Source organism: Roseovarius aestuariivivens (assembly GCF_004761875.1).
GTDB lineage: Bacteria > Pseudomonadota > Alphaproteobacteria > Rhodobacterales > Rhodobacteraceae > Roseovarius > Roseovarius aestuariivivens.
The window spans coordinates 1-57459 of the sequence record NZ_SJEY01000008.1 but is presented as its reverse complement, the minus strand read 5'-3'; the positions used below and the strand labels follow the sequence as shown (position 1 = coordinate 57459).

Here is a 57459-nt window from a genome sequence, read left to right as displayed (position 1 = left end):
TGCCTCGCCAGTTCCGTGACCGCGACGAGACCGGCGGCCAGCGGTGTGCCGCCGCCCCCGGGCAGCGAGGCCAGTTGCCGCTTGGCCTGCACGAGAGATCGGGTCGGCGGCAGAAGCTCGTCGGCGCGGTCGCCCCGAAATGCTATCAGCGCGACCTGATCGCGACGCGCATAGGCTTGTGCGAGCATTAATTCGACCGCGCCCTTCGCCTCGTTCAGGCGCGCGACCGCGGCAGAGCCGGAGGCATCGACCGCAAAGATCAGCAGGCGGTCAGAGCGATCCTCGTAGCGTTTTAGACGAATATCACTCGGATGAATGATTACCGCGCGATGCTTGTTCGCGCCGGTGCGGCGCAGGGTTTGCCAGGGGGCGGCTGCCCGAAGCGTTGCCACGGTGTCGATCCGGGCTTGTGCATTTGGCCGACCAGAGCGCGGAGGCAGCGGTCGCCCGCGCCGGTTGCCCGCCCGCCTGTTGCCCGCTCCCGAGCCCGACGCGGCAGTGCGACTGCGTCCGGCACTACGCTCGAGGATGTCGGCGGGTAGTAGCGCGGCAATCGCCCGGACAAGGATCTCTTCTGGGATGTCCGGTGCGCCCTGGTCATCCTGATCGCTTTGATCGGGCGTCGGCGGCGGCTGATCTTCTGGCAGGTCAGGTTCCGGCTCCGGGGCGTGCGGGATTTGCGTGGCGCGGGCCGGATAGACGAGTTCCGCGGCTTCCTGCAGGTGCGCATCTATGATCTGCTCGGCCCCATCCAGAGCGGCAAGTGCGCGGGCCGCGCGCAGCGCAAACAGCGGCGCCCGCAGGCTTTCGATGCCGAAACGTGCAGCCAACGCGGTAAGGGCGGGCAGGGTGTCCTGCGGTGTCTTCACCTGCGAGAGGCGTGCGCGTGCGGCGTCGATATCTGCCGGAGCGGGAAGCAAAAGCGCCTTGGCGCGCCCCTCGTCGGGCTCGATATGGAAGGCAAGGCGATCCGCCAAAGCCCGAGGCACGGCTTCTTCCGCGGTGGCGCCTTCGTCCAGGGCAACCAGGCAGTGTCCCGTGCAGCCATCCAGGATCCGGGCCAGACGCGCGGCAAGCCCTGGTCCCGTCCGCTCGGCCATTGTCAGGATCAGCCGGCAGGGCATATCGATCAGACCCGGATCGGAGACGGGCCGCCCCTCGGCGAGCGAGGCCGCGATGTTGAGGCCACCGAAAAGCTGCGAGTCGGAGATCGCGGGATGGATACGCCGCGCTTCGCCGGGCAGACGTGTCAGCGCGTTCTCAAAAGCGCCCCGCGCCGGCCCGACCCTCGTTCGCAGGACTAACCCGCCAAGGCCACCCGGATCGATGGCCAGGGCGGCCAAGGCACGGGCAGCGGCAGTGGTCATTGCAGAACGTCCGCTACCGCGCGCGCCACCCGCGCGCCTGTGCCCGCCTCGTCCAGGGGATCGCGCCGCAGACGGTGCGCCAAGGCCAGGGGCGCCACACGCGCAAGATGCTCCCGGGACACCGCGCCTTCGCCCTCATACGCGGCCAGTGCGCGGGCTGCTTTCAGCAATGTCAGCTCGCCGCGCAAACCGTCGGTGCCAAGGGCCACGGCCAATTGCGCGCAGTCACGCAAGAGGTCGTCAGTCGCCTTGGTGTCGCGCAAAGCCTGCCGAGCGGCAAGGATGGCATCGCGTATGCGGGCATCCTCGGCCTGCCAGTAGGCCAGAAATGACTCTGTATCGCTTTCGAACGCATCGCGGCGGCGCACCACTTCGATCCGTTGATCGATATCGGTGGGTGACGCCACTTCGACCGACAGACCAAACCTGTCCAGAAGCTGAGGGCGCAATTCGCCCTCTTCGGGGTTGCCGGAGCCGACCAGCACAAAGCGTGCCGGGTGGCGGATCGAGAGGCCTTCACGCTCCACCGCGTTGACACCCGACTGTGCCACGTCCAGCAGCAGATCGACGATATGATCTTCGAGAAGGTTGACTTCGTCGATGTAAAGATAGCCTCGGTTCGCCCGCGCCAAGAGTCCCGGCTCAAAGGCCTTTTCGCCTCGGGTCAGGGCTCTCTCGATATCCAGTGCGCCGGTCACCCGGTCTTCGGTAACGCCAAGTGGCAGGTCGACCACCGGCGTAGGCCGTTCGACCAACTCTTTCTCCGAGACCTGGGCCCAGTCCGGAATGTCCGCGGGATCTGCGGAATTGACTGGGCACCCGGCCACCTGCCGGATCGGAGGCAGTAGGGCTGCAAGCGCGCGTACGGCCGTGGATTTGCCAGTACCACGGTCCCCGAAAACAAGAACGCCGCCGAGGCCAGGATCGATGGCCGTCAGAATAAGCGCCTGTTTCATGTCGTCCTGGCCAACGATGGCGGAAAAAGGAAAAGCTGTCGTCATGTCTTTAGTCCAAGCCGGGCGAGCGGCTGGCCGCCCTCCCATGTGCCGCGTGCGCCAAGAATAGCGAAACGCGCGTAGAGTTCTTCGCGAAACCATTTGCCCTCGCGCACCGCGCGAATGGCCCGCGCATGTGGTCCGTCTTCGCGGGCAAAGGCGGCCATGCCGCCTGTATCGGGCCAAACCGAAAAGGTGATCTGATGCAAAAGCGGCACCTCGCCGATTCCGATTTTGAAAGCCACGTTTTCATCCGCGCCGATGACTTTCGAGATGTCGGGCACCCTGTTCCAGAAACGCAGCGCCGCGCCGGGCCGCACCGTGGCCCGGGTCAGTGCAGCAACCGGACCGGTATGCTCTGTCGGTATCGTCTGGAACGGCCTCTGCCCCGACCACGCACCCCGCGCTGAGGTGGGGGCCAAGAAAAGAGTATAATTTTCAAGGGCTCGCGCCCGGTAGCGCCGGAAAATATCGGCCTCTTCGGTTCGGGCGCGCGCTGTCTCGGGGTCGGGCCATGTGGCGAGGATCGCGTAGACGCCAGTATTGGGGATCGGCGTGAACCCCTCGCCGGTGCCAGAGCCGCACAGCTTCCAGAACCCGATATCCGGAACGCGCGCCAACGCGGGGCGCGCAAGCCCCATCATGGCAAAGGCCCATACCCTGGCAAAGCCCGGCCTGAACCGAAAAAAGCTGAGACTGACGGTTTGGATGGCCTGTCTCCCCTCAAAGCAGTGTCTACTATTACTGACATGGTTTTGAGAGGCAGAAAAGGGCTGCAATGCGAGATTGTCAATTTAACTAGACACATGTAGTCTGGTAAAATGTTGACACGTCTCGACCCGGAAATGAAACACGCCGCGGAGGCCGCGATGCGGCCCCATGCCATCGTTATCGGCGCAGGTCTGGGGGGGCTTGCCTCGGCCATGAGGCTGGGAGCCAAAGGGTACAGAGTAACAGTGCTCGACCGGCTCGAAGGCCCCGGCGGGCGCGGATCCAGCATCTGGCGGAACGGGCACAGGTTCGACCTGGGGCCGACAATTGTTACAGTTCCCCAAGTGTTTAGAGAACTTTGGGCGGCCTGCGGGCGGGAGTTCGACAAAGATGTCGATCTGCGCGCGCTTGATCCGTTCTACGAGATCCGCTGGCCGGATGGCAGCCGGTTTACCGCGAGGCAGGACACCGATGCGATGCGGGCCGAAGTGGCGCGGCTTTCTCCACGAGATTCAGCGGGTTACGAGAGGTTCCTAGGGGATAGCGAAGCGCGCTATGAATTCGGCTTCGAGGATCTCGGGCGCCGTTCGATGCACAAGCTGTGGGACCTGGTCAAGGTGCTTCCAAAATTCGGTATGCTCCGTGCGGATCGGTCGGTCTATGCCCATGCTGCGAAGCGGTTCAAGGACGAGAGACTGCGCATGGCGTTTTCGTTTCACCCTTTGTTTATTGGGGGGGACCCGTTCAAGGTGACGTCGATGTATATCCTTGTTAGCCATCTCGAAAAGGAATTCGGGGTGCATTACGCGATGGGGGGTGTCGAGGCGATTGCGAAGGCGATGGCGGATGTCGTGGCTGATCAGGGCGGGTTGGTGCGGCAGAGTGCGGAAGTTGATGAAATCCTTGTCAAAAATGGTCGTGCCGCTGGCGTGAAGCTGAGCGGGGGCGAAATCATTCCGGCCGATGTTGTGGTGTCGAACTCGGATGCCGGCCATACCTATAACCACTTGTTGCGAAATATAAAAAAGCGTCGCTGGACGGGGGCGAAGCTAAAGCGGTCGCGCTGGTCCATGGGGCTTTTCGTGTGGTATTTCGGAACGAAAGGCACGCGGGACAAATGGCCGGACTTGGGGCATCACACCGTGCTGAACGGCCCGCGTTATCAAGGACTTGTGAAAGACATCTTCCTGAACGGTAAGCTGTCGGAGGACATGAGCCTTTACGTGCACCGCCCGACGGTCACCGACCCGAGCGCGGCGCCGGAGGGCGATGACACCTTTTATGCGCTGAGCCCGGTGCCGCATCTTGGGCACGACGATCCGGTGGATTGGTCCAAAATGTACAAAAAATATCTGGCCAATGTCCAAAATGTACTGGAAGAAAATCTGCTTCCGGGCCTGTCGGAGCATCTGTCGGCCTCGGAAGTGTTTACACCCGACACGTTTCGCGACCGCTACCTCAGTCCGCACGGGACAGGGTTTTCGCTGGAGCCGAGAATCTTTCAGTCGGCATGGTTTCGCCCGCACAATGTGAGCGAGGAACTCGACGGTCTTTACCTGACCGGGGCGGGCACGCATCCCGGGGCAGGATTGCCCGGGGTGATTTCCAGCGCCGAGGTGCTTGGGCAACTGGTGCCCGACGCCGAAACGGTCGCCCGGCGATGACGATTGCTGTCGAGGACATGGCGCATTGCGCCGCGGCGATCCGGGACGGGTCGCGGTCGTTTCATGCCGCCTCCAAACTTTTGCCCGCACAGGTGCGCGACCCGGCGCTTGCGCTTTATGCGTTCTGCCGGCTGGCGGATGACGCCGTCGATCTGCAAACCGAGAAGGCCGAGGCGGTTCTGAGGCTGCATGAGCGGCTGGACCTTGCCTATCGCGGCACGCCGAGGGATGCGCCCGCGGACCGGGCCTTTGCCGGGCTGATCGAGGAGTTCGCTATGCCGCGCGAACTGCCCGAGGCGCTGCTGGAAGGTCTGGCGTGGGACGCGATGGGACGGCGCTATCAGACCTTGAGCGACTTGCAGGCCTACTCGGCCCGGGTGGCGTCGGCGGTGGGCGCGATGATGTGCGTGCTGATGCGTGTGCGCGAAGCCGATGCGCTGGCGCGGGCCTGTGATCTGGGCGTCGCGATGCAGCTGACGAATATAGCCCGGGACGTGGGTGAGGATGCCCGCGAGGGACGACTTTACCTGCCGACCGACTGGCTGGAAGAGGCCGGGATCGACCCGGATGCGTTTCTGGCCGAACCGACCTTCACGCCAGAGTTGCGCGGGGTGATCATGCGCCTGTTGCGGCGCGCCGACGATCTATATGCGAAATCCGAAGCCGGGGTCGGGGCGCTGCCCGTAACGTGCCGTCCGGGGATATTCGCGGCGCGCTATATCTATGCCGGGATCGGTGCTCAGCTTCGGCGGGGCGGATATGATGCGATCAGCCACCGGGCGCGCACCAACACGGCGCAGAAACTGGGTTGGCTGGCGCTGTCGGTGCTGCGCGCGGGCGCGACGGTGGTGATGCCACGCTCGGCCGTGATCTACGCGCGCCCCTTGCCCGAGACGGCCTTTCTCGTGCAGGCCGCGAGCGATGGATCGGCTACGGCGAAGGACTGGAGCGAGACGCTTTACGCCACCATGTCCACGCTCAAGGCCAAGGATGCGGCGCGGCGCGCGGCCTTGCAGGCACAACGGGCGGAGCTAGGTTAACATCATGTTTTGGCTTTGCTTCACAATCTTTCTTTTGGCCTGCCTGTCCGCAGGATCGACCGGTGGGCTCTTCCCGCCGGGCAAGTGGTACGAAAGCCTCGACAAGCCGCCATGGACGCCGCCCAACTGGCTTTTCCCCGTCGCGTGGACCTCGCTTTACCTGCTGATGGCCGCTGCGGGTGCGCGCGTGGCGGTGTCGGATGGCAACGCGGTGGCAATGGCGCTCTGGTCGTTGCAGATCGCGCTTAACGGGTTGTGGACGCCAGTGTTTTTTGGGTTGAAGCGGTTGCGGCTGGGGCTGATCGTGCTGATCGGGCTTTGGCTGTCCGTGGCGCTGACGCTTGTGGCGCTGTGGGAGGTCGACTGGATCGCAGGGTTGATGTTTGTGCCTTACCTTGTCTGGGTCAGCGTTGCCGGTGCGCTCAACTATTCGGTCTGGCAGCGCAATCCCAACGCGGGCGCGGAGAGCTGATTTGATCTGACTTTCGGCATGTGGCCGGCCAAGACCTGCGCGTCAGTCGCGGAAGGTCCAGCCGCGGCGGCGCGGCACCCGCACGGCGAGCATGGGTTTCAGCAAGGGTGAGCGGAAACGCGTGAGATCGAGCGCTTCGTGCACGCCGGTGCATTCCTCGCCGTCGATGCGCGTGCGCACGGCGGCGCGATTGTAGAAGGGCGCGTCGAGCATTGGCCGCACCTGCGATGGACGGTGGCCCGGATCGGCGCGGGTCTCGCGACGCAGGGCCCAGAGCGAGCGGGGCAAGGGTGCTTTGGGCGGCGGCGCGGTTACGCGGGCCGCGCCATCAGCATCGAAATGGATCCCGGCGGCCAGTTCCGAGCCGTCGAGCCGCACTGCGTCGTAGAAACACGTGCTGCCGCCGCGATGCGGGAAGCGGCCCCAGGTCCAGTAGCTGAAATCCTGTTCCAGTGCGCGGGTGCCGAAATTGGCATCGAAATAGCCATGACCGGCCCATTGCCAGCCCGGCGCGTCAAGCGCCACGTCGATATCGCAGGTCGGTGCGAAGGGCCGCCAGACATGCGCGCCGTCATCCGTGAGCGGCATTTCCACGCCGGTCATGGCGCGCGGGGTCAGGGTGACCTGGCCGCGCACACGGCTGACCATCGGCAGCGCGCCGATCTCGTCTATATCGATGATGAGCCGGGCGCCGTCCCAGCGCAGCGATGATGGCCCGACGGTGAAGCTGTCGCGCGTCTGGCGCAGGGCGGATTTGCCCCGGTCTGTCATGGTAAAGCGCCCGCCGGGGCCGTAGGTGGCGACATTGATGCAGACGTGGTTTTCCGGGTCGCGCCGGCCCGACCACGCATACCATGGCGAAAAGACCGAACCGATAAAGGCGATGATGCTTATCGCGCGCTGGCCCGAGGCCGAGAGGCCGTCGATATACCACCAGGCGTAACCGTTGGGCGGGACATCGAGATTGAAGTTCGGTCCTTCAAGATCGCCTCGGCCGCATGCCGGCCGGAGAGGGTCGCCATCGGCACTCCCGCCCCCGGATGGGCGCCCCCGCCCGCGAGGTAAAGCCCCCGGATCGGCGTCGTCGACTGCGGTCTCTGGAAGGCCGCCATCGTGCCATGCGGGCTTTGCCCGTAGAGGGATCCGGTGCTCTCGGGAAACAACCGGTCGAAGCCCGAAGGTGTCGTCAGCGCGTGCCGGTCCGGTTCCGGATCGAAGCGCAGGCCGAAACGGGCGAGCGTGCGGAACGTGCGTGTCTGACATCGGGAAAACTCCTCTTGCGCGCGCAGCCCGTCGAGGGGCGGCGCGTTTGCGATGATCTCGAAGCGTTCAAGCGGCGGCGGAGCCTCTGGCAGGCCGCGATCCATGGCGCAGATATAAAGCGTGGGATCCGCGACACGCTCGCCGCGGGCCAGGGCGTCGAATTCAGGCTTCGGGTCGGTGCGGAAGAATACGTTATGATGCGCCAGGTCAGGTCCGTGGGCGCGGGCGGCGAAGGCCCAGACCTCGGCCGAGAGGCTGCGCGCGGCGCGGGCCACGTTTGGGGCAGCCCGGGTAATGGCCTCGCCCAAGGCGCCGGTGGAGAGCGCGCGCGGATCGCCGTTGAAGACAACGTGGCTGGCGGGAAAGGTGGTGCCGTCGCGCAGGATTACGCCGGTGACATGGCCTGCCTCGGTGTCAATGCGGTCGACATGCGCGCCGTAGTGAAAGCGCGCGCCGCGCGCGATTGCGAGATCGGCGAGGGTGGCGGCCAACCGGTGCATTCCGCCGCGGATCACCCAGACGCCTGCCGCCTCGGCCTGCCAGATCAGCGACAGAAGTGCGGGCACCTGATAGGGCGAGCCGCCGACATAGGTGGCGTAGCGCCCGAAAAGCTGGGCCAGCCGGGGGTCGTCGAAGCTTTTGTCCAGAAGCTGGGCCAGGGTCGACATCGGGGCCATGCGCCGCAGAAGGCGCGGATTGGCCGCCACGTGGGCGATCAGCTTGGGCAGGCTGGGGTGCGGGGCCTGCATCATCGGCCCGTCGAAGCCGTGGAAAAGCTCGCGCGCGCGGGCAGTAAATGCGGTGAATTGCCGGGCCGCCGTTGGCCCGGCGAAGGCGGTGATGGCCTCGCGGCTGGCCTCGGGATCGTCGTAAAGGTCGAGCTGGCTGCCGTCTGGCCAGAAATGGCGCGCAAGCACCGGTTGGCGGACGAGATCGAGGTGATCGTCGAGCCGTTCGCCGAGATCGGCGAAAAGCGCGTCGAAGATCGGCCGCAAGGTCAGCACGGTCGGTCCGGTGTCGACCGGACCGGCGGGCGAGGGCAGGGTGCGCATCTTGCCGCCCGGCGCGTCATGACGTTCCAGAACGGTTACCGCACGCCCAGCTTGCGCAAGTCGCGCGGCACAGGCCAATCCCCCGATCCCGGCCCCGATCACGAGGACGCGGCCGGCGGTTTCGGCGGGAAGAGCAGGCATCTTCATGGCAGCGATTGTTGACTCGATCCCCCAAACTGTCCAGTATGATTTACACTGCGGTTGTCTCAATCGCGTGACACATGCCAGACAGGAGCCGCCCATGCCCCATTCCCGCAGGATCGACGCCGCCGTGACCCGTGCCTTGCAGGGGGCGCAGGGCGGTGCGGCGCCGAAGCAGCTGTCCGAGGCGCTGGCCTATGCCTGTCTGCCCGGGGGCGCGCGCATCAGGCCCACGATTCTGCTGGCCGTGGCGGCGGCCTGTGGCGACGACCGCCCGGTGCTGTCGGACGCCGCGGCGGCGGCGCTGGAGCTTATTCATTGCGCCAGCCTTGTGCATGACGACCTGCCCTGTTTCGACGATGCGGATCTGCGTCGCGGCAAGCCGTCGGTGCATCGCGCCTACTCGGAACCGCTGGCGGTTCTGACTGGGGACAGCCTGATCATTCTGGCCTTCGAGGTGCTTGGACAAGCCGCGGGCGCGGATGCCGCGCGGGCGGCGCAACTGATCCTGTCGCTGGCGCGGCGCACGGGCATGCCGCATGGCATTTGCGCCGGACAGGGCTGGGAAAGCGAAGCGGAGGTCGACCTTGCCGCCTATCACCGGTCCAAGACTGGCGCGCTGTTCATTGCCGCGACGGAAATGGGCGCGATCTCGGCAGGCCATGAGGCCGAGCCGTGGCGCGATCTGGGTGCCTTGATCGGCGAGGCGTTCCAGGTGGCCGACGATCTGCGCGATGCGGTGCTGGACGAGCAAACGCTGGGCAAGCCGGTGGGTCAGGATGATCTGCACGGACGGCCCAATGCCGTGGCGGCTTACGGCGTCGACGGCGCGGTGGCGCGCCTGAAGGATATTCTTGCAGGGGCGATCGCGTCGATCCCGTCCTGTCCGGGCGAGGCGCAGCTTGCCGAGATGGTCCGCCTGCAGGCGCAGGCGATCATGCCGAAGATGCCCGCACGCTACAGGGCCTGATCGGCATGGCCGTGCATGAGCCCGAGATGCCGCGGCGGCGTGTGCGGCTGTCGGGCCTTTTCGCACGGCTGATCGCGCGGCCCGACGTCCAGAAGATCGCCAGCGCGCTGCCTTTCGGGCGCGGCATGGCGCGGCGCGACGGGGCCGAGATTTTCGAGATATTGCAGGGATTTGTCGCCAGTCAGGTGCTGGGCACGCTGGTTGAGACGGGTATCCTGCGCGGGCTGTTGGAGGGCGCGCAAAGCGCCGAGGCGCTGGGCTTTGGCCACCAGGTGCCCGTCGACCGCATGGAGCAGCTTTTGAAGGGCGGCGTCGCGCTGGGCCTTTTGAAGCAGCGACGCGACGGCCGGTTTGCGCTGGCGCGCAAGGGTGCGGCCATTCTCGGGGTGCCGGGGCTTGAGGCCATGATTGCGCATAACCGCGAATTCTATGCCGACATGGCCGATCCTATCGCGCTGATGCGGGGCGAAGACGAGACGCGTTTGCAGCGGTTCTGGCCCTATGTCTTTGGCGCGGGTGGCGAGATCGACCCTGAGGTGGCCGACAGGTATTCGACCCTGATGGCCGAAAGCCAGGTTCTGGTGGCGCGCGATACATTGGCGATGCTGCCGGTGAAGGGCGATGTGACGGTGATGGATGTGGGCGGCGGATCGGGTGTGTTCCTGTCGGAAGTTCTGCGCCGGAACCGGCGCGCCCGAGGGATCCTGTTCGATCTGCCCGAGGTGATGCCGCAGGCCCGCGCCCGCGTGGCCGAGTTCGGGCTGGACGCGCGTGTCACGCTGGCAGGCGGCAGTTTCCGCGAAGATGCGCTTCCCGAAGGAGCTGACGTGATCAGCCTGATCCGGGTGCTTTACGATCACGATGACGACACGGTGACCGCGCTTTTGCGCGCGGTGTACGACGCGCTGCCGCCCGGCGGGCGGCTGATCGTGTCCGAGCCGATGGCGGGCGGGGCCAGACCGGAACGCGCGGGCGATCTTTATTTTGCCTTTTACACGATGGCGATGGGCACGGGCCGGGCGCGGTCGCCTGAACGGATCGCCGAAATGTGCCGCGCGGCGGGCTTTGAGCAGCTGCGGATCCCCCGCGCACCGCGACCCTATATCACCAGCGCGCTGAGCGCCTTCAAGCCGTCTGAGTCGGATGGGCTGTCAAGCTAACTTTGCATTATAATATGTAAAGAAAACTTGACACTTTAACCCCTGCCAATAGACTGAACTTCGAGACCCCGCTGCCGCAAAGGCACATCACGACGAGGGTCAAAGGGAGTTTCGCCTTGGACGCACGCGCTGTCTTTCTCAACGGACCCAAGGATCTGCATCTTGACCGGCTGCCGCTGACGGCCCCCGGTGAGGGCGATCTGGTGGTCGAGATCGCGCATTCCGGCATCTCCACGGGTACCGAAAAACTGTTCTGGACCGGGGACATGCCGCCCTTTCCGGGCTCGGGATATCCGCTTGTGCCGGGCTACGAGGCCGCCGGCGAGGTGGTCGAGGCCGCGCCCGGCACCGGGTTCAAGCCCGGCGATCACGTCTTCGTGCCCGGGGCCAACTGTTTCGACGGGGCGTTCGGCCTTTTCGGCGGCGCCGCGAGTCGGCTGGTGACCGCCGCCGAGCGGGTGACTCGAACCGATTCGAACGCAGGTCCGGAAGGCGCACTTCTGGCGCTGGCCGCCACGGCGCGCCACGCGATGGCGGGGCTGAACAAGCATGTGCCGGAGCTGATCGTGGGGCACGGCGTTCTGGGCCGGCTTCTGGCACGGCTGACGATCGCCGCCGGTGCCCCGGCGCCGACAGTCTGGGAAACCGATCCGGCGCGGCAGGGTGGGGCCGAAGGCTATGAGGTTATCAGCCCCGAGGACGACCCGCGCCGCGATTATGGTGCGATTTACGACGCCTCGGGCAATGCCGCCATTCTCAACGACCTGATCGGACGCCTGAAAAAGGGCGGCGAGATCGTTCTGGCGGGCTTCTACCCGCAAGGTCTCAGCTTTGCCTTTCCGCCTGCGTTCATGCGCGAGGCACGGCTACGCGTCGCCGCGGAATGGACGCGCGAGGATCTCACGGTGGTGGGCCGCCTGATCGAAAGCGGCGCGCTGAACATGGGGGGGCTGATCACGCATCAGCGCCCTGCGAGCGAGGCGGAAGGGGCGTACCGGACAGCATTCGAAAGCCCTGACTGTCTCAAAATGATACTGAACTGGAAGGACGCGGCGTGAAAGACGACGTACCGAACCTCAAAGATTTCAACCAGCGTTTGCGCGACGAGGCAAACGAGGATCTGGCCGATATCGTGACGGATGAGCCGACCAGCAAGACGCAGATCATCGCGATCTACGGCAAGGGTGGCATCGGCAAAAGCTTTACGCTGGCCAATCTCAGCCACATGATGGCCGAGCAGGGCAAACGCGTGCTGCTGATCGGGTGCGATCCCAAATCGGACACCACCAGCCTTCTCTTTGGCGGCAAGGCCTGCCCGACGATCATCGAGACCTCGACCAAGAAGAACCTGGCCGGAGAACAGGTGCAGATCGGCGACGTGTGCTTCAAGCGCGGCGGCGTTTTCGCCATGGAGCTCGGCGGGCCCGAGGTGGGCCGCGGCTGTGGCGGGCGCGGGATCATCCACGGCTTCGAGCTTCTGGAAAAGCTCGGCTTCCATGACTGGGACTTCGACTATGTCCTGCTCGATTTTCTGGGCGATGTGGTCTGCGGCGGCTTCGGCCTGCCGATCGCGCGGGACATGGCGCAGAAGGTGATTCTGGTCGCCTCCAATGATCTGCAGTCGCTTTACGTCGCCAACAATGTCTGCTCGGCGGTGGAATATTTCCGCAAGCTGGGCGGCAATGTGGGTGTCGCGGGCCTTGTGATCAACAAGGACGACCATTCCGGCGAGGCGCAAGCATTTGCCGAGGCGGTCGATATCCCCGTGCTGGCCGCGATCCCGCAGGATGACGACCTGCGCAAGAAGTCTGCGAATTACCAGATCGTGGGAACCGACAAGAGCCAGTGGGGCAGCCTGTTTGCCGGTCTGGCCGAGGCGGTGTCGCTGGCGCCGCCGGTGCGGCCTGCGCCGCTCGATCAGGATGGGCTTCTGGCGCTGTTCGACGGGTCCGAGACGGGCGCCGGCGTCACGCTGGAGCCCGCGACCGACGAGGACATGCGCGGCAAGAACGCCAAGCCGCAAGAGTCGCTCGAAGTGATTTATGACGACGCGTGAAGGGGATTTCATGACCGAAGAGGTCACATACGACGCCGCGGGCGAGGTCGAGGTGATCAAAGGCAAGGCCGAGGAGGCCGCGCCCGAGCTGACCGGCGATCCCGGCCTGGGCTGTCATTCGGGCCACGATATGGAGAAGGCCGCGCGGATGGCTGGGCAGAGCGATCTGCTGGACCAATATGCGAAGGACTATCCGCAAGGCCCCCATGACAAGCCGCAGTCGATGTGCCCGGCATTCGGGTCGTTACGCGTGGGGCTGCGAATGAAGCGGGTGGCGACGGTGCTGTCCGGGTCGGCCTGCTGTGTCTATGGCCTGACCTTCGTCAGCCATTTCTACGGCGCGCGCCGGTCGGTGGGCTATGTGCCGTTCAATTCGGAATCGCTGGTGACCGGCAAACTTTTCGAGGACATCCGGGACGCGGTGCACGAACTGGCCGATCCGGACCGGTTCGACGCCGTGGTCGTGACGAACCTTTGCGTACCGACCGCGAGCGGTGTGCCTTTGCGCCTTCTGCCGGACGAGATCAACGGCGTACGGATCGTCGGGATCGACGTGCCCGGCTTTGGCATTCCGACCCACGCCGAGGCCAAGGACGTGCTGGCCGGTGCGATGCTGAACTATGCGCGCCGCGAAGCGCAGGCGGGACCCGTCGCCGCGCCCGAGGGCGGTGTGTCTGACAGGCCCACCGTCACGCTTCTGGGTGAGATGTTCCCGGCGGATCCGATGATGATCGGGCAGATGCTGGCGCCGATGGGGCTGGCTGCAGGGCCGGTTGTGCCGTGCCGGGAATGGCGTGAGCTTTACGCGGCGCTGGATTGCGGTGCCGTAGCGGCGATACATCCGTTTTATACCGCTGCCGTGCGGGAGTTTCAGGCCGCGGGTCGTTCCGTGCTGGGATCGGCCCCGGTGGGCCGGGATGGTACGGCGAGCTGGCTGGCCGCGATTGGGGACAGCTTCGGCGTTGCCGCCGACAAGGTGGCCGCAGCGCAGAACGCCTTTATCCCAGCGATTGACGCCGCACTTGGCGCCGCGCCGATCAAGGGAACGATCACGCTGTCGGGCTACGAGGGCAGCGAGCTTCTGGTGGCGCGGCTATTGATCGAAAGCGGGGCGGAGGTGCCTTACGTCGGCACGGCCTGTGCCAAAAGCCCGTGGTCCGAGGCGGATGCCGAGTGGCTGCGCGCCAAGGGCGTGACGGTGAAATTCCGCGCCTCTCTGGAAGACGATTGCGCGGCGATGGAGGGCATCAAGCCGGATCTGGCCATCGGCACGACGCCGGTGGTGCAGAAGGCAAAAGAGCTAGGCATCCCCGGGCTTTACTTCACCAACCTGATTTCGGCGCGGCCCCTGATGGGGCCTGCGGGTGCGGGATCTTTGGGCGAGGTGGTGAACGCCGCCATCGCCAACAAGGACCGTATGGACAGCATGAAAGCCTTCTTTGAGGGCGTGGGAGAAGGCGATACCGCCGGGGTCTGGGAAGGCCAGCCCAATGTGCGCGATGATTTCCGTGCGCTGAACCAGAAGAAACTGGAAAAGCAGGCGCGGGCCAAAAAAGCGCAGGAGATGATCTGATGCTTATTCAGGATCATGATCGCGCGGGCGGATACTGGGGGGCGGTTTACGCCTTCTGCGCCGTCAAGGGATTGCAGGTGGTGATCGACGGGCCGGTGGGCTGCGAGAACCTGCCGGTAACCTCTGTTCTGCACTACACCGACGCGCTGCCGCCGCATGAGTTGCCGATCGTGGTGACGGGGCTGGGCGAGGAAGAGCTGGGCCGCGAGGGCACTGAGGGGGCGATGAAGCGCGCCTGGGGCACGCTTGATCCGGCGCTGCCGGCGGTTGTGGTCACAGGCTCCATCGCCGAGATGATCGGCGGAGGCGTGACGCCGCAGGGCACGAATATCCAGCGGTTTCTGCCGCGCACCATCGACGAGGATCAATGGCAGGCTGCCGACCGGGCGATGACCTGGCTTTTCACCGAGTTCGGCATGACCAAGGGCCGGATGCCCAAGGAGAAAAAGCGCGAAGAGCATGACAAGCCGCGCGTCAACATCCTCGGGCCGATGTACGGCACGTTCAACATGCCTTCGGATCTTCACGAGATCCGCCGGCTGGTCGAGGGGATCGGCGCCGAGGTCAACATGGTGATGCCGCTGGGCGCGCATTTGGCCGAAATGCGCGACCTGGTGAACGCGGATGTCAACATCTGCATGTATCGCGAATTCGGGCGCGGCCTGTGCGAGGTGCTGGGTAAACCATACCTGCAGGCACCCGTAGGGATCGACAGCACGACGAAATTCCTGCGCATGCTGGGAGAGATGCTGGGCCTCGATCCCGAGCCGTTCATCGCGCAGGAAAAGCATTCGACGATTAAGCCGGTCTGGGATCTGTGGCGCTCGGTCACGCAGGATTTCTTTGCCACGGCGAGCTTTGGCATCGTCGCAAACGAGACCTATGCGCGAGGCATCCGCAACTTCCTTGAAAACGACCTGGGTCTGCCCTGTGCCTTTGCCGTCGCGCGCTGCGCGGGCAAGAAGACCAATAACGAAGAGGTGCGCGCGCTGATCCACCAGAAGCGCCCGCTGATCCTGATGGGGTCGATCAACGAGAAGATGTACCTCGCGGAGATGAGCGCGGGGCATGGACCGAAGCCGGCCTTCATTCCGGCGAGCTTTCCCGGCGCCGCGATCCGGCGGGCCACCGGCACGCCGATGATGGGCTATGCGGGGGCCACTTACCTTGTGCAGGAAGTCTGTAACGGGCTTTTCGATGCGCTCTTTCACATTCTGCCGCTGGGGTCCGAGATGGACGCCGCGGCGGCCACACCCACGCCCCTGCGCCGCGATTTCCCGTGGGATGCCGATGCGCAGGCCGAGCTTGATCGCGTGGTCGCAAGCCACCCGATCCTGACCCGGATTTCCGCTGCCAAGACGCTTCGCGATGCCGCGGAGGACGCCGCGCTGCGCCAGGGCGCAGAGCGCGTGGTGCTGGAAACCGTGCAAGCCATTTCGCCCCGGATGCCCGGGGCCGTCACCGACCAACCAGAGGAGGGATCACATGACTGATCTGACGTCCAACCCGCCGCCGCGCATGAGTGTAAGCCGCCGCCGCCGTACCGCGGAGTTCCGGCTTTATTTCACGCTGATCTTCATCGCTGCGATCCCGTTCGTGACGGTGACCTGGCTGCGCGACATCGTTCGTCTGCAGACGCTGAACATCCGGGGGCCGCTAGCGCGGGCCTGGGCCGAGGCGGACCGCATGACGCCCCTGATTTTCTCGCTCTGACCTGACGCGGTCAGACCGGGAATACCGAACTGCCTTTCCGCTTTTGGGCGGGCAGGGCCCCGAGGGTTTTCGGACCCGAAGGGCGACCCGGCCGCGGGGTACGCGGCGTCAGCATAACGTTCCGGAGGAAAGTTCATGGCTGATAATACCGACCTGTCCTTCACAGGTCTCACCGACGAGCAAGCCCAGGAGCTGCATTCGGTCTATATGAGCGGCCTTTGGCTGTTCGCGCTGATTGCACTGGTTGCGCACATCGCAACCTACATCTGGGCTCCCTGGTTCTAAGGAAGGATTGGAAATGTCGAAGTTCTACAAGATCTGGCTCATTTTCGATCCGCGCCGCGTGTTTGTCGCACAAGGTGCATTCCTGTTCCTGTTGGCCGCGATGATCCACCTGGTGGTTCTGTCGAATGGTGTCAACTGGTTCGAGAATGCCGCCGCGTCGCGCGCTGCCGTCGAGTGACCCAGGGAACATTTGTTCCATGAAGACAGTTGCGGGCGGCAGCCCAATGTCGCCCGCAACAAACAAATTAAGACTGACGGCTCGACCCTGACGAGGCCCGGCCGAAAACGCGGAGAGAGACAATGGCGTTGCTCAGCTTTGAGAGAAAGTATCGGGTCCGCGGAGGGACGTTGATCGGCGGCGATCTGTTCGACTTCTGGGTCGGACCGTTTTATGTGGGCTTCTTCGGCGTGCTGGGGGCGTTCTTCGCGCTTCTGGGCACGATCCTGATTTTCTGGGGCGCGGCCCACCAGGGAACATTCAATCCCTGGCTTATCAATATCGCGCCGCCCGACCTCAGTTACGGACTGGGTGCGGCACCGCTCATGGAGGGCGGTCTGTGGCAGATCATCACGATCTGCGCCATCGGGGCCTTCAGTTGCTGGGCGCTGCGCGAAGTGGAGATCTGCCGGAAGCTGGGGATGGGCTATCACGTGCCTTTCGCCTTCAGCGTCGCGATCTTCGCCTATGTCACGCTGGTGGTGTTCCGGCCCGTGCTGATGGGCGCTTGGGGACACGGATTTCCATACGGCATTTTCAGCCACCTCGACTGGGTGAGCAACACCGGCTACGCCTATCTGCACTTCCATTACAACCCGGCGCACATGCTGGCGGTGACGCTCTTCTTTACCACCACGCTGGCACTGGCGCTTCATGGCGGTCTGATCCTGTCCGCGGCCAATCCCGAGAAGGGTGAGGAAATGAAGACGCCGGATCACGAGGACACGTTCTTTCGCGATTTCATCGGCTACTCGGTGGGCACGCTGGGCATTCACCGCGTGGGCCTGCTTCTGGCGCTCAATGCCGGCTTCTGGTCGGCGGTATGTATCATCATCTCTGGCCCCGTCTGGACCAAGGGATGGCCCGAGTGGTGGAACTGGTGGCTCGAGCTGCCGATCTGGCCCTCGCAGATGGGGATATAAGCGATGATCGAATATCAGAACATATTCACCCAAGTTCAGGTCCAGGGCCCGCCCGAGTGGGGGATGGACAACGAGAACAACATGATGGAGGAGCGCGCCGGCAAGCCACGGTTCAGTACGATCGTAGGCTGGATGGGTAACGCGCAGCTTGGTCCGATCTACCTTGGCTGGACCGGTCTTATCAGCGTGCTGACCTTCATCCTGGCACTCAATATCGTGGGCCTCAACATGCTGGCTCAGGTCAACTGGTCGATCCCGGAATTCCTGCGCCAAGGCTTCTGGCTGGCGCTGGAGCCTCCGGGGCCGGAACATGGCCTGTCCATTCCGCCGCTGAATGACGGCGGTTGGTTCATCATCGCGAGCTTCTTCCTGCTGGTGAGCGTGATGACCTGGCTTATCCGGTCCTATCTGCTGGCGGTCGAGCACAAGATGGGCAAGCACATCTTCTGGGCTTTCGCCTCGGCGATCTGGCTGATGCTGGTGCTGAACCTCTTCCGTCCGATCCTGATGGGGTCTTGGTCAGAGGCGGTGCCTTACGGGATCTTCCCGCATCTCGACTGGACCACGGCCTTCTCGATCCGCTACGGGAACCTCTACTACAATCCGTTCCACTGCCTGAGCATCGTGTTCCTCTACGGCTCGACGCTTCTCTTCGCCATGCACGGCGCGACCATCCTGGCCGTGACGCGTTATGGCGGCGACCGCGAGCTGGAGCAGATCGTCGACCGTGGCACCGCGACGGAGCGTGCCGCGCTGTTCTGGCGCTGGACCATGGGCTTCAACGCAACGATGGAAGGCATTCACCGCTGGGCCTGGTGGTTCGCCGTGCTGACGCCGATCACCGGTGGCATTGGAATCCTTCTGACCGGCACCGTGGTGGACAACTGGTTCATCTGGGCGCAGGAGCACAATTTCGCGCCGGCCTATGACGGCTCTTACGGCTACGAGGCTTACGGGTCTTACGAGGCCTTCATCGGCAAGGAGGACTGATCCATGTTTCCCAAATGGTTCAACAAGTGGAATGCCGACAATCCCACCAATATCTACGGCCCCGCCATCGCGGTGGGCGTCGTGGGGGCGGCGGTCTTCGTGGCAGCCCTTCTGGTGGCGGCGGGACAGCCTTATGCCACGGACAGCCTGCAGACGGGCCCGCGCGGCACCGGCATGTCGGTTCCGAAGTTCGAGGCCAACCTGGCGGTGCCGGATCCGGATATCGAGCTTCTGATCGAGGATGAGCCAATCATTCCGGAGGCCGGTGAGGAGAAGGCGGGCGACATCTACGAGAACGTGCAGGTTCTGGGCGATCTCACCGATGCCAACTTCAACCGGTTGATGGCGGCGATCACCCGCTGGGTGGCGCCCGAGCAGGGTTGCGCCTATTGCCATGGCGAGGACGGCAATTTCGCCTCGGACGACATTTACACCAAGGTCGTTGCGCGGCGGATGATCCAGATGACCCAGAACATCAACGAAGCCTGGGCGGGACACGTCAATGCCAACAAGGAAGTGGGGGTGACCTGTTTCACCTGCCACCGGGGTATGAACGTGCCGTCGGATATCTGGTTCAAGATCACGCCGGTCAACGAGCGCGTTGAAGGCTGGAGCGCGATCCAGAACCGCGCCACGTCGCTCAGCCAGTACACCTCGCTTCCGTCGGATGCGCTCGAGGCCTATCTGCTGGACACCCAGATGATCGGGGTCCACGACCTTGAAAGCCGGGTGGCGGGTATTCCGGGTGTCGATGGCTATCCCGGGATCCAGCAGGCCGAGCGGACCTACTCGCTGATGAACTACGTCTCCAATTCGCTCGGGGTGAACTGTGTGTTCTGCCACAATTCCCGCGCCTTCTATGACGGGGCGCAGGTGACGCCGCAATGGGCGACCGAGTCGCTTGGCATCACCATGGTTCAGGAAATGAACAACGAGTATCTCGTGCCGCTCAAGGATCAGTATCCGCCCGAGCGTCTTGGCCCAATGCACGGCGATGCGCCCAAGGCGGCGTGCAAGACGTGCCACAAGGGCTATCAGCAGCCGCTGCAGGGCACGAATGTGATCCAGTACTGGCCGGAGCTGGCTTCCACGGGCGCGCCCGAGTACGGCGAGTAATCTGAAAGACAGGCGCGGGCTGCCTTGCCGGGCGGCCCGCGCGACCAGACCTAGACAAGACGCGCCGTCGCGCCCCGCCAGGTGCGGGCGACGCGAAAGGCCCCCGGGCAAAGGGGCTGCCCCGAGGGAGGGCGCGCAAATGACCAACACACCACACACCCCCATTCTCGACCGCGTCGCCGGCCCAGCCGACCTGCGTCAGATGCCCGACGGCGACCTGCGCCGGCTGGCCAATGAGGTTCGCGCCGAGGTGATTTCCGCGGTCTCCGAGACCGGCGGACATCTGGGGTCGTCGCTTGGGGTCGTGGAGCTGGCGGTTGCGATCCATTCGGTCTTCAACACGCCGATGGACAAGCTCGTGTGGGACGTGGGGCATCAATGCTATCCACACAAGATCCTGACGGGCCGGCGCGACCGTATCCGGACGCTGCGGCAGAAGGGTGGGCTTTCTGGATTCACCAAGCGCGCGGAAAGCGAGTTCGACCCGTTCGGCGCGGCACACAGCTCCACCTCGATTTCCGCCGCCCTGGGATTTACCGTGGGGCGCGACATGGGGCAGCCGACCGGCGACGCCATCGCAGTGATCGGTGATGGATCGATCAGTGCCGGCATGGCCTATGAGGCGCTTAACAACGCTGGTGCGGAAGGCCGGCGGCTGTTCGTCATCCTGAACGACAACGAGATGAGCATCGCCCCCCCGGTGGGCGCGATGTCATCCTATCTCAGCCGGCTCTACGCCAACGAACCGCTGGCACGAATGAAAAGCCTGGCCGAAGGTTTCGAGGCCGCGATGCCTGCGCCGATGCGGGAGGGCGCGCGGCGCGCGCGGCAGCTTGTGACGGGTCTGTCCGGCGCGGGTACGCTTTTCGAAGAGTTGGGGTTCGAATATGTCGGGCCGATCGACGGGCATGACATGAGCCAGCTTCTACCTGTTCTGCGCGCGGCCCGCACGCGGGCGACGGGGCCTGTGCTTATCCATGTGTGTACCGTGAAGGGCAAGGGCTATGCCCCCGCCGAAACCAGCGCGGACCGGGGCCATGGCGTGTCGAAATTCGATCCCGCCACCGGGGCCCAGGCCAAGAAATCCGCCGGTGCGCCAAGTTATACGTCGGTTTTCGGGCAGGCCCTGACTGCCGAGGCGGCGTGCGATCCCAAGCTGGTGGCGGTGACTGCCGCGATGCCTTCGGGCACGGGTGTCGACATCATGGCCAAACGCTTTCCAGCGCGCGTGTTCGACGTGGGCATCGCCGAGCAGCATGCTGTGACCTTCGCCGCTGGCATGGCGGCGAGCGGGCTGCGCCCGTTCTGTGCGATCTATTCGACCTTCCTGCAGCGAGGGTATGACCAGGTGGTCCATGACGTGGCCTTGCAAGGGCTGCCGGTGCGGTTCGCTATCGACCGGGCCGGGTTGGTGGGCGCGGACGGGCCGACCCATGCAGGCGCCTTTGATATCGGATATCTTGGCGCACTGCCGGGTATGACGCTGATGGCCGCCGCCGACGAGGCGGAGCTTTGCCACATGGTGGCCACCGCCGCCGCGCATGACGACGGACCCATTGCGTTCCGCTATCCACGCGGCGCGGGTACGGGCGTGGAGATGCCGGCGCGCGGTGATGTGCTGCAGATCGGCAAGGGGCGTGTTCTTGAAGAAGGCAGTGACGTGGCCATCCTGTCCTACGGGGCGCATCTGACCGAGGCGCTCGCCGCCGCCGAAGCGCTGCGTGCCGAGGGCGTCAGCGTGACCGTGGCCGATGCGCGCTTTGCCAAGCCGCTGGACATGGACCTTACGCTGCAGCTGGCCAAACACCACCGCGCGCTAATCACTATTGAGGAGGGCGCGCAGGGCGGCTTCGGCGCGATGGTACTGCAAGCCCTGGCCGGCGCTGGCGCGCTCGACCGCGGCCTCGCTATCCGAACGATGTGCCTGCCGGATCGGTATATCGACCATGCCAGCCCGGAGGACATGTATGCCGATGCCGGGCTGACGGCGGCCGATATCGCCGCCACCGCGCGCGCCGCCATGGGCCGCGCTGCCGAGGTCATTCCGCTCAGTCTCGCGACATAAGACCACTCACGACACCAAAAGAGCGCGCCGAGACGATCCGGCGCGCTCCTGCATTTTATTATTCCAAAAGTACTCTCGCCGAAGGCGTCCGCCGCCTCAGCTCTCGGGATCGGGACCGACCGAGGCGAGATACGCCCAGATGTCGAACCCGTCCTCTTCCTTGCGCAGCTTGTAGGTCATTTTCGAGCGTCCGCTTTCGCCCGTGGCCTCTTGCAGCCAGCCGGTGGGGTCTTGCACGTATCCGACGAATTTTTCTTCGTCCCAGACGATCTCTTGCTCGCCTGCGGCTGCCAGCAGGTCGGAATAGCGGAAATCCTCGACCGAGCCAGCCGTGCGACCAACGATGCCGTAGAGGTTCGGCCCGACCTGGCCGCCGCGCACGATCATTTCGCCATCCGCGTCCTGGATCATGTGGCAGGCTTTGCATTGATTGAACGCTTTTTCGCCAGCCTCTGCATCGCCAGACGCATGTTCTCCGGCGAGTGCCGGGACGGCCAGGGCGAGCAGTGCCGCCGAAAGGGTAAATGTCTGTTTCATAAGGAACTCCATACCTTGTGGTAGGAGAAGAAGTAGGGCCCTGAGACAGATGTCAAAGGGCCCTTCGTGCAATCTGGGGTGGTTTTGGGTTTTACGCCACAGCGTGGGCGATCGCGCATTGCTTCCACAGAACGCTGAGCGCTTCGACCAGGTGGTCGATGTCGTCATAGCTGTGCAACGGACCAGGGGTGAAACGCAGCCGTTCGGTGCCCTTGGGGACGGTCGGATAGTTGATCGGCTGCACGTAGATGCCCCAATCCCGCATCAGGATATCGGACAGCATGCGGCACTTGACCGGGTCCTTGATCATCACCGGGATGATGTGGCTTGCATTCCCCAGATGCGGGATGCCCTGCTTGTCAAGCTGCGCGCGCAGATACGCGACCCGGTCGCGCTGTGCGTGGCGTTCCTCGCTGCTGTCTTTGAGATACGCAACCGAAGCCTTGGCCGCCGCGGCCACCGCAGGCGGCAGGGCAGTCGTGAAGATGAAGCCCGACGCAAAAGAACGCACGAAATCGCACATTGCCGCGGAGCCGGTGATGTAGCCGCCCATGCAGCCATAGGCCTTGCCAAGCGTCCCCTCGATCAGGGTGATCCGATGCGCCAGCCCCTCGCGTTCGCTGACGCCGCCGCCGCGTGGACCGTAAAGGCCGACCGCGTGCACCTCGTCGAGATAAGTCATCGCGCCGTGCTTTTCGGCGACCTCGACGATCTCCTTCATCGGGCAGATGTCGCCATCCATCGAATAGACGGACTCGAAGGCAACGATCTTGGGCGCGTTGGCGGGCAGGGCCGCCAGCTTACGGTCCAGATCCTCGGGATCGTTGTGTTTCCAGATGACCTTCTTGGCGCGGCTGTGCCGGATCCCCTCGATCATTGACGCGTGGTTCAACTCGTCTGACAGGATCACCGCATCGGGCAGACGCCCGCCAAGCGTCGAGAGTGCGGCCCAGTTTGACACGTAGCCAGACGTGAAGAGAAGGGCTGCTTCCTTGCCGTGCAAGTCGGCCAGTTCACGCTCTAGCGCCACATGGTGATTGTTGGTGCCCGAGATGTTGCGGGTGCCGCCAGCGCCGGTGCCGCAGCTGTCGATGGCGTCTTTCATGACCTCGCGGATATGGGCGTTCTGGCCCATTCCGAGATAATCGTTCGAGCACCAGACGGTCACTTCGTCGGGGGTCTCCTCGTCGTGGCTCTTGGCGCGCGGGAAAGCGCCGCATTGCCGTTCCAGTTCGGCAAAAATGCGGTAATTGCCTTCTTCCTTGAGCGCGTTGAGCTGCGCGTCGAACATGGCGTCAAAATCCATGGGTCCCCTCCGGTCTTGTCGTATTTGGTGTTTTTGAAGTGCTTGACACCGGAGCGGGTAGCATCCAGCGCCAAAGCTTGGCATCCGGCAATGGCAGCACCATCAGCCAGTGTTCGAGTAGGGCAAGCGCGGTAATCGCGCTCAGCAGGGCAAAGCCGACCGTTTCGGCCGGTGTCGTGGCGGCGTGGAGCCGTTCCAGCCAGCAGGCCACTGCGAAGGTCAGCCCGGTGACGGAGACTGGAAACACCCAGTTGAGCCGCGAGATGCGGAAATGGCTTGCCAGATGTTCCAGCGCGCCGGGCAGGAATTCGATATTGATGCGCGGCACCCCGAAATAGAGGTTCAGCTTGGCCGAGATGCGCGCGAAATAGAGGACCGTGAAGGTCCAGAGGCCCACGGTGTTTTCGGCCCCCGCCCCGTAAAGCCACATGGCGGCAAAGAGCACGGTCAGCAGCATCTCGTGATAGGCGATGGTGCCCCAGGCGCGGATGAACCGCTCCCACTCGGGCAGGTCCTCGGGGCAGGCATAGGGGTTCGGGCCGGTGATGGCACCGGTCAGGAACGACAGCTCCACCCAGCCCCAGACGGCCAGCGCGGAGAGAAACGCGGCATAGGCCGCGCCCGGCCCCGAAAGATCGAGCGACGCGGCAAAGCCCCAGAGCCCAGCCAGCAGGAGCGGCAGGCCAAGCGTCGTGCAGAGGATCCGCGTCCGGCGCCCGCCCCGGTCGGCATGGCGCACGAGGCACAGAATCGCACCGGTGGAGAACCACCAGACGAAAAGGGCTGCCAGGGCCGCGATCCAGGGCGAGGTCAACACGCGTCGCCCTCCTGTTTCATCTCGGCCCGCATACTCTTGGGGAAGGGTTGAAATCGCCATGCGATTTCGACGTGGGGGGCTGGCCCCCCACGCCGGTTTTGCATATGGGCCGCGGCCCGGGCCATCAGTAGACCGGCTCCAGCCGGGTCGAGGTTGGCACCTGGTGCTTTTTCGCCGGGATGAAGTAGAGCCCGGCGAAGGCCGTGGCAGCCCGCGCCTGCGCGCCGAGGCGCTTGATCAGGCCCAGCGGACCGCCTTGCTTGCGGGCACGGTCGAGATCCGCATTGGCCTTTTGCAGCCGCACCAGACCCGCCTGCCAGCGCGGGTTTTCGATATCCAGCGTGATCGGGAAGATCTGCTTGGAAAGTTCCGAGGTCTTGGTGAAGACCTCATGCGCGTACCAGTCCGGATCGACGCCAAGCGCCTCATGGAAGGCCGGGCGCTGATGGTCGCGGATATACATCGTGGCATAGACCGCCGTCAGGAAGAACTTGATCCAAAGCACGTTACGCCCCGCGGTCAGCTTGGGGTCGGTCTTCATCAGAAGCGCGAAGGCCTCGCCATGGCTGAACTCGTCGTTGCACCATTCCTGGAACCACTTGAAGATCGGGTGGAAGCGGTGCTCGGGATGCGCCTCGAGATGGCGGAAGATCGTGATATAGCGGGCATAGCCGATCTTTTCGCTGAGATAGGTGGCGTAGTAGATGAACTTGGGGCGGAAGTAGGTGTACTTCTTTTTCTGCGTAAGGAAGCCCAGGTTCACCCGCAGTCCCGCCTCGCGCAGCGCGTCGTTGATAAAGCCCGCATGCCGCGCCTCGTCGCGCGCCATTAGCTGGAAAAGCTGGGTGATATCGTCGTTGTTGCCGCGCCGCTTCATCTCCTTGTAGAGCACGCAGCCCGAGAACTCGGCGGTGCAGGAGCTGATCAGGAAGTCGATGAATTCCTTCTTGAGCTGCGGCTCCATGTTCTCCCAGTCGACATGGTCCCAGTCTTCGTTCTTCTTGAAGTGGCCCTTGTTGGGGTCGGCGACCATCTGCGCGATAAGCTTGTCCCAGTCCTCGCGAACCGAAGAGACGTCGATCGCGTCGAGCTCGTCGAAATCGGTGGTGTAAAAGCGCGGCGTGAGCAGGGTGTTGGCCATGGCCGTCTCGGTGGCCATCTCGTCGTTATAAAGCTTGTCCTGCGCCTCGGCGATGGCCAGGCCCTCTTCAACGGTTGTGGCGTCGGCGGTGTGCTTTCCGGCGTGGGCGTTCATAGCGTGACCTCCTCGGAGAACGAGAACTCGCAGAGTTCCATGACCTCGAAATCGCCGGTCAGTTTGGTCCAGAGCTGTTCGAGCTTGGAGGCGCGCACGATGGTGGCGTCGCGATCTTCGCTTACGACCTCACCGAAGGGGGCCATGATTTCCGGTCCGTGCACCTTCACCTCGTCGCCCGGATAGATCACCGCGCCGTTGTTGAAGCGCACATGCGCGTGCAGCGATTCGAACTTGTGAGACACTTCCACCGTGCATGGTGCGTGCTCTATGTCTTTGGTCAGCCATCCCATTTTGGCGTCCTCCTTTGGTTTACTCTGCCAAAAGCCGTGCAAAGGCCCTTGCGTTGTCTGCCCCGAACCCCATGAGGTCGGCGCTCCAGCCCGTGGACGGGTCGTGGATCGAAATCCGGCCCGTTTCGTACCGGATGAGCGTGACCGGTCCCTCGAGGGCCACGCGGTGTTTGGTGCGTTCGCGCACGAGGACGCGGTACACACCGGAAATGAATCCGCCCTCTTGGGGCGTGAGATCTGCGATGACGGTGCCATCGAGCGCGGTGACGCGCGCGGAGCCTGCCATATCGCCGGACAGATTAATGTCGCGGCTGGCCGAAATCTCGCCCTTGGGCGGCACGGAAATGACCGGCTGATCGGTCACGCGCGCGATGGTCACGAGCACCAGAACCGTGGCCACGAGCCCGAACATCGCCCGCACGAGCATACGCGGTACAAGCTCCTTGTCATGGGCCTTGAAGGCGGGGGCGGTGTCGGTACGTGCCATATTTCTATGTGTCTTTCAGGTTATTCAGCGGCGAGACCGGGGGCGGTCGCGGCGGTGCCGGGGGAGCGGGCGATCTGCGGCTGCGAGATGCGCGCCTCTGCGGCCTCGGCGAGGATGCCGGCGATACGCTTGGCATCGGGGATGCAGCGTAGCGCGGGCTGGGTGTTCTTGATGTGCCAGGGCCGCACATGCGGCCAGCACACGAGATAGCTGACGGGCGTCTTGCCCTGCAGGTCGAGCGCGATGGTGCCGGTGCCGTCGCGGCGCAGGTCGAGATCGGCGCGCGCGATGCGGGTGAAGGGCAGGTTGAGTGTCACGGTCAGGGCCGCGCCGACGCGCATCGCCACGCGTCGATTGGTGATTGTGTACATCGTGGCGCGAGCCTGCACGTAGCCGATGATGAGCAAAAGCGCGCTCACGATGAGCCCGAGGATCACGAAGGGGAAGGAGGCCGCGAATGCCGTCTGCAGCGTCACCTGGTCCAGAAGCGTGATGAAACGCCAGGCGAAGAGCAGCACGAAATAGCCCATCACCCAATAGAGGTTGAGCGACTCGCGGGTCAGGGCCCACCAGTTCGGACGGCCCTGCCAGAGGATCTGTTCCCCCTCGGGCGGGCGTTCCGGCAGGCCGGGAACCGGCTCTACCGCGAAGTCGTCATGGGTCTGGGACATGATGGCAGCCTTCCTTCAGAGTGTCAGATCAGCCGAGCTTCGGGCCGAACCGGCTTTCGCTCGCATAGAGGGTGCCGCCACCGTAATAGGCGGAAATCTTGTCCTCTTCGAGCTTGGTGACCTGCCGCGCCGAGGCGTGGGTCGGCACGCCCGCGAAATGCTTGCCGTAGATCTTGAGCACCTTGACGTGGCTCTTCCAGATGCGTGCCAGCGTCATCGGGATCAACCGTTTGCCACCACCGTGATCGGCGTCGAGTTCGACCTCGAGATAGCGCACCATCTGTTCGGGCTCGTCGATCCACATGTCGGTGATCATGCCGACCACCTCGCCGTCTCCGGCCATCACAGGTAGGCCGCGCGGATCGCGCCCGGCGGCCACGTGAAAATGCTCGGTCGAAGCCATCGGGATAATCTTGGGGTGACCCTTGCCATCCAGTTCAGGCTCGTCTTTCCGGTTCGCCCAAGAGGCAGGCCCGACGCCATCGGCCATCGGATCGCCTGTGGGCTGGAAGGGAAAGCCATTTCCGGCGGCGGTCTTTTCCAGCGCGATGTTGTCGCGGTCGGGCCGCTGGCCCGACGGCACGGTCAACTCTCCTCGGCCGTGGGGCAGGATAAAGGTCTTGTCCTCGGGCACGGGGAAGGGTCCCTGATTGGCCGAAAGATTGCCGTCGTCATCCTCGAGCGGATAGCCCTCGCGCATATTCTCGCGCTGGATGTAGATGATCAGCAGCGCGAAGAAGATCCAGAACAGCCAGATCGAGACGCTGGCCAGATCGAAGTTTCCGAAAAATGCGTTACTCATGGGAGTATCCTTTCCATGGATCGGCGTGTCATGTGGGGAAGTCGGCCAGGCCGATGCGGGCCGATCCTTTGGTCTCGGGTTGCGGTTGCGGGCGGGCGTAGCGCACCAGCGGGCCAAGCGCGGCCAGCGTCACGAAAAGAAGCCCGATCTCTGCGTGGTAAACGAAGGAATAGCCTGTGGCGGCGCTGTTGAGCGGTTCGCCCCATGCGCCGGTCGAGGCGACGGTGTCGACAGCGTCGCGCATCGCGCCGCCAAACGCGATGGCAAGCCCGGCGGCGGTGGCCTGCGCCGCGCCCCAGGCACCCAGTGCCAGGCCATGACCGGCCAGGCCCTTGGCGGGCATAGTCATCGCCGCGGTGAGCGTCGAGACGGCGAAGATGCCGCCGCCCAGGCCGATGAGGCCTGCGCCGGTAAAGAACATCGCTGGCGATTGCATCGGCGCTGACAGGATGACGACCGAGAAGGCCCAGATTCCCACCAGCACGCCAAAAGCCGCCAGTCGGAACGCGTCGCGCCCGCGGGTCAGCGACCGCGCCGTCAGAAGAAAGCCCAAGAGCGCGCCTGCGGCCCAGATCGCGGTAAGCGAGGTGGTGGACGACACCGACAGGCCCAGGATTTCGCCGCCGTAAGGTTCCAGCAGTACGTCCTGCATGTTGAAGGCCATAGTGCCGATGAAGACCACCGCCAGAAGCCGACCCGCCTGGCCGCCTGCCATCAGGTCGGCCCAGGCCTCGCGGAAGCGCGGGCGCGGCGCGCCACGCTCGGCGCGGCTCATGGGGCGGACTTTCTCCTGCTTCCAGAGCGCGATGAGATTAAGGATGATCCCCGCCAGCGCTGCGCCCTGAACGACGCGCACAAGGCGCAGTTCCGAGAAATCGCGCAGAAGCCAGCCGATCACCACGGCGGAAATGCCCATGCCGATGAGGAACATCACATAAAGCAGCGCCACGACGCGCGGACGCGTTGCGTCATCGGCGCGGTCGGTGGCCAGGGCCAGACCGGCGGTCTGGGTCATGTGCAGGCCGAGGCCCGTCATCAGAAACGCAAGCGCGGCCAGAACTTCGCCCGCCCAGGCGGGGCCGACGGTCTGCTGACCCGACAGAACCAGCAGGGCGAACGGCATGACGGCCAGCCCGCCCATCTGCCAGAGCGAGCCGAACCAGAGATACGGGATGCGCTTCCACCCGATGGCGCTGCGATAGGTGTCCGAGCGGAAGCCCAGCAGCGTGCGGAAAGGGGCGATCAAGACTGGCAGGGCGATCATCACGGCCACGATGGTGGCCGGAACCGATAGTTCGACGATCATCACGCGGTTGAGCGTGCCCAGAAGCATCACCGTGGCCATGCCGACCGAGACCTGGAAGAGCGACAGGCGCAGAAGCTGACCAAGCGGCAGGCCTTCGCTGGTCGCATCCGCAAAGGGCAGGTAGCGCTGCGAGAAGGCCTTGAGCTGATCGGCGTGGAAGATCATGCGGTGACCTCCATCGCCTGAGAGATGTAGAAGCCCGAGGTTATCCGGCCGAGCGGGGTCAGCCGCGCGGTGTTCGCCAGCGCCTTTTGCAGGCTGGCGGGCGCGTGCGGCACCATGGTGGGCGAGCGGTCCGAACGCGGGAACAGTTGCCCCGCGCGCCACATCATCATTAGAAGCGGTGTGCGCGGTGCGACGGTAAAGACGACGCGCCCCGCGGTGCGAGCGCTCAGTTGCCCAAGCGCGCGGGCGAGGTCTTCGCGGCCGTAGTAGATCAGGCTGTCCATGGCGATCACGTGGTCGAAGCGCCCATGAGTATCGCAAAGCATGTCACCGGCCCGGAAATCGACGCGGTGCGCCAGATCCACCGGCAGCCGCCGCTGCGCTATGCTTACGAGCGACGGTGAAATATCCACCGCCACGACATCCGCGCCGCGCGCGGCAAGTTCCGCTGTCATCTGCCCCGCGCCACAGCCCGCATCGAGGATACGCGCCCCGCGCAGGTCATCGGGCAGGCGCGACAGCATCTGCGCGCGCATCGCATCGCGGCCCCGCCGCACCGTCTCGCGAATTTTCGACACCGGCGCATCACTTGTCAGCCGCTCCCAGGTGCGGGTCGCGGTCTTGTCGAAATAGGTCTCGACAGAGGCAAGCGTGCGGTCGTAGCTCATCAATCGAATCCAAGCAGCTCAAAGATATCGCGGTCTTCCATCGGGGCGGGAGCGCGCGGTTCTGTGCCGCGCCAGAGTGTTTCCGCCAGCCGCATGTATTCCGCGCGGCAGGCGACGATGTCCTCCTCGTCATCCATCTCGAAAAGCGTCTTCTTCTTGAGACGTGAGCGGCGGATGGCATCCACATCGGGCATATGCGCGATGCGGTTGAAGCCTACCGTGTCACAATAGCGGTCGACCTCGTCCGTGGCCTTGGACCGGTTGGCGATACAGCCTGCAAGCCGCACCTTGTAGTTGGCCGACTTGGCCTGCACCGCGGCGATGATGCGGTTCATGGCGTAGATCGAGTCAAAATCGTTGGCGGTGACGATCACCGCGCGGTCCGCGTGCTGTAAGGGTGCGGCGAACCCGCCGCAAACCACGTCGCCCAGCACGTCGAAGATCACCACGTCGGTGTCTTCCAGCATATGGTGCTGCTTGAGAAGCTTCACCGTCTGGCCCACGACATAGCCGCCGCAGCCGGTGCCGGCGGGCGGACCGCCTGCCTCGACGCATTGCACGCCGCCCCAGCCTTCGGTGACGAAGTCTTCCGGGCGCAGCTCCTCGGGGTGGAAATCCACCTCCTTGAGAATGTCGATCACGGTGGGTTGCAGCTTGCCGGTCAGGGTGAAGGTGCTGTCATGCTTGGGATCACAGCCGATCTGCAGCACGCGCTTGCCCATCTTGGCGAAGGCCGCCGACAGGTTCGACGAGGTGGTCGACTTGCCGATGCCACCCTTGCCATAGATCGAGAAGACCTTGGCGCCTTCAATCTTCATCGACGGGTCCTGATGCACTTGCACCGAGCCTTCGCCGTCCTGACCCTTCAGGTTCGGGATGTCGTCGCGCGGGCTCATATGGTCCTCCAAACGGGGCGTATCGCCCCTGATTTCTTCTTGGTGAAAATACTCCGGGGATCCGGGGGCAGAGCCACCGGCGGAATGCGATATGCGTAACCTGAGGTCATTCTGCGGCCACCCCTTCCAGCCTGTCCTCGAGCGCGTCCGCCGCATCGCGCAGCGCGTCGAGCGTGGCCGCATCTGGCTGCCAATAGGCGCGGTCATGGGCTTCGAGAAGCCGGTTGGCCATGCGCGAGGAGGCCGCCGGGTTCAACTCCGTGAGACGCCTGCGCATCTCATCGTCGAGCATGAAAGTCTCGGAAATGCGTTGATAGACCCACGGTTCTACCTGTCCGGTCGTGGCCGACCAGCCCATCGTATTGGTGAGCGAGCTTTCGATCTGGCGGACGCCTTCAGCGCCGTGCTTCAAAAGCGCCTCGTGGAATTTCGGATTGAGCGCGCGCGAGCGGCTTTCGAGCGACACCTGATCCGCGAGCGTGCGCACCTTGCCCGAGCCGCGCGTTGTGTCGGAAATGTAGATCGCCGCCTCTTGCCCGCCGCGAGCGCGTTTCACAGCGCGGGAAATCCCGCCCAGCGTGTCGAAGTAGTGATCGACTGTGGTCACGCCCAGTTCCACGGATTCGAGGTTCTGATAGGCCAGTTCCACGTCGCCAAGCGCGGTCTGCAAGAGCTTGTCGTTGGGCTGCGCCTTGCCGTTGACGCCGTAAGCGAAGCTCTTTCGCGCGACGTAGGCGTCGGCCAGTTCGTCCTCGTCGTCGAAGGCGGAGCTGTCCACGAGCAGGTTGACGTTCGACCCATAGGCGCCTTCGGCGTTGGAGAAGACCCGCAGCGCGGCGGTTTCCAGATCGCAGCCGATCTTTTCCGCATAGTCCAGCGCATGGGCGCGGATGAAGTTCTGGTCAGCTGGCTCTTCGGCTTGCGCGCATTTCAGCGCGGCCTCTGCGAGCAGCTTGGTCTGCAAGGGCAGCAGATCGCGGAAGATGCCCGAGAGCGTCATAATAACGTCGATGCGAGGGCGGCCCAGTTCCGTGATTGGGATGAGGTCCGCCCCGCAAAGACGACCGAAACTGTCGAAACGTGGGCGTGTGCCCATGAGGGCCAGCGCCTGCGCCAGTTGCTCGCCATCCGATTTGATGTTGTCCGAGCCCCAGAGCACGATCGCCACGGTGCGCGGCAGGGTCTTGTGCGTCTCCAGCAGCAGTTGCGCCTGATCCGCGCCTTGCCGGCAGGCATAGGCCGAAGGCATGCGGAACGGGTCGAAGGCGTGGATGTTGCGCCCCGTCGGCAGGATCTCGGGCGAGCGAATGAGGTCGCCGCCGGGCACCGGCGCGGTAAATCCGCCGTCGAGCGCATGAAGCAACGCAGGGATTTCTGTTTGCTGGCTCAGAAGAGTGGCCACGCGGGTCTGGGTGTCTGCATCGCGGTCGGCAAGATGCTTGAGGTATTCGGTCTTGGCGCCCTCGGACATCGGCTGGCCCACCACGTGCAGACCTTCGGGAATGAGCGCGTCTTCGGTTTCCAAGAGCTTGAGCCAAAGAGTTTCGGGATCCGTGCCCCCGAGATCCACCGCCTCGGCCTGTTCGGCAATCAATTCTTCGATCTCGGCCCGCTCGGGCGCATCGGGTGCGGAGGCGCGCCAGCGTGACAGGCTGTCCTTGAGTTCCGACAGGCCCTTGTAGAGACCCGCACTGGCCAGCGGCGGCGTGAGATGCGTGATCGTCACCGCGCCAGAGCGGCGCTTGGCCAGCGTCGCCTCGGACGGGTTGTTGGAGGCATAAAGATAGACGTTCGGCAGGTCGCCGATAAGGCGGTCCGGCCAGCAGGTGTTGCCCGGCCCGGCCTGTTTGCCCGGCATGAATTCAAGCGCGCCGTGCATGCCGAAATGCAACAGCACATCGGCGCGGAAGCTGCGCTTGAGCCAAAGGTAGAACTGCGTGAAGGCGTGGGTCGGCGCAAAGCCGCGCTCGAAGAGCAGGCGCATCGGGTCGCCTTCATAGCCGAAGGCGGGCTGAAGGCCGACGAAAACCTTGCCGAACTGCGCGCCGAGGATAAAGACGCCGCGCCCGTCGGACTGCACACGTCCCGGGGCTGCGCCCCATTGCGCCTCGATCTCGTCGAGCCATGGCGTGCCGGACACGATCTGATCGGCGGTCACGTGATCGGCGACGTTGGCCTCTTGGCCGTATTGCTTGGCCGAGCCTTCCAGCACGGTCTTGCGCAACTCGGCGACGCTCTCGGGTGGCGTCAGGTCGTAGCCTTGATCGGCCATCGCGTGGAGCGTGTTGTAAAGCGAGGTGAAGACGTCGAGATAAGCCGCCGTGCCAGCCGCGCCCGCGTTGGGCGGAAAGCCGAAGAGCACGATGCCGACGCGGCGCTCGGCCACGCGGGAGCGGCGCAGCTTGGCGCGGGACAGGACCCGGTCGGCGAGAACCTCGATGCGCTCGGGGCAGGGTGCCATCGCCTTGTGTGTCTCGACCTGGCAGCGGCGCTTGCATCCGGTGCAGCCGTCCTGACCGTGGCGGCCCGCGAAAACCGTGGGCGCGGTCGCGCCGTCAAGCTCGGGCAGGGCGATGAGCATGGTGGTCTCGATCGGGCCGAGGCCTTGGTTCGAGCCCGCCCATTGGTCAAGCGTCTGAAACTCCAGAGGATGGGCGGCGAGATAGGGAATATCCAGCGCGCTGAGCACCGAGATCGCGGCGTCATTGTCGTTATAGGCCGGACCACCGACAAGGCTGAACCCGGTGAGGGACAAAAGCGCGTCGACCTTGGCACCTGCCGGGCCGGTGAAATAGGCGTCGATGGCGGGCCGTCCGTCGAGACCGCCTGCGAAGGCGGGCAGGACACGCATGCCCCGCGCCTCGAGGGCGCGGATCACGCCGTCATAATGCGCGGTGTCACCCGACAGCACGTAAGAGCGCATCATCAGAAGGCCGACAGTCGCAACCGGGTCGGTCGGCGCGGGCAGTTCGGCGGGATCGGTGGTGATCTTGGTGGCAAGATCGGGATGGTAAAGCCCGGTATCGGGGTATTCGACAGGCTCTGGCGCGCGGGTGCCGCGCCATTCGGCCCGATGACTGTAGCGCGACACGAGAAAGCGCACGAGCGCCTCGATGTTTTCATCCGAGGCGCCGAGCCAATACTGCATGGTCAGAAACCACGCGCGCAGATCCTGTGCCTTGCCCGGGATGAGCTTGAGAATGCGCGGCAGACGGCGCAGCATCTTCATTTTCTTCGCGCCGCTGTCGACGTTCTGCTTGGTCTGGCCGCGCAGCTTCTTGAGCAGCTTGCGCGTGCCCGACTCGGGCGCCTGCATGTCGAGCGTGCCCATGCGGGTGAGCTTGACGATCTTGGCGTCGGCGATGATGCCCGCCATGGCGTCGCAGGTGTCGCGGCGGGCCTCCAGATCGGGGAGGATCGCGTTGATATGCTCTTCTAGGAAAAGGAGATTTGCGATGATGATGTCGCCGCGTGCGATATCCTCGCGGGCGCGGGTCAGCGCCTCTGGGTCTTCGCCCCATTCGGCGGCGGCATGCACGGACAGCTCCAGCCCCGGAAAGTCCGGCGCAAGGTGTTCCGCCGCCCGCGCGCAGGGGCCGGTGGCGTGCGAGTCCAGTGTGAGGATGACCACGCGGTAGGGCGTTTGCGCCTGAGAGAACATCACGTCATCGCGCATAATGGGCCTTGGCCTCGTAAAGCGTGTCGATGCCGATCTGTTGCACACCGCGCTCGGCGGCGAAGAGTTCGGTGTTGCGCCGCGCCTTGCCGCGCACGAAGAAGGGAATTTTCTTGAGTTCGCGCTCGGCGTCGGCGAGCCAGATGATCTCGGCGGTTTCCGCCGGAACCGCGGGGTCGTTGGCGGCAACAGGCTCTTCAATCGACTCAGCCTGCCGCGCCTTGGCCTTGTGGCCATGGTGCGAGGCGCCCGCGTCGTCGTGAAACTCGAAATCCTCGCGGAACATGTGCAGAAGGTGCTCCTCCAGCCCCATGACCAGCGGGTGCACCCATGTGTCGAAGATCACGTTCGCGCCCTCGATTCCCATCTGGGGCGAGTAGCGGGCCGGGAAATCCTGTACGTGCACGGGGGCGGAGATGACGGCGCAGGGAATGCCGAGGCGCTTCCCGATATGGCGTTCCATCTGCGTGCCGAGGATCATCTCGGGCGCCAGTTCTTCGATGCGCTGTTCGACGTCGAGATAATCGTCGGAAATGAGCGCCTCGACGTCATATTCCTTGGCCAGCGCCCGGATCGGGCGGGCCATTTCGCGATTGTAGCAGCCCAGACCCACCACCTCGAAACCCATCTCGTCTCGGGCGATGCGGGCGGCAGTGGCCACATGGGTGCCGTCGCCGAAAATGAAGACGCGCTTGCCGGTAAGATAGGTGCTGTCCACCGAGGACGAGTACCAGGGCAGTCGCAGGCGGCTTTCTTCGAGCTTCGGTTCGACGCCGGTGAGCTTGGCCACTTCGGCCACGAAATCGCGGGTCGCGCCGACGCCGATGGGCACGGTCTTGGTGAAGGGCAGGCCCAGCTCGCGCTCCATCCAGCGGCACGCGGCCTCGCCGGTTTCGGGATACATCAGGATGTTGAGATGCGCGGCACCCAGCCGGGTGATGTCGGTCGGAGACGCGCCGTAAGGCGCGGTGACGTTTACTGAAATGCCCATTTCCTCGAGCAGGGCCGTCACCTCGGTGATGTCGTCGCGGTGGCGGAACCCTAGGGCGGTCGGGCCGATCAGGTTGGCGGTGACATGCGCGGTCTTCTCGACGGGACGGGCCAGCGCGCGGCAGATCTGGAAGAAGGTCTCGTCCGCGCCATAGTTTTCCTTGCGCTGGTAGCTGGGCAGTTCCAGGGGAATGACCGGGCAGGGCAGGCCCATCAGTTCGGCCATGCCGCCGGGGTCGTCCTGGATCAGTTCGGCGGTGCAGGACGCGCCAACGATCATCGCCTGAGGCTGGAATCGGTCATAGGCGGACTGACAGGCGGTCTTGAAGAGATTCGCGGTATCAGAGCCCAGATCGCGGGCCTGAAACGTGGTGTAGGTGACCGGTGGGCGGTGATTGCGCCGCTCGATCATCGTGAAAAGGAGGTCGGCATATGTGTCGCCCTGCGGGGCGTGCAGCACGTAGTGAAGCCCGGTCATCGCGGTGGCGACGCGCATTGCGCCCACATGCGGCGGGCCTTCATATGTCCAGACCGAGAGCTTCATTCCGCCGCCTCCAGCCGCAGTGCCTCGCGGCGCTTGATGGGGCGGGAAAAGAGACCGGCGAGGTCACCGGCCTGCTCGTAGAAATGCACCGGGGTGAAGACCAGCTCGATCGCCCACTTGGTCGCAAGTCCTTCGGATTCCAAGGGATTTGCCAGACCAAGACCGCAGATTGTCAGGTCGGGCCGGGCCGCGCGGCAACGGTCGAGCTGCAGGTCAACGTCTTGTCCTTCGGCGATGGTCGGACCCTCTTCGAGCAGGTCGAGATCGGGGCCGACGACGCCTTTGTGAATGAAGGGCGCGGAGACCTCGACAGCGGTCATGCCGCATTCGCGGGTCAGGAAACGGGCAAGCGGAATTTCCATCTGACTGTCGGGAAAGAAGAAAACGGATTTCCCGCGCAGATGCTCTGCCGCCTGGGCGACCGCTTTTTTTGCTCGTGCGCGGGGCGCGTGTGTTACAGTATCGACCAGGGTGAGATCGACACCGAATTCCTGCGCCACGGCGCGAAGCCACGCAGTGGTGCCTTCTTCGCCGAACGGGAACGGCGCAGGAATATGACGCGCCCCGCGCTTTCCCAGTGCGGCGAGGGAGCCGCCCAGGAATGGCTGTGTCAGGGCAAACACGGTGTTGGGGCCGATGGCGAGGTCGTCGTCGGCCCGCCTTGCCGGCAGAACCTTGACGTTCTCGATTCCCATCTTCGCCAGCAGATCGAGCGCCTGATCCTCGACCACGTCGGGCAGGGCGCCGACCAGCAGAAGCTGGCGTTCGTCGGTTTCCGGAAGGACCGGGATCATCGAGGCGAGACAGGCGTCCTCGCCCTCGGTGAAAGTTGTCTCGATCCCCGAGCCGGAGTAGTTCAGCACGCGCACATGCGGGGCGTATTGTTCGGTAAGTTTTTCGGCGGCGCGTGCCAGATCGAGCTTGATCACCTCGGACGGGCAGGAGCCGACAAGGAAAAGCTGGCGGATGTCCTTGCGACGCTCCAGCAGGCGGGCGACCTCGCGCTCCAGCTCTTCCTGGGCGTCGGCGAGACCGGCAAGATCGGTTTCCTCGAGAATCGCCGTGCCGAAGCGCGGTTCGGCGAAGATCATCACGCCAGCGGCGGATTGCAGGAGGTGCGCGCAGGTGCGCGAACCCACGACGAGAAAGAACGCGTCCTGCATCTTGCGGTGCAGCCAGATGATTCCCGTCAGGCCGCAGAAAACCTCGTGCTGGCCGCGCTGCTTCAGGACCGGTGTGTCACGGCATCCGGTGGCCGGCGGACGGGGAAGATCGAGGCTCATGACAGCCCCTCGGACTGCCGCCGCGCGGCGCGTAGCTTGAGCACGAATTGTCCCGCGTTGATGACGTAGGCGGCATAGGCCGCTAGCGCCAATCCCATGAGCGCATCGGGGGCGAGCGCGCCGCTAAACAGGGCACAGAGATAGGCGGTGTGAAGCGCGATGACAGCGAAGCTGAAGACATCTTCCCAGAAGAAGGCTTCGGCGAAAAGATATTGTCCAAAAACGATTTTTTCCCAGATCGCCCCGGTGATCATGATGAGGTAGAGAAAGCCTGTCTTGACCACGATCGACCACGTCGCGATTTCGTAGCCGGCCCCGGTCGCCAGGTAGCGCAGCACCAAGACGAGAGAGACCAGAAAGACGAGGAATTGCGCCGGCGCGAGAACGCCCTGGATCAGGGTCCAGACGCTTTCATCGCGGCGTGCGCGCTGTTCGGCCGTGTACAGCAGAACGCGGGCAGGTTTTGTGGGCGCGGTCGGCGTCATTAATCCCCTCGCAGGCCGGTGTTTCACCCATGATGCTAGGGGTGGCGGCGGGAAAGTGTCAACTAATATTTACAGGTGACCCAAGTCCGGTTCGTCAATCCAGCTTGGCATTCGGGTGAGTCGCGTCATGACGGCGAATTTTCCTGTAAATATTGGAATTCTGGTATCTTTCCCAGACTTTTTAGAGTGTCTTTCCAAGGCCTTGCAGGCTCTTATCCTGCCTGAATGTCAGGAAAAATTGACAATTGCGGGCCGCGAGCGCAGAGTTCAGACTGCCGGAGTAAAGGGCTTAGGCGTCGTGAGGATGCTGATATCGCCTGCAGGAGTGACCATTGGACAAGTCCTCGAAAAAGAATGACTCTGGTCTCGCGGAGACGCAGAAACCTGCGATCCGATTTCTGGTGGAGTCCGCCTTGCGGACAGTAAGCTCGAAATCGAATACGACCGAGCCGCGGACCCGTGAACAATGGGTCGCCCGGCTTTGCGAGGCCCTGATGTCGGAATCCGAAGCCAGCTACCAGTCGGTGCTGTCTTCGCTGATGGCCACCGGCGTGAGTTCGCAGGAAATCTACCAGTCCTATATCCCGTCCGCCGCGCGCTATCTCGGCGAGCTTTGGGTCAGTGACCAGGCCAGTTTCGTCGACGTCACGGTTGGGGCGTCGCGGCTCCAAAGCCTCTTTCGCACCGACGCGGCGGCGTCAACGATGCGCTGGACGGACCGCAGCGTACCGCTGGGTCAATCGGTGCTGATGGTCATTCCGGAGTTCGAACAGCACGCGCTGGGCGCTTTCGTGGCCGCCGACAATATGCGGCGGCATGGGCTTTGGGTGCATATGGCCATCGGGTTGAAGAACAGCGAGCTTGTCGAATTGGTCCGCTCCAGCAGGTTTGCGATGATCGGGGTCACCGCTGCGACACGTAGCTCTATTGAAAAAGTAACCGGAATGGTGGATTACCTTCGCACCAACGCGGATTACGTGCCGCCGATCGTTGTCGGCGGGCGGGCGGTGGACGAAGACGAAAAGCTGGTAATGCGCACAGGGGCCGATTTTGCCGTGAGAACGGCCCGTGAAGCGATTGAGAAATGTGGCTTGTCCAGCGTGGCCGAGGCCGTACCCTTTAACGGGATTGCGTAACGCCATGATATGCTGGGCCGAATACGAGGTGCGGGTGTGACCCGGGAGCGGCGCAAATCGGAAAGTCTGCGAGCCGGCGCTTTGCCGGACCCGACAAGCGTGCAGAATCTCGTAGAACAGGCCGCTGATATCACCGTGCTCGTGGGGGCGGATGGCGATGTGACCGGGATTTCGGTCAATCCCGATTGTCCGTCGCTGGGCAGTCTCGATCACTGGGTCGGTCGCCCGTTCGACAAGTTCCTGACCATCGAAAGCCGCGAAAAGCTGGCACAGCGTCTGGCGATCCTGAGATCGGATCCCGATGTCATTCCGCGCGCGCTTGAGATCAACCATGTCGACAATGCGACGTGGGAATTCCCGATCCGTTACACTCTGCATCGTATCTATGGCAGCGAAGACGTGCTCTTGCTTGGTCGAGACATGCAGCCGATTGCCGAAGTGCAGCAACGCCTTGTCGCCGAGCAGATGGCGCGCGAACGCGACCAGCAGAAACTGCGCGGCGAACAGACCTTTTACAACGTGGTGCTGGAGGCCTCGGAAACGCCTTTGATCATGGTGGAGCCCGAGAAGGGCCGGATCCGGGATCTCAACAGCGCGGCGGCGCTGCTTTTGGGCACAAAGGCCGCAACCCTTGCTGGATCTTCCCTGGCGCAGGTCTTTGAAGGGCGAAGGCGTGAGGAGCTGATGGAGGCGCTGAAATCGGCCGCCGGGTCGGAAGAGGTCAAGGGTGTCGATTTGATTGCGCGCCGCAACGGGCGCGCGGTGTCGCTCAGCCCGCATTTCTTCCGGGCGGCGGGCGAATTGTTCATGCTGTGCCGGCTGGTGTCGATTGACGAGCAGATCAGCAGCGGTAGCGAAGTCGCGCAATCCATGGCTCTGCTCTTTGCCTCGACCAGCGACGCGATCGTCCTGACCGATGGCAAGGGCACCATCCGCGACGCCAATGACGCCTTCCTCGAAATGACCGATGCGGCGCAGTTGCGCGATGTGCGTGAGACCAATCTCGACGATTATTTCGCGCGCGGGGCGGTCGATCTCAAGCTGATGCTGGAGACCGCGCACAAGAAAGGGCGCTTGCGCAATTACGCCACACAGATGACCAGTGTGGTCGGGACCCGTTCGAGCGTCGACATCTCTGTCGCGAAGCTTGAGAACAAGGGCGGCGATTTCGGCTACGGGTTCATCATCCGCAACGTGACACCGGTCGAGGGCGTGGATGCCGAAGGCGCCGCGGCGGTTGTCAGCGAAGACGCGATGAAAAACGTCATGGATCTGGTCGGCACGGCCTCTCTCAAGGAACTGGTTTCGGCGACATCCGACGTTGTCGAGAAGCTTTGCATCGAGACGGCGGTGCAGTTGACCGGGAACAACCGTGTAGCGGCGGCAGAGATGCTGGGCCTCTCGCGGCAAAGCCTTTATGTCAAGCTGCGCAAGCATGGTCTCTTGAACAGCGGCAGCGACGACTGACACGCGGCGCGGAATGGTTCGCGTAGCGGACCTTGCCGGAAAAAAGCCTTTCACGAATCCGAAATGTAAGGTTTAATTGACACCATGGGTGTCTCAGTAGAATTACAAGCCGATCGTCGACTGCCGCAGCCGCGCGCGGTGCTGACCCTGATCAAGCCGATCACATGGTTTCCGCCGGTCTGGGCATATCTCTGCGGAGTGGTGTCCTCGGGCGTGCCGGTGACGTCGGCGCCGTGGCTGGTGCTGATCGGGATAGTGCTGGCCGGGCCGGTGGTCTGCGGGATGAGCCAGGCCGCCAATGACTGGTGCGACCGGCATGTCGATGCCATCAACGAACCGCACCGCCCGATCCCGTCGGGGCGCATTCCCGGACGCTGGGGGCTGTGGATCGCGTTGATCATGAGTGCGCTGGCGCTGGCGCTTGGCGCAACCCTTGGGCCTTGGGGGTTCGGCGCGACCGTATTCGGCGTGCTGGCGGCGTGGGCCTATTCGGCAGAGCCCGTCCGCTTGAAGAAATCGGGTTGGTGGGGGCCGGGACTTGTCGGGCTTTGCTATGAAGGCCTGCCATGGTTCACCGGGGCCGCCGTTCTGTCGGCGGGCGCGCCGTCCGTGCAGACGGTGCTGGTGGCGCTTCTCTATGCGTTGGGCGCGCATGGCATCATGACGCTGAACGACTTCAAGGCGCTGGAAGGCGACCGGCAGATGGGGGTGAATTCCTTGCCCGTCACGCTTGGCCCGGAACGCGCCGCGCGCGTGGCCTGCTGGGTCATGGCGGTGCCGCAAGTGGCCGTCATCGGATTGCTGCTGGCCTGGGGGCAGGTCTGGCACGCGCTGGCCGTTGCGGTGCTTCTGGCCGTTCAGATTTGGGCGATGCGCGTGCTGCTGTCCGATCCAAAAGGCCGCGCGCCGTGGTATAATGGCACGGGCGTTCTGCTTTACGTCAGCGGCATGATGATCGCCGCCTTCGCGATCCGGGGGCTGTCATGACCTTGGGTTGGGGCGGATTGGCACGGCTTTGTCTCGCGAATGCGGCCATCGGCGGGCTTTCGGCGTTGCCGGTCAATCTTTTCAACCGGTTGATGACGGTCGAACTGGCGCTGCCGGCGCTCTTGCCCGGCTTTTTGGTGGCGTTGCATTACGCGGTGCAGATCTCGCGGCCCGTCTGGGGGCATCGCTCGGACGCCAAAGGCGGTCGGACGCCCTTCATTCTTGGCGGAATCGCCGTGGTAGGTCTCGGCCTCGTCCTGAGCGCCTGGGCCATCGCGATGGCGCCCAGCCCGCAAGTGGCGATTGCCGTCTGGATCGTGGCCTATGCGCTCATCGGCTTCGGCATCGGGGCGGCGGGCACGTCGTTTCTTGCGCTGCTGGCGACGGCCGCTCCGGACGAAAAGAAAGGCGCGGTGGCAACTTTCGCGTGGCTTATGCTGATTGCCGGGGCGATCTTTTCGTCGGTCGGCGCGGGCATCGCACTTAAGCCTTATTCGCCCGAGCGGCTGATGCTGGTGGTGCCCGTTGTTGCGGTGGTGGGCCTCGTTCTGGCCTATATTGCAACCGTGGGCGTGGAAAAGCGACTTGGCGCGGTGCCGGCCCCTGCAGACCCCGCGCTTGGCCCCGCGCTGCGCGCGACCTGGGCCGATCCGGCGGCGCGTGCCTTTACCGGTTTTGTTTTCCTGTCGATCCTGGCCTTTTACCTAAGCGAACTTGTGCTGGAGCCGTTCGCCGGTCATGTGCACGGGCTGACCCCTGATGCCTCGACGCGCCTATCGGGCGGCAAGGACGGTGCAGCGCTTCTGGGGATGATCCTGGCTGGGGCGCTGTCGACGTTCAAGCTTGGAAGCCTGAGGGGCTGGGCAATGATCGGCTGCGTGGTTTCGGCCATCGGTCTTGTGGGCCTCGGCGCAGGCCTGGCGCTGGTGCCCTTTACCGTGGTGCTGGGCCTGGGCAACGGCCTTTTCGTCGTGGGCGCTATCGGATCGATGATGCGCCTTGCGGCGGCACAGGAGGGAGCCACGGGCACGCGGATGGGCGTCTTTGGCGCAGCACAAGCCGTGGCCGCCGGCCTGGCGGGTCTGATTGCCACGGGCACGCTCGATCTGGCGCGCGTGGCGTTGCCGGATGGCGCGGCCTACGCGGTGGTCTTCGGCCTTGAGGCCATTCTTTTCATGGCGGCGGCGCTGGTGGCGGGGCGGATCCTGCATCGGCCCATGGCGCCGCAGCTACAACCGGGAGAGTGATCCATGTATGATGTCGTTGTTGTGGGCGGAGGGCCGTCCGGCGCCACCGCCGCCGAGGATCTGGCCCGGTCGGGTCACAAGGTGGCGCTTTTGGATCGCGCGGGGCGGATCAAGCCCTGTGGCGGCGCCATTCCGCCGCGCCTGATCGCGGATTTCGATATTCCCGATCATATGCTCGTGGCCAAGATCACCACCGCGCGGATGATCTCGCCCACAGGGCGCAAGGTCGATATTCCGATCGAGAACGGATTTGTCGGCATGGTTGACCGCGAGGATTTCGATGAATTCTTGCGCGAGCGGGCGGCCAAGGCTGGCGCGGTACGCGCCACCGGCACCTACAAGCGGATCGATCGTGAGGGCGGCGTGACGAAGGTCATTTACCGTGACAAGGTCAGCGGCAACGAGCGGGAACTGCCCTGCAAGCTGGTGATCGGCGCGGATGGCGCGCGCTCGAACGTGGCGCGCGACGAGGTGCCGGGCGGGGATCGCATCCCGTACGTGGTCGCCTATCATGAGATCATCGAAGCGCCGGGCGCGGTGGGCGAGTATCACCCAGATCGCTGCGACGTGATCTATGACGGGCGTATTTCCCCCGATTTCTATGGCTGGGTCTTTCCGCATGGGAAATCCGCCAGTGTCGGCATGGGCTCCATGGTCAAGGAGGTCGATCTCAAGAAGGCCACGGCGGCGCTGCGCGAGGCGAGCGGGCTGGCCGGATGTGAAACGATCCGCCGCGAGGGCGCGCCCATTCCGCTTAAGCCGCTAGACCGGTGGGACAACGGCAAGGACGTGGTGCTGGCGGGTGATGCCGCCGGAGTTGTCGCACCAAGTTCGGGCGAGGGGATCTATTACGCCATGGCCGGGGGGCGCGTGGCCGCCACGGCTGCGGCGGCCTGTCTGGCCTCGGGGCGCGTGAAGGATCTGCGGCTGGCCCGACAGCTTTTCATGCGCGAGCACAAGACGGTGTTCCGGGTGCTGGCGTCTATGCAGAATGCCTATTACAAGTCCGACGAGCGGCGTGAACGGTTCGTGTCGCTGTGTCACGACATCGACGTGCAGCGTCTGACGTTCGAGGCTTACATGAACAAGAAGCTGGTCAAGGCCCGTCCGATGGCGCATCTCAAGATCGGGTTGAAGAACCTCGCGCATCTCACCCGACTGGTGCCGGCGGCCTATACATGACGGTGATGATCCCCACATGGGTCGGCGGCGATCTTGTCGCCGTCGAAAAGCTCGAGGCCCATCGCCGCGGCCTGCGGCACAAGGCGATTTCGGTTTTCGTAATGCATGGGAAAGAGGTGCTGATCCAGCGCCGGGCGCTGGGCAAGTACCACACGCCGGGGCTTTGGGCGAATACCTGTTGTACCCATCCTCATTGGGGTGAAGAGGCCATGGCCTGCGCCGAGCGGCGGCTTGACGAAGAGCTGGGTCTGACCGGCCTGCCCCTGCAATTCCGCGACCGCGTGGAATACCGCGCCGATGTGGGCGGCGGCCTGATCGAGCACGAGCTTGTGGACATTTTCGTCGCCGAGGTCGCGACGCAGGTCGCGCCGCGTCCCAATCCCGACGAGGTCATGGACACCGCCTGGATCCCGCTTGACGAGCTTGCCGCGCGCACACGGGCAACGCCCGAGCAATTTACGCCGTGGCTGCGCATTTATCTTGAAAAGCACGCCAAACAGATCTTTGCCTGACGCCTGAAAAGCCGGGAAACCGCGCCCGGTTTGATATGCATCAAGTCGCAGGGCTGTCCTAGCTGTCAACATTTATTGACAGTACGGAGGACAATATGCGACTGGCGCTCATTCACCCGAATTATCATTCCGGCGGCGCGGAGATCGCCGGGAACTGGCCACCCGCCTGGGTCGCGTATATCGCGGGCGCACTGAAATCCGCAGGCTTCGACGACATCCATTTCATCGACGCGATGACCAATGATCTTAGTGATGAGGCCATTGCCGCACATTTGGTCGAGCTTCAGCCCGACGTGGTTGGCACCACTGCCATCACGCCGTCGATCTATAAGGCCGAGCGGGTTCTGCAACTGGCGAAAGAGACCTGTCCCGGCGTTCTGACTGTGCTCGGCGGCGTTCATGCGACCTTCATGTTCAAGCAGGTGCTGAGCGAGGCGCCGTGGGTCGACGTGATCGTGCGCGGGGAGGGCGAAGAGATCATCGTCGAGCTGATCCGCGCCGTCGAAGAGGGGCGGTATTTCGAGGACAGGCGCCGGATCAAGGGTCTCGCTTTTCTGGACGGAGGCGAGATCGTGGCCACGCCTGCCGCGGCGACAGTCAAGGATCTCGACGGGATTACGCCGGACTGGTCGCTGCTGGAATGGGACAAATACATTTACGTGCCACTCAACACCCGCGTGGCGATCCCCAACATGGCAAGGGGATGTCCCTTTACCTGTTCTTTCTGCTCGCAATGGAAATTCTGGCGCGATTACCGCGTGCGCGATCCCAAGGCAGTCGTTGACGAGATCGAAACCCTTGTGACCGAGCATGGCGTGGGCTTTTTCATTCTCGCCGATGAGGAACCGACGATCAACAAGCGAAAGTTTACTGAGTTCTGTAATGAATTGATTGCGCGCGAACTGCCGGACAAGGTCAAGTGGGGCATCAACACGCGCGTCACGGATATCATGCGTGACAAGAAGGATCTGGCGCTCTGGCGCAAGGCCGGGCTGGTGCATGTGAGCCTCGGAACCGAGGCCGCGGCGCAGATGAAGCTGGATCTGTTCAACAAGGAAACCAAGGTGAACGAGAACCGCGAGGCGATCCGCCTGCTGCGCGAGGCCAATATCTTTACCGAGGCGCAGTTCATCGTGGGCCTCGACAACGAGACCGAGGAGACGCTGGAAGAAACCTATCGCTTCGCCCGCGAATGGAACCCGGATCTGGCCAACTGGTCGATGTACACGCCATGGCCTTTTACACCGCTTTTTCAGGAGCTTGGTGACAAGGTCGAGGTGTTCGATTTCGAAAAGTACAATTTCGTCACGCCGATCATGAAGCCCGAGGCGATGGACCGTGCGCGGTTGCTGGACCGGGTGATGCACAACTATCGCCGCTTTTACATGATCAAGGCGCTTTTTCATTATCCGTGGCGCGGTACGGGGTTCCGGCGGAAATATCTGCTGGGCTGCCTGCGGGCCTTTGCGAAGGCGGGCTTTGCGCGGACCTTCTACGATCTGGGCAAAGTCGGCTACTGGGGGCCGCAATCGAAGAAGAAGGTGGATTTCCACTTTGACGATACCCGCCAGATCGCCGAGGCGCAGATGGCCGATTGGGAGGCGATGGCCGACCGCAAGAAGAAAGCCGCCGAGCGCAAGGCGGCGGTGCGCGATCAGGTCAAGGCGGAAAAGGCGCGGCTGGCGGCCCTTCAGGCCGACGCGCGGGCATGCGGCGGACCGAGTACGGCGGCGGAATGAGAGATTTTTCCGACACAAGCCGTGCCGTCATTGGCCCCAACGCGATCCTGCAATGCCGGCCCGCGTTGGAGGCGCTGGTCGGGCCGGCCCTGACCCGCCGCACTTTTGCCAAGGCCGGGCTTTCCAGGTATCTCGACGACCCTCCCAGCGCCATGGTCCCACAAACCGAGGTGACCGCGTTGCATCGCGCCATTTTAGAGGGGCTTTCCCAGCCTGAGGCCGAGCGGGTCATCCGAGATGCCGGCAGACGTACCGGGGCTTACATCGTGCAGAACCGCATTCCACGACTGGCCCGCCTCATACTTCGCGCTTTGCCCGCGCGCCTCTCCGGACCGGCCCTTTTGCGGGCGATCGAGCGAAATGCCTGGACCTTTGCGGGCGATGCAGATGTGTTCCAGGAGTCCGGCCCGCCGATGCGGCTGGCCATTCTGGGTAATCCTCTCGCTGTAGGGCGGTGCGACTGGCATTGCGCCGTGCTTCAGTCGATGTTTCAGGCGCTCGTTAGCCGCCGGGCGCATGTGCGCGAAAGCGGCTGCTGCGCCCGGGGTGATCCGGCCTGTATTTTCGAGATCTCACTTTAGCCGTCAGGCGACGGCGGCGTTCGGCAGAACCGTTTTGATCCGCGGGACGACGTCATCGACATTGCCTGCGATGACCGCCCCAGCGCGCTGCAGCAGGTCCGCCTTGGCGGTCGCCGAACCTGTACCGAAGACCGACAGCGTGCCCGCGTGGCCCATGCGGCGGCCCTGCGGCGCATGGCGCCCGACGATCAGCGCGACGACCGGCTTGCCGTAATCGCCCGTGGCGAGGTATTCGGCAGCGTCTTCTTCTTCGCGTCCGCCCATTTCCCCGATCAGGATCACCGCGTCGGTGTCGGCGTCATCCTTGAAAAGCTTGAGGCAGTCGACGAACCCAAGGCCGTGCAGGCTGTCGCCGCCGATGCCGACGGTGGTCGATTGACCCAGGCCTGCGGCGGAACATTGCGACACCACTTCGGAGGTGAGAGAGGCCGCGCGTGATGCGATGCCGATGCGGCCGGGCAGCGCGTAGCGTGTCGGCATGACGCCGATCTTGCATTGCTCTGGCGTCAGGATGCCCTGGCTGTTCGGACCGATCAGGACCGACTTGGACCCTTCCAGGGCTGCTTTTACGCGCGCCATGTCATGCTGCGGCACGCGCTCGGTCACGCAGGTGATGACGCCGATCTCGGCCTCGATGGCCTCGATCATGGCCGCGCCCGCCTTGACAGCCGGCACGATCACGAGGCTCGCGTTTGCGCCGGTTTTCGCCTTGGCCTCGTCGACCGAGCCGAAGACGGGCAGGCCGAGATGTTCTGTCCCCGGCTTGAACGGATTGACGCCAGCGACATAGGTGGTGCCATAGCGCATGGCCTGATGCGTGTAGAAGGACCCGGCGCGTCCGGTCATGCCCTGCACGAGAACCTTGGTGGAGTTGTCGACAATGATCGCCATGGTGTCTCTTTCCCTCCCTTAGCTGGCCAGCGCAATCGCGCGCGCCACCGCGTCGGACATCGTGTCCACGACCTCGACCGGCAAGCGGTGTTCCTTGAGGATCGCAAGCCCCCGATCGGCGTTCTGGCCCGAGATGCGCGCTACCAGCGGCACCTTGCGCTTGGCATGACCATAGGCGACCGAGACGCCTTCGGCCACCGTATCGCCCAGAGTGATGCCGCCACCATGCACATTGAGCAGGATGCAGCGCACGTTCGGGTCGCTGAGCAAGAGTTGCACGCCTTTGGCGATCTTAAGGCTGGTCGCGGTGGTCCGGATATCCATGAAGTTGGCGGGCCGTCCCTTGGCCTCGATGATCATGTCATGCATGGCCAGACCAAGGCCCGCACCGTTGACGACGACGCCGATCGTGCCGTCGAGCTTGACCATGTTGATGTCGTTGGCCTGCGCTTCAGCTTCGATGGCGTCGCGATGTTGCAGATGTGCGAACTCTTCGAATTCCGGATGCCGGAAGACGGCATTGGGATCAAGCGCCGCCTTTGCGTCGGCGGCAATCCAGTCGCCCCTGCGCGTTTTGGCCAGCGGATTGACTTCGGCCAGGGTCAGTTCGTTTTCGATAAAGCCCTTCCGCGCGGCAAAGGCCAGGTCGACGACCGCATCCTCGCCCATGCCGTGCTCGGACAGAAACGCTTTGATCTTCTTGCGCTCCTCGGGGGTATCTTCGCCTATGATCGTGGTGCCGTAGACGGTGTCGTCCATCCGCGCGCGCTCTTCGAATTCCACGCCGCCCTTTTCCGAGGCCAGCAGCATCACGCCCCCCGTCGCCGAGTCGAGCGCCAGCGCAAGATAGAAATTATCGACGATATCGAGCGCCGCCTCGACATAGACGGACTGCACGATCTCGCCGCGCGGGCCGGTCTGGTCTGTCACGAGCACATGGCCCAGAAGCCGCTCGACCTCGGCGCCGACGGCGCTGGGCGTGTCGACAATCTTGACCCCCCCGGCCAGGCCACGACCCCCCGCGAGGATCTGGGATTTCACGACGTAGCGCGAGGTGTTGAGCCGGGCGCAGAGCGTTTCCGCATCATTGGACGAGCGGGCCAGAAAGCCAGGTGGAATCGGCACGCCGTATTTCGCAAGCAGCTCCTTGGAGCGGTATTCCGGCAACAGCATGTCGTCCTCCCCCGATTGCGTTCTCTTGGTATTTGGTATACCACAGGTGTTCGGCCTGTCAATGAATCTGGCCAAGGTCATGCTAATCGTTTATGCAAAAAATCCCGAGACATAAATGACATGAGCGCCCGTGTGCTGAGCCTCAAGGATCTTCACTTTCTGACGGCGCTTGCGCGACAGAAACACTTTGCACGCGCCGCCGAGGAATGCGGCGTGTCACAGCCCGCGTTTTCCATGCGGATCAGCAAGCTGGAAGAGCATTTGCAGACCAAGATCGTGCGGCGCGGCAATCGCTTCGAAGGGCTGACGCCGGATGGCGAATCCATCGTGCGCCACGCGCTGCAGATCCTCGAGGACGTCAAGCGGCTTGAGCGGGAATTCAGCACCGAGCCGGGGGATGTGACCGGCGTCCTTTCACTGGGCGTGGTGCCCACGGCCGCGGCCTTCGGGGCGCGTCTGATCAAGCGTTTGCGCGAAAGCAATCCGGGGATCACGGTCAAGCTCAAATCGACGTCGTCGCTTTCGATCCTGCACGGGATCGAAGAAGGTACGTTCGACGCCGGTGTCACCTATACCGAGGCCGTGGACGAACAATCGCTCGACGTTCAGCACGTGCACGAAGAGGAATACGTGCTACTTGCGCCCGCCGACATGGTCGCCGCCGACATCACCGAGATCACCTGGAAGGATGCCAGCCGCCTGCCGATGTGCTTGCTGGAACCGGGGATGCAGAACCGGCGCATCCTTGACTCAGTGTTTTACGAGGTGGGGGTTCAGCCGCAGGTGGTGGCCGAGCTGTCGGGCCTGACGGCAGGGGTGGTCATGGCAATCCAGGGCGCGGCGGCGACCATCGTGCCGCGAGGTGTGGTCGAGGCGATCGGCGCGCTCGAAGCGGTGCGGGTTGTGTCGCTGACCGATCCGGTGGTGCGCAAGTCGCTATGCCTCGTCACGCCCAACCGTGGTCCGGGTCTACGCACGATCAAGGCGCTGAAGCAAGCGGTGCAATAAGCCAAGCTTATCGCGGTTTCGTGCATTTCGATTTTGGTATACCACAGCATTGCGTTACGGTTCCGCCAAATTCGGAGGGAACAAATGGCACTCGACGACCGCACGGGAATCTGGAAATCCGGCAAGGGAAAGGGGCGCCACACGCCCAAGGGCCGGCAGCTTGAAGATCAGGCATGGGAGGAGGTTCGCGCGCTTCTGGGCGACCGCCCGCGGCGGCGCGATCTGCTGATTGAATTCCTTCACCTTATTCAGGATGAATACGGCCATCTGAGCGCGGCGCATCTGCGCGCGCTTGGCGAGGAGATGCGCCTGGCGCAGGCCGAGATCTACGAGGTCGCGACATTTTATGCGCATTTCGATGTGGTCAAGGAAGGCGAGGTGCCGCCGCCCGCGTTGACGATCCGCGTCTGTGATTCGCTGGCTTGCGAACTGGCCGGTGCGCAGCAGCTCAAAGAAGCGCTGGAGGACGGCATGGACCCGAGCGAGGTGCGCGTGCTGCGCGCGCCTTGCATGGGGCGCTGCGACACGGCGCCGGTGCTGGAATTGGGTCACAACCATATCGACCATGCCACTATGACCAAGGTCGAGGCGGCCATAGCCGCCGATGACACACACGCGCATATCCCGGACTATGAGACGTTCGAGACCTACCGCGCGAATGGCGGGTACAAAAAGCTGGAAGAGCTTCGCACGGGTGGCGATTTCGAGACCGTGCAGCAAGAGCTTCTGGACAGCGGGCTGCGAGGTCTTGGCGGCGCGGGATTTCCGTCGGGCAAGAAATGGGGCTTTGTGCGGGCCGAGGCCGGGCCGCGTTACCTGGCCGTCAACGGCGACGAAGGCGAGCCGGGCACGTTCAAGGACCGCTATTACCTCGAGCGCACGCCGCATCTTTTCCTCGAAGGCATGCTGATCGCCGCTTGGGCGGTCGAGGCCGAGACCTGCTTCATCTACATGCGCGACGAATACCCCGCCGTGTTGGAAATCCTCGCGCGCGAGATCAAGGCGCTGGAAGAGGCAGGGATCGTAGAGCCGGGCCATATCGACCTGCGCCGTGGGGCAGGGGCCTATATCTGCGGCGAGGAAAGCGCGATGATCGAGTCGATCGAGGGCAAGCGCGGCTTGCCGCGCCATCGCCCGCCTTTCGTGGCGCAGGTCGGCGTTTTCAACAAGCCGACGCTGGTGAACAATGTCGAGACGCTTTACTGGGTCGCGCGCGTGCTGCGCGAGGGCAAAGAGATTTTGTCTGGCGTGGAAAAGAACGGGCGCAAGGGCTTGCGCTCCTACTCGGTGTCGGGGCGGGTGAAGAACCCGGGCGTGCATCTGCTGCCCGCCGGTTCGACCATCACCGACATCATCGAGGCCGCGGGCGGGATGCTCGATGGGCATACGTTCAAGGCCTATCAGCCGGGCGGACCGTCCTCGGGGCTACTGCCCGCACATATGGACGACGTGCCGCTTGATTTCGATACACTGCAACCTCACGGCTCTTTCATCGGCTCTGCCGCCGTTGTCATCCTGTCGGACAAAGACAGTGCAAAAGAGGCCGCGATCAACATGCTGAAGTTCTTCGAGGACGAAAGCTGTGGACAGTGCACGCCCTGCCGCGTGGGTTGCGAGAAGGCCGTCAAGCTGATGCAGGCGGATAAGTGGGATCAGGGCCTTCTGGAGGAACTGAGTCAGACCATGGTCGACGCGTCGATCTGCGGTCTGGGGCAGGCCGCGCCAAACCCGATCCGCCTGACCATGAAACATTTCCCGGACGAGGTGTAAGCCATGACCGACAAGATCAAATTCACGCTCGACGGCAAGGAAGTCGAGGCCGAGAAGGGCATGACGATCTGGGAAGTGGCGCATGGCCGGGGTCTTGTGATCCCGCATCTGTGCCATAAGCCCAGCCCAGGCTATCGCCCCGACGGCAACTGTCGCGCCTGCATGGTCGAGGTTGAGGGCGAGCGCACGCTTGTCGCCTCGTGCATCCGCGAGCCCAGCGAGGGCATGAAGGTTACCACCAACTCCGCCCGCGCCGAAAGCGCGCGCAAGATGGTGATGGAGCTTCTGGTCGCGGACCAGCCAGAGCCGGAAAAGGCGCATGACAAGTCGAGCCATCTTTGGGACATGGCCGAACTGAACGGCGTCACCCACAGCCGCTTTCCCAAGCTAGAAGAGGGTCGCGTGCCGCTTCTGGATGACAGCCACGTGGCGATGCGCGTCAATCTCGATGCCTGTATCCAGTGCAACCTGTGCGTTCGCGCCTGTCGCGAGGTTCAGGTCAACGACGTGATCGGCATGGCCGGGCGCGGGCATGACAGCTTTCCTGTCTTCGATTTTGACGATCCCATGGGCGAAAGCACCTGTGTGGCTTGCGGCGAGTGCGTTCAGGCGTGTCCGACGGGTGCGTTGATGCCTGCCACCGTCGTCGATGACGCGCAGGTGGGCGACAGCAAGGATTATGACGAAGAGGTTGAAAGCGTCTGCGCCTTCTGTGGCGTCGGCTGCCAGATCAGCCTCAAGGTCAAGGACGGCAAGGTGAAATATGTCGAGGGCATCAACGGCCCGGCAAATGAGGGGCGTCTTTGTGTGAAAGGCCGCTTCGGCTATGACTATATCCACCATCACCACCGCCTGACCAAGCCGCTGATCCGGCGGGACGATGCCCCTGCGAAGGGCCTGAACGTCGATCCCGACAACTGGCAGGAGTTCTTCCGCGAGGCCAGCTGGGACGAGGCGCTGGATCTGGCCGCCAAGGGCCTCAAGGGCCGGGGCCGCGAAGTGGCGGGCTTCGGCAGTGCGAAATGCACCAACGAAGAGGCCTATCTCTTTCAGAAGTTCATCCGTCAGGGCTTTGGCCACAACAACGTGGATCACTGCACGCGTCTTTGCCACGCCTCATCCGTGGCCGCGTTGATCGAGAACGTGGGCTCGGGCGCGGTGACGGCAACCTTCAACGAGATCGAGAATGCCGATGTGGCGATCATCATCGGCGCCAATCCGATCGAGAACCATCCCGTGGCCGCGACCTATTTCAAGCAGTTCACCAAGCGCGGTGGCAAACTGATCGTCATGGATCCGCGCGGCGTGGGGATGAAGCGCTTTGCGACCCATATGTTGCAGTTCAAGCCCGGCGCGGACGTGTCCATGCTCAACGCGATCATGAACGTGATCGTGGAAGAGGGGCTTTACGATCAGCAGTATATCGAGGCCTTCACCGAAAACTGGGAGGCCGAGAAAGCCCATCTGGCGCAGTTCCCGCCAGAGAAGATGGAGCCGCTTTGCGGGATTCCCGCCGAGACCTTGCGGCAGGTCGCGCGCGACTTTGCCACCGCGAAATCCGCGATGATCTTCTGGGGTATGGGCGTCAGCCAGCACATCCATGGCACCGACAATTCGCGCTGCCTGATTTCCCTGGCGCTGATGTGCGGGCAGGTGGGCCGTCCGGGCACCGGTCTGCACCCGCTGCGGGGGCAGAACAACGTGCAGGGCGCGTCAGATGCGGGTCTGATCCCGATGTTCCTGCCGGACTACCAGTCCGTGACCGACGACAACGTGCGCAAGGCGTTCACGGATGTCTGGGACACCGAGGATTTCTCGGCGCAGAAGGGCCTGACCGTGACCGAGATCATGGATGCGGTTCATGCGGGCGACATCAAGGCGATGTATGTGCTGGGGGAGAACCCGGCCATGTCCGACCCGGATGTGGAGCACGCGCGCGACGCGCTCGCCAAGCTCGATCACCTTGTGGTCCAGGATATCTTCATCACGGAGACGGCGAACTATGCCGATGTGATCCTGCCGGCCTCTGCGCTCTATGAAAAGTCGGGCACGGTGTCGAACACCAACCGGACGGTCCAGATGCTGCGCCCGGCGGTCAGCCCGCCCGGCGAGGCCAAGGAAGACTGGTGGATCGAGGTGGAACTGGCCAAGCGCTGCGGTTTGCCGTGGACGTACACACACCCGTCCGAGGTGTTCAACGAGATGGCGCTCAACATGCGCAGCCTCGATCACATCACCTGGGATCGGCTGGAGAAAGAGGCGGTCACCTATCCGTCGCTCAGCCCGGAAGACCCGGGGCAGTCGGTGGTCTTCGGCGACAGCTTCCCACGGCCCGACGGGCGCGCTCGCTTTACCCCGGCGAGCGTTATTCCCCCCGACGATCTGCCCGATGCGGACTATCCCATGGTACTGACCACGGGACGGCAGCTTGAGCATTGGCACACAGGCTCCATGACCCGGCGCGCGACGGTGCTTGACGCGGTAGAGCCCGAAGCGAACTGTTCGCTGCATCCCGCGACCCTGCGCAAGATGGGCGTGGAGCCGGGCGAGTTCGTGCGGCTTACCACCAAGCGCGGCTCCATCGAGATCATGGCCCGGGCCGACCGCGCCATTGCGCCCGACATGGTGTTCCTGCCCTTCGCCTACGTGGAGGCGGCGGCCAATATCCTTACGAACCCGGCGATTGATCCCTACGGAAAGATCCCAGAGTTCAAGTATTCGGCTGTCCGGGTCGAGCCGGTGGATCAGAGCGCTGTCGCGGCGGAATAGGGCAGAGGGAAGAGACATTGAAACGGACCGGAAAATTCGAAATTTCCGGTCCGTTTTCTTTGCGGAAAAACGTTGGCGCGCGCCTTAGCCCGTGTTGCGCAGCCCCGACGCCACTCCGTTGATCGACAGCAGGATGCCGCGATTGACAAGTTCGCCGTCATTGCCGGCGCGGGCGCGTTTCATCATCTCGATCTGGATGTGATTAAGCGAATTGAGATACGGCGTACGATGCGGGACCATGCCCCCTTCGGCCATGGCCTCGGCCGCGAGAACGGGATGGCCGATGATGCTTTCCAACGCTTTCACGGTCACGTGCCACTCTTCGGTGATCCGTCCGAAAATCCGATCGCGCAAGTCCTTGTCCTGCACGAGATCTGCATAGCGGGCGGCGATAGTCAGGTCACTTTTGTTGATGATCAACTCGATCTTCTGGATCAGCGCATGGAAGAAAGGCCAGTCTCGGTATAGTTTTGCCAGCTTGTCGAGGCCGGGCTCGCCCGTTTCGTCTTGCCATTTCGCCACCGCCGTGCCGAAGCCGTACCATCCCGGTAGCATGATCCGACACTGGGCCCAGCTGAACACCCACGGGATCGCCCGTAGCGCGGTGATATCGCGATTGCCTTTGCGCGAGGCCGGGCGCGAGCCGATATTGAGAGACGATATTTCGTTGATGATCGTCGTGGACCAGAAGAACTCCTCGAAGCCCTCGGTGCCGAAGACGAGATCGCGATACGCGTCGAAGGCGTGACCCGACAGCGTGTTCATGATCTCGATCGTGTCCTCCTCGGGAAGGTTTTGACCGGGCAGAAGCGAGGCTTCCATAGTTGCCGAGACTAGGGTTTCGAGATGGGCATAGCCGATCTCGGCATGACTGTAGCGCGACGAGATGACCTCGCCCTGTTCGGTCAGGCGGATCTGGCCGTCGACCGCGCCGGGGGGCTGCGCGAGAATTGCCTCGCGCGCGGGTCCGCCACCGCGGCCAACCGATCCGCCGCGTCCGTGAAACAGGCGCAGGCGAATGCCGTATTCCTTGAACAGCTCGACGAAGTTCTGCTCGGCCTGGAACAGCTCCCAGTTCGAGGTGACATAGCCGCCGTCCTTGTTGCTGTCCGAATAGCCCAGCATGACCTCTTGTGTCTTGCCCTGACCATCCACGATCCGCCGATATTCTGGTATCTCGAAAAGATCGCGCATGATCTCGGGGCCGTTCTGAAGGTCTGCTATGGTTTCGAACAGCGGCACGATGGCGACCGGGCATTGTCCGTCGCGGGTCAGAATGCCCGCCTCTTTCAACAGCACGCAAAGCTCCAGCACGTCGGATGGCGATTGCGCATTGGAAATGATCGACGTGGCGATGGCGCCGGGGCCGAACCGGTCGACGATGTGCTTGGCGCGGCGGAAGATCGCGAGCTCTTTCTCGGTCTGCTCGGAATAGCTCCAGAACGGCCGGATGAGCGCCCGCGGCGATGTCAATTCCTCGATCAGGCAGGCGCAGCGCTCTTCCTCGGCCTTGTCCAGATAGTCCTTGCCCGGATGAATGGCTTCGAACATCTCGGCGATTGTTGCCTCATGGACGCTGGCGTTCTGGCGCAGATCGACGCTGGCAAGGTGAAAGCCGAAGGCGCGCGTTTTGCGCCGCAGTTTCAGCAGTCGTCCGTCGGCAATCCGCGCGCCCCGGTTGGCCCGCAGCGACCGGTCGATCACGTCGAGATCGGCGAGAAACTCGGCGGGGCTGGCATAGGGGTCTGCGGTGCGCCCGGCGCGCGGTGCAAGCGCCTTCGGGTTGATGTCCTTGAGGGTCGAGACAAGCCGCGCGTAAATCAGCATCAGGATGCGGCGATATGGTTCGTCTTCGCGATGGGTCGACGTGTCAAAGGATCGCTCAGCGAGTGTTGCGGCCTCCTCGCTGACACTGACGACGCGGGTCGAGATCGACAGTTCTGACCCCAGCGTGTGCACCTCTTCGAGATAGTGCCGGATCACATGGCCGGATTGGCGGTTGAAGGTCTTTTCCAACGTCTCGGCGGTGACATTGGGATTACCGTCCCGGTCGCCGCCGATCCAGGTGCCGATCCGCAGAAAAGCCGGTACATCGGCGGCATCGGTCCGCCCCTTGAGCCCGGTCAGCAGCGTTGCATGAAGCTTCGGAACCGCCTCGAAGAAAGTGTGATCGAAATAGGCAAGACCATTTGTGATTTCGTCGTCCACTGTCAGCTTGCTTCGGCGCAGCAGATGGGTTTGCCACAGAACTTCGATCTCACGCTCGATTTCACGGTCGATCTCGTCGGTTGCTTTGCTGACGATTTGCGCCTGACTGCGCTGATCGAGCATTTTGGTGATGGCGAATTCCGAGCGCATGGTGCTTTGGCGGCGGATCTCGGTCGGGTGCGCGGTGAGGATCGGGCTGACCAGCGCACTGTCGAAGAATTCGGCCATCGCGGTTTCCGAGATGCCCTTTTCGCGCAACAGTTTGATCGTGCTGAGGAGCGTCGCCACCGGCGCTCGGCGATGCTGCAGCAGCGTCTCCTCGTCCTGTGCGATATTCAGAAGATGGAGGAAGTAGGTAAAGGCGCGCAACACCTGAAGCGTGAGATCCTCGGGCAGGGCCGAGATCACCTCTTCAAGCGTGGCATAGGCGTCAGCGTTTCCGGTCTTGTGATATTCGATCGAGCAAAGTCGGATTTTCTCGACCACGTCGAAAGCCCGGTCGCCCTCCTGTTCCTGCAGGACCCGTCCCAACAATCGACCGAGGAAGCGAATGCTTTCCAGCGCGTCAGAGCCCGCCTGTGTCTCCACATCGGAATGGTCGGTGTCCATCGTTCGTCTCCCTGCGCCGCAAAATACCAGATCTTTCATGTTAGCGCCAAAAATGGCGATGTCACTTACGCCGGATGCCACAGAGACGAAAGGATGTGTCGCGGCGGGCAGGGCGCCCGCCGCTGGATCGGCTTGATTTCTTCTTACCCGATTGCTTTGAGGACGGCTTCTCCGAGGCCTGCGGGGCTTTCGGCGACTGTGATGCCTGCGGATTTCATGGCTTCGA

At 63.7% G+C, this 57459-nt stretch carries 51 protein-coding genes (1 of these 51 only partly in view); 28 read left to right on the top strand and 23 right to left on the bottom strand.

Annotated features, from left to right (window positions below):
• The 3 genes in view from EZV60_RS13620 to crtA are tightly spaced (each overlapping or abutting the next) and all read right to left on the bottom strand, a layout consistent with a single transcriptional unit that may run on beyond the window.
• A protein-coding gene (locus tag EZV60_RS13620; RefSeq protein ID WP_135506150.1) for a magnesium chelatase subunit D crosses the window boundary here: on the bottom strand, positions 1 to 1367 show its 5' portion. Its footprint begins 286 nt before the window's first position; 1367 of the gene's 1653 nt are visible here — the first part of the coding sequence; its start codon is at positions 1365 to 1367; the stop codon falls past the left edge of the window.
• Positions 1364 to 2368, bottom strand: a complete 1005-nt coding sequence (gene bchI, locus EZV60_RS13615; protein WP_135506149.1) for a magnesium chelatase ATPase subunit I — start codon at positions 2366 to 2368, stop codon at positions 1364 to 1366. The genes EZV60_RS13620 and bchI overlap by 4 nt, the downstream gene beginning before the upstream one ends.
• Positions 2365 to 3072 carry a spheroidene monooxygenase gene (gene crtA, locus EZV60_RS13610; RefSeq protein WP_135506317.1) on the bottom strand — a complete coding sequence of 236 codons (708 nt, stop codon included), beginning with the start codon at positions 3070 to 3072 and terminating at the stop codon, positions 2365 to 2367. Before crtA ends, bchI begins: the two co-directional genes overlap by 4 nt.
• Before the next feature lie 111 nt (positions 3073 to 3183).
• Between crtA and EZV60_RS13605 the strand changes: the two genes are divergently transcribed.
• Genes EZV60_RS13605 through tspO form a run of 3 tightly spaced genes read left to right on the top strand, consistent with a single transcriptional unit; the run spans position 3184 to position 6249 of the window.
• Positions 3184 to 4737 carry a phytoene desaturase gene (locus tag EZV60_RS13605; protein ID WP_135506148.1) on the top strand — a complete coding sequence of 518 codons (1554 nt, stop codon included), beginning with the start codon at positions 3184 to 3186 and terminating at the stop codon, positions 4735 to 4737.
• Entirely contained in the window at positions 4734 to 5777 is a 1044-nt protein-coding gene (gene crtB / locus EZV60_RS13600) for a 15-cis-phytoene synthase (protein ID WP_135506147.1), read from the top strand. Before EZV60_RS13605 ends, crtB begins: the two co-directional genes overlap by 4 nt.
• Before the next feature lie 4 nt (positions 5778 to 5781).
• The gene (gene tspO, locus EZV60_RS13595; RefSeq protein ID WP_135506146.1) at positions 5782 to 6249 is read left to right on the top strand and encodes a tryptophan-rich sensory protein TspO; all 468 of its coding nucleotides are present in this window, start codon (positions 5782 to 5784) and stop codon (positions 6247 to 6249) included.
• A 42-nt stretch (positions 6250 to 6291) separates the two neighbouring features.
• Here the strand turns inward: tspO and crtC are convergent, their stop codons facing one another.
• Positions 6292 to 7137, bottom strand: a complete 846-nt coding sequence (crtC, locus tag EZV60_RS13590) for a carotenoid 1,2-hydratase (protein ID WP_135506316.1) — start codon at positions 7135 to 7137, stop codon at positions 6292 to 6294.
• 2 nt (positions 7138 to 7139) lie between these two features.
• Complete coding sequence (gene crtD / locus EZV60_RS13585) at positions 7140 to 8711, bottom strand: 1-hydroxycarotenoid 3,4-desaturase CrtD (RefSeq protein WP_135506145.1); 1572 nt, start codon at positions 8709 to 8711, stop codon at positions 7140 to 7142.
• Between the two features lie 94 nt (positions 8712 to 8805).
• Between crtD and EZV60_RS13580 the strand changes: the two genes are divergently transcribed.
• The 13 genes from EZV60_RS13580 (at position 8806) to dxs (ending at position 21773) form a co-directional block, all read left to right on the top strand.
• Positions 8806 to 9675 (top strand): polyprenyl synthetase family protein, encoded by an 870-nt coding sequence (locus EZV60_RS13580; RefSeq protein ID WP_135506144.1) that lies wholly within the window; start codon positions 8806 to 8808, stop codon positions 9673 to 9675.
• A gap of 5 nt (positions 9676 to 9680) precedes the next feature.
• Positions 9681 to 10835, top strand: coding sequence for an acetylserotonin O-methyltransferase (locus EZV60_RS13575; protein ID WP_245306303.1), 1155 nt, complete (start codon positions 9681 to 9683; stop codon positions 10833 to 10835).
• A 116-nt stretch (positions 10836 to 10951) separates the two neighbouring features.
• A complete protein-coding gene (gene bchC, locus EZV60_RS13570) occupies positions 10952 to 11893 on the top strand; it encodes a chlorophyll synthesis pathway protein BchC (RefSeq protein ID WP_135506143.1) in 942 nt (313 codons plus the stop codon).
• Complete coding sequence (locus EZV60_RS13565; protein WP_135506142.1) at positions 11890 to 12891, top strand: chlorophyllide a reductase iron protein subunit X; 1002 nt, start codon at positions 11890 to 11892, stop codon at positions 12889 to 12891. The genes bchC and EZV60_RS13565 overlap by 4 nt, the downstream gene beginning before the upstream one ends.
• Positions 12892 to 12901: 10 nt before the next feature.
• Entirely contained in the window at positions 12902 to 14464 is a 1563-nt protein-coding gene (bchY, locus tag EZV60_RS13560; RefSeq protein ID WP_135506141.1) for a chlorophyllide a reductase subunit Y, read from the top strand.
• On the top strand, positions 14464 to 15957 hold the full coding sequence (gene bchZ / locus EZV60_RS13555) for a chlorophyllide a reductase subunit Z (RefSeq protein ID WP_135506140.1): 1494 nt from the start codon (positions 14464 to 14466) through the stop codon (positions 15955 to 15957). Before bchY ends, bchZ begins: the two co-directional genes overlap by 1 nt.
• Positions 15950 to 16177 (top strand): cytochrome PufQ, encoded by a 228-nt coding sequence (gene pufQ, locus EZV60_RS13550; protein ID WP_135506139.1) that lies wholly within the window; start codon positions 15950 to 15952, stop codon positions 16175 to 16177. The genes bchZ and pufQ overlap by 8 nt, the downstream gene beginning before the upstream one ends.
• Positions 16178 to 16312: 135 nt before the next feature.
• Complete coding sequence (gene pufB / locus EZV60_RS13545; protein ID WP_135506138.1) at positions 16313 to 16462, top strand: light-harvesting antenna LH1, beta subunit; 150 nt, start codon at positions 16313 to 16315, stop codon at positions 16460 to 16462.
• A 13-nt stretch (positions 16463 to 16475) separates the two neighbouring features.
• Positions 16476 to 16640, top strand: a complete 165-nt coding sequence (gene pufA, locus EZV60_RS13540) for a light-harvesting antenna LH1, alpha subunit (protein WP_135506137.1) — start codon at positions 16476 to 16478, stop codon at positions 16638 to 16640.
• Between the two features lie 122 nt (positions 16641 to 16762).
• Positions 16763 to 17602, top strand: coding sequence for a photosynthetic reaction center subunit L (gene pufL, locus EZV60_RS13535; protein WP_135506136.1), 840 nt, complete (start codon positions 16763 to 16765; stop codon positions 17600 to 17602).
• Positions 17603 to 17605: 3 nt separating this feature from the next.
• Entirely contained in the window at positions 17606 to 18592 is a 987-nt protein-coding gene (pufM, locus tag EZV60_RS13530; protein ID WP_135506135.1) for a photosynthetic reaction center subunit M, read from the top strand.
• Positions 18593 to 18595: 3 nt separating this feature from the next.
• Positions 18596 to 19708: a photosynthetic reaction center cytochrome PufC gene (gene pufC, locus EZV60_RS13525; RefSeq protein WP_135506134.1), complete on the top strand. Its 1113-nt coding sequence runs from the start codon at positions 18596 to 18598 to the stop codon at positions 19706 to 19708.
• Between the two features lie 139 nt (positions 19709 to 19847).
• On the top strand, positions 19848 to 21773 hold the full coding sequence (gene dxs, locus EZV60_RS13520; protein ID WP_135506133.1) for a 1-deoxy-D-xylulose-5-phosphate synthase: 1926 nt from the start codon (positions 19848 to 19850) through the stop codon (positions 21771 to 21773).
• Positions 21774 to 21869: 96 nt separating this feature from the next.
• Here the strand turns inward: dxs and EZV60_RS13515 are convergent, their stop codons facing one another.
• From EZV60_RS13515 to bchF, 15 genes are all read right to left on the bottom strand, one after another.
• Positions 21870 to 22310: a c-type cytochrome gene (locus EZV60_RS13515; RefSeq protein WP_135506132.1), complete on the bottom strand. Its 441-nt coding sequence runs from the start codon at positions 22308 to 22310 to the stop codon at positions 21870 to 21872.
• Between the two features lie 91 nt (positions 22311 to 22401).
• Positions 22402 to 23616 (bottom strand): 5-aminolevulinate synthase, encoded by a 1215-nt coding sequence (gene hemA / locus EZV60_RS13510; RefSeq protein ID WP_135506131.1) that lies wholly within the window; start codon positions 23614 to 23616, stop codon positions 22402 to 22404.
• Entirely contained in the window at positions 23606 to 24430 is an 825-nt protein-coding gene (gene puhE / locus EZV60_RS13505) for a putative photosynthetic complex assembly protein PuhE (protein WP_210115099.1), read from the bottom strand. The genes hemA and puhE overlap by 11 nt, the downstream gene beginning before the upstream one ends.
• A gap of 127 nt (positions 24431 to 24557) precedes the next feature.
• Positions 24558 to 25688 (bottom strand): magnesium-protoporphyrin IX monomethyl ester (oxidative) cyclase, encoded by a 1131-nt coding sequence (gene acsF / locus EZV60_RS13500; RefSeq protein WP_135506129.1) that lies wholly within the window; start codon positions 25686 to 25688, stop codon positions 24558 to 24560.
• Positions 25685 to 25981: a hypothetical protein gene (locus EZV60_RS13495; RefSeq protein WP_135506128.1), complete on the bottom strand. Its 297-nt coding sequence runs from the start codon at positions 25979 to 25981 to the stop codon at positions 25685 to 25687. The genes acsF and EZV60_RS13495 overlap by 4 nt, the downstream gene beginning before the upstream one ends.
• 19 nt (positions 25982 to 26000) lie before the next feature.
• Positions 26001 to 26468 carry a photosynthetic complex assembly protein PuhC gene (puhC, locus tag EZV60_RS13490; RefSeq protein ID WP_135506127.1) on the bottom strand — a complete coding sequence of 156 codons (468 nt, stop codon included), beginning with the start codon at positions 26466 to 26468 and terminating at the stop codon, positions 26001 to 26003.
• A gap of 20 nt (positions 26469 to 26488) precedes the next feature.
• Positions 26489 to 27139, bottom strand: a complete 651-nt coding sequence (gene puhB, locus EZV60_RS13485) for a photosynthetic complex putative assembly protein PuhB (RefSeq protein ID WP_135506126.1) — start codon at positions 27137 to 27139, stop codon at positions 26489 to 26491.
• A 28-nt stretch (positions 27140 to 27167) separates the two neighbouring features.
• Positions 27168 to 27941, bottom strand: coding sequence for a photosynthetic reaction center subunit H (puhA, locus tag EZV60_RS13480; RefSeq protein ID WP_135506125.1), 774 nt, complete (start codon positions 27939 to 27941; stop codon positions 27168 to 27170).
• Between the two features lie 28 nt (positions 27942 to 27969).
• Positions 27970 to 29412, bottom strand: coding sequence for a PucC family protein (locus EZV60_RS13475; protein WP_135506124.1), 1443 nt, complete (start codon positions 29410 to 29412; stop codon positions 27970 to 27972).
• Positions 29409 to 30080: a magnesium protoporphyrin IX methyltransferase gene (bchM, locus tag EZV60_RS13470; RefSeq protein WP_135506123.1), complete on the bottom strand. Its 672-nt coding sequence runs from the start codon at positions 30078 to 30080 to the stop codon at positions 29409 to 29411. Before bchM ends, EZV60_RS13475 begins: the two co-directional genes overlap by 4 nt.
• Complete coding sequence (gene bchL / locus EZV60_RS13465) at positions 30080 to 30976, bottom strand: ferredoxin:protochlorophyllide reductase (ATP-dependent) iron-sulfur ATP-binding protein (RefSeq protein WP_135506122.1); 897 nt, start codon at positions 30974 to 30976, stop codon at positions 30080 to 30082. The genes bchM and bchL overlap by 1 nt, the downstream gene beginning before the upstream one ends.
• A 106-nt stretch (positions 30977 to 31082) precedes the next feature.
• Complete coding sequence (locus EZV60_RS13460; protein ID WP_135506121.1) at positions 31083 to 34652, bottom strand: magnesium chelatase subunit H; 3570 nt, start codon at positions 34650 to 34652, stop codon at positions 31083 to 31085.
• A complete protein-coding gene (bchB, locus tag EZV60_RS13455) occupies positions 34642 to 36186 on the bottom strand; it encodes a ferredoxin:protochlorophyllide reductase (ATP-dependent) subunit B (protein WP_135506120.1) in 1545 nt (514 codons plus the stop codon). Before bchB ends, EZV60_RS13460 begins: the two co-directional genes overlap by 11 nt.
• Positions 36183 to 37469, bottom strand: a complete 1287-nt coding sequence (locus EZV60_RS13450) for a ferredoxin:protochlorophyllide reductase (ATP-dependent) subunit N (protein ID WP_135506119.1) — start codon at positions 37467 to 37469, stop codon at positions 36183 to 36185. The genes bchB and EZV60_RS13450 overlap by 4 nt, the downstream gene beginning before the upstream one ends.
• Positions 37466 to 37954, bottom strand: a complete 489-nt coding sequence (bchF, locus tag EZV60_RS13445; protein WP_135506118.1) for a 2-vinyl bacteriochlorophyllide hydratase — start codon at positions 37952 to 37954, stop codon at positions 37466 to 37468. Before bchF ends, EZV60_RS13450 begins: the two co-directional genes overlap by 4 nt.
• Positions 37955 to 38081: 127 nt before the next feature.
• Here bchF and EZV60_RS13440 point away from each other — a divergent pair, with 127 nt between their 5' ends.
• From EZV60_RS13440 to bchJ, 9 genes are all read left to right on the top strand, one after another.
• Positions 38082 to 38312: a hypothetical protein gene (locus tag EZV60_RS13440; protein WP_135506117.1), complete on the top strand. Its 231-nt coding sequence runs from the start codon at positions 38082 to 38084 to the stop codon at positions 38310 to 38312.
• Between the two features lie 55 nt (positions 38313 to 38367).
• Positions 38368 to 39090, top strand: a complete 723-nt coding sequence (locus EZV60_RS13435) for a cobalamin B12-binding domain-containing protein (protein ID WP_245306301.1) — start codon at positions 38368 to 38370, stop codon at positions 39088 to 39090.
• Between the two features lie 99 nt (positions 39091 to 39189).
• On the top strand, positions 39190 to 40557 hold the full coding sequence (ppsR, locus tag EZV60_RS13430) for a transcriptional regulator PpsR (protein ID WP_245306300.1): 1368 nt from the start codon (positions 39190 to 39192) through the stop codon (positions 40555 to 40557).
• Between the two features lie 84 nt (positions 40558 to 40641).
• The gene (gene chlG, locus EZV60_RS13425; protein WP_135506115.1) at positions 40642 to 41544 is read left to right on the top strand and encodes a chlorophyll synthase ChlG; all 903 of its coding nucleotides are present in this window, start codon (positions 40642 to 40644) and stop codon (positions 41542 to 41544) included.
• Positions 41541 to 42791 carry a BCD family MFS transporter gene (locus EZV60_RS13420; RefSeq protein ID WP_135506114.1) on the top strand — a complete coding sequence of 417 codons (1251 nt, stop codon included), beginning with the start codon at positions 41541 to 41543 and terminating at the stop codon, positions 42789 to 42791. The genes chlG and EZV60_RS13420 overlap by 4 nt, the downstream gene beginning before the upstream one ends.
• Before the next feature lie 3 nt (positions 42792 to 42794).
• Positions 42795 to 43973, top strand: a complete 1179-nt coding sequence (locus EZV60_RS13415; protein WP_135506113.1) for a geranylgeranyl diphosphate reductase — start codon at positions 42795 to 42797, stop codon at positions 43971 to 43973.
• Positions 43970 to 44485, top strand: coding sequence for an isopentenyl-diphosphate Delta-isomerase (gene idi, locus EZV60_RS13410; protein ID WP_135506112.1), 516 nt, complete (start codon positions 43970 to 43972; stop codon positions 44483 to 44485). Before EZV60_RS13415 ends, idi begins: the two co-directional genes overlap by 4 nt.
• A gap of 95 nt (positions 44486 to 44580) precedes the next feature.
• Positions 44581 to 46224 carry a magnesium-protoporphyrin IX monomethyl ester anaerobic oxidative cyclase gene (gene bchE, locus EZV60_RS13405; protein ID WP_135506111.1) on the top strand — a complete coding sequence of 548 codons (1644 nt, stop codon included), beginning with the start codon at positions 44581 to 44583 and terminating at the stop codon, positions 46222 to 46224.
• Complete coding sequence (bchJ, locus tag EZV60_RS13400) at positions 46221 to 46805, top strand: bacteriochlorophyll 4-vinyl reductase (protein WP_167853528.1); 585 nt, start codon at positions 46221 to 46223, stop codon at positions 46803 to 46805. Before bchE ends, bchJ begins: the two co-directional genes overlap by 4 nt.
• Before the next feature lie 3 nt (positions 46806 to 46808).
• Here bchJ and sucD read toward each other — a convergent pair whose 3' ends face one another.
• Complete coding sequence (gene sucD, locus EZV60_RS13395; protein WP_135506109.1) at positions 46809 to 47696, bottom strand: succinate--CoA ligase subunit alpha; 888 nt, start codon at positions 47694 to 47696, stop codon at positions 46809 to 46811.
• An 18-nt stretch (positions 47697 to 47714) separates the two neighbouring features.
• Positions 47715 to 48869: an ATP-grasp domain-containing protein gene (locus EZV60_RS13390; RefSeq protein ID WP_135506108.1), complete on the bottom strand. Its 1155-nt coding sequence runs from the start codon at positions 48867 to 48869 to the stop codon at positions 47715 to 47717.
• Between the two features lie 120 nt (positions 48870 to 48989).
• Here EZV60_RS13390 and EZV60_RS13385 point away from each other — a divergent pair, with 120 nt between their 5' ends.
• From EZV60_RS13385 to fdhF, 3 genes are all read left to right on the top strand, one after another.
• A complete protein-coding gene (locus EZV60_RS13385; RefSeq protein ID WP_245306299.1) occupies positions 48990 to 49877 on the top strand; it encodes a LysR family transcriptional regulator in 888 nt (295 codons plus the stop codon).
• A gap of 84 nt (positions 49878 to 49961) precedes the next feature.
• Positions 49962 to 51647 carry an NAD(P)H-dependent oxidoreductase subunit E gene (locus tag EZV60_RS13380; RefSeq protein WP_135506107.1) on the top strand — a complete coding sequence of 562 codons (1686 nt, stop codon included), beginning with the start codon at positions 49962 to 49964 and terminating at the stop codon, positions 51645 to 51647.
• Between the two features lie 3 nt (positions 51648 to 51650).
• On the top strand, positions 51651 to 54416 hold the full coding sequence (gene fdhF, locus EZV60_RS13375) for a formate dehydrogenase subunit alpha (protein WP_135506106.1): 2766 nt from the start codon (positions 51651 to 51653) through the stop codon (positions 54414 to 54416).
• An 84-nt stretch (positions 54417 to 54500) separates the two neighbouring features.
• On the opposite strand, the gene ppc is transcribed toward fdhF, so the two are convergent.
• Positions 54501 to 57233 carry a phosphoenolpyruvate carboxylase gene (gene ppc, locus EZV60_RS13370; protein WP_210115094.1) on the bottom strand — a complete coding sequence of 911 codons (2733 nt, stop codon included), beginning with the start codon at positions 57231 to 57233 and terminating at the stop codon, positions 54501 to 54503.
• Between the last annotated feature and the right edge of the window lie 226 nt (positions 57234 to 57459).

Excerpts from the sequence above, each read along its gene's own strand:
- bchI (WP_135506149.1), bottom strand. The coding sequence starts at position 2,368 with ATGACGACAGCTTTTCCTTTTTCCGCCATCGTTGGCCAGGACGACATG.
- EZV60_RS13605 (WP_135506148.1), top strand. The coding sequence starts at position 3,184 with ATGTTGACACGTCTCGACCCGGAAATGAAACACGCCGCGGAGGCCGCG.
- crtB (WP_135506147.1), top strand. The coding sequence starts at position 4,734 with ATGACGATTGCTGTCGAGGACATGGCGCATTGCGCCGCGGCGATCCGG.
- tspO (WP_135506146.1), top strand. The coding sequence starts at position 5,782 with ATGTTTTGGCTTTGCTTCACAATCTTTCTTTTGGCCTGCCTGTCCGCA.
- crtD (WP_135506145.1), bottom strand. The coding sequence starts at position 8,711 with ATGAAGATGCCTGCTCTTCCCGCCGAAACCGCCGGCCGCGTCCTCGTG.
- EZV60_RS13580 (WP_135506144.1), top strand. The coding sequence starts at position 8,806 with ATGCCCCATTCCCGCAGGATCGACGCCGCCGTGACCCGTGCCTTGCAG.
- EZV60_RS13575 (WP_245306303.1), top strand. The coding sequence starts at position 9,681 with ATGGCCGTGCATGAGCCCGAGATGCCGCGGCGGCGTGTGCGGCTGTCG.
- bchY (WP_135506141.1), top strand. The coding sequence starts at position 12,902 with ATGACCGAAGAGGTCACATACGACGCCGCGGGCGAGGTCGAGGTGATC.
- bchZ (WP_135506140.1), top strand. The coding sequence starts at position 14,464 with ATGCTTATTCAGGATCATGATCGCGCGGGCGGATACTGGGGGGCGGTT.
- pufQ (WP_135506139.1), top strand. The coding sequence starts at position 15,950 with ATGACTGATCTGACGTCCAACCCGCCGCCGCGCATGAGTGTAAGCCGC.
- pufB (WP_135506138.1), top strand. The coding sequence starts at position 16,313 with ATGGCTGATAATACCGACCTGTCCTTCACAGGTCTCACCGACGAGCAA.
- pufA (WP_135506137.1), top strand. The coding sequence starts at position 16,476 with ATGTCGAAGTTCTACAAGATCTGGCTCATTTTCGATCCGCGCCGCGTG.
- pufL (WP_135506136.1), top strand. The coding sequence starts at position 16,763 with ATGGCGTTGCTCAGCTTTGAGAGAAAGTATCGGGTCCGCGGAGGGACG.
- pufM (WP_135506135.1), top strand. The coding sequence starts at position 17,606 with ATGATCGAATATCAGAACATATTCACCCAAGTTCAGGTCCAGGGCCCG.
- pufC (WP_135506134.1), top strand. The coding sequence starts at position 18,596 with ATGTTTCCCAAATGGTTCAACAAGTGGAATGCCGACAATCCCACCAAT.
- dxs (WP_135506133.1), top strand. The coding sequence starts at position 19,848 with ATGACCAACACACCACACACCCCCATTCTCGACCGCGTCGCCGGCCCA.
- EZV60_RS13515 (WP_135506132.1), bottom strand. The coding sequence starts at position 22,310 with ATGAAACAGACATTTACCCTTTCGGCGGCACTGCTCGCCCTGGCCGTC.
- hemA (WP_135506131.1), bottom strand. The coding sequence starts at position 23,616 with ATGGATTTTGACGCCATGTTCGACGCGCAGCTCAACGCGCTCAAGGAA.
- acsF (WP_135506129.1), bottom strand. The coding sequence starts at position 25,688 with ATGAACGCCCACGCCGGAAAGCACACCGCCGACGCCACAACCGTTGAA.
- EZV60_RS13495 (WP_135506128.1), bottom strand. The coding sequence starts at position 25,981 with ATGGGATGGCTGACCAAAGACATAGAGCACGCACCATGCACGGTGGAA.
- puhC (WP_135506127.1), bottom strand. The coding sequence starts at position 26,468 with ATGGCACGTACCGACACCGCCCCCGCCTTCAAGGCCCATGACAAGGAG.
- puhB (WP_135506126.1), bottom strand. The coding sequence starts at position 27,139 with ATGTCCCAGACCCATGACGACTTCGCGGTAGAGCCGGTTCCCGGCCTG.
- puhA (WP_135506125.1), bottom strand. The coding sequence starts at position 27,941 with ATGAGTAACGCATTTTTCGGAAACTTCGATCTGGCCAGCGTCTCGATC.
- EZV60_RS13475 (WP_135506124.1), bottom strand. The coding sequence starts at position 29,412 with ATGATCTTCCACGCCGATCAGCTCAAGGCCTTCTCGCAGCGCTACCTG.
- bchM (WP_135506123.1), bottom strand. The coding sequence starts at position 30,080 with ATGAGCTACGACCGCACGCTTGCCTCTGTCGAGACCTATTTCGACAAG.
- bchL (WP_135506122.1), bottom strand. The coding sequence starts at position 30,976 with ATGAGCCCGCGCGACGACATCCCGAACCTGAAGGGTCAGGACGGCGAA.
- EZV60_RS13460 (WP_135506121.1), bottom strand. The coding sequence starts at position 34,652 with ATGCGCGATGACGTGATGTTCTCTCAGGCGCAAACGCCCTACCGCGTG.
- bchB (WP_135506120.1), bottom strand. The coding sequence starts at position 36,186 with ATGAAGCTCTCGGTCTGGACATATGAAGGCCCGCCGCATGTGGGCGCA.
- EZV60_RS13450 (WP_135506119.1), bottom strand. The coding sequence starts at position 37,469 with ATGAGCCTCGATCTTCCCCGTCCGCCGGCCACCGGATGCCGTGACACA.
- bchF (WP_135506118.1), bottom strand. The coding sequence starts at position 37,954 with ATGACGCCGACCGCGCCCACAAAACCTGCCCGCGTTCTGCTGTACACG.
- EZV60_RS13440 (WP_135506117.1), top strand. The coding sequence starts at position 38,082 with ATGACGGCGAATTTTCCTGTAAATATTGGAATTCTGGTATCTTTCCCA.
- chlG (WP_135506115.1), top strand. The coding sequence starts at position 40,642 with ATGGGTGTCTCAGTAGAATTACAAGCCGATCGTCGACTGCCGCAGCCG.
- EZV60_RS13420 (WP_135506114.1), top strand. The coding sequence starts at position 41,541 with ATGACCTTGGGTTGGGGCGGATTGGCACGGCTTTGTCTCGCGAATGCG.
- EZV60_RS13415 (WP_135506113.1), top strand. The coding sequence starts at position 42,795 with ATGTATGATGTCGTTGTTGTGGGCGGAGGGCCGTCCGGCGCCACCGCC.
- idi (WP_135506112.1), top strand. The coding sequence starts at position 43,970 with ATGACGGTGATGATCCCCACATGGGTCGGCGGCGATCTTGTCGCCGTC.
- bchE (WP_135506111.1), top strand. The coding sequence starts at position 44,581 with ATGCGACTGGCGCTCATTCACCCGAATTATCATTCCGGCGGCGCGGAG.
- bchJ (WP_167853528.1), top strand. The coding sequence starts at position 46,221 with ATGAGAGATTTTTCCGACACAAGCCGTGCCGTCATTGGCCCCAACGCG.
- sucD (WP_135506109.1), bottom strand. The coding sequence starts at position 47,696 with ATGGCGATCATTGTCGACAACTCCACCAAGGTTCTCGTGCAGGGCATG.
- EZV60_RS13390 (WP_135506108.1), bottom strand. The coding sequence starts at position 48,869 with ATGCTGTTGCCGGAATACCGCTCCAAGGAGCTGCTTGCGAAATACGGC.
- EZV60_RS13385 (WP_245306299.1), top strand. The coding sequence starts at position 48,990 with ATGAGCGCCCGTGTGCTGAGCCTCAAGGATCTTCACTTTCTGACGGCG.
- EZV60_RS13380 (WP_135506107.1), top strand. The coding sequence starts at position 49,962 with ATGGCACTCGACGACCGCACGGGAATCTGGAAATCCGGCAAGGGAAAG.
- fdhF (WP_135506106.1), top strand. The coding sequence starts at position 51,651 with ATGACCGACAAGATCAAATTCACGCTCGACGGCAAGGAAGTCGAGGCC.
- ppc (WP_210115094.1), bottom strand. The coding sequence starts at position 57,233 with ATGGACACCGACCATTCCGATGTGGAGACACAGGCGGGCTCTGACGCG.